This is a genomic window from Novosphingopyxis baekryungensis DSM 16222 (assembly GCF_000420305.1).
Classification (GTDB): Bacteria; Pseudomonadota; Alphaproteobacteria; order Sphingomonadales; family Sphingomonadaceae; genus Novosphingopyxis; species Novosphingopyxis baekryungensis.
Window position 1 is genome coordinate 277,050 of sequence record NZ_ATUR01000004.1, and the last position, 57,456, is coordinate 334,505.

The window sequence follows — 57,456 nt, forward strand, 5'->3', positions numbered from 1 at the left end:
GACATGGATCAGGATCGGCCCCTCTTCGGCATCGCGCACATTCTCGAGCACCGGGATGAGGTGGTCCAGATTATGGCCGTCGATCGGGCCGACATAATAGAAGCCCAGCTCCTCGAACAGCGTGCCGCCGGTCACCATGCCGCGCGTATATTCCTCCGCGCGGGCAAGCCCCTTGTGGACGCGGCGGGACAGCTTGGAACTCATCTTCTTGGCCAGGCTGCGCAGCCCAAGATATTCGCTGCTGGAGATCAGCCGCGCCAGATAGGCGCTGAGCCCGCCGACGGGCGGGGCGATCGACATGTCGTTGTCGTTCAGGATCACGATCAGCCGGTTGCCCGCCTGCGCGGCGTTGTTCATCGCCTCATACGCCATGCCCGCACTCATCGCGCCATCGCCGATGACCGCGATCGCCTTGTCCGGCCGCTCGCTGAGCTTGTTGGCCACGGCAAAGCCCAGCGCGGCGGAGATCGAGGTGGAGCTGTGCGCCGCACCGAACGGATCATATTCGCTCTCGGACCGCTTGGTGAAACCACTGAGGCCGCCGGCCTGGCGCAGCGTGCGGATACGGTCCCGGCGTCCGGTCAGAATCTTGTGCGGATAGCATTGATGGCCGACATCGAAGATCAGCCGGTCGTCCGGCGTGTTGAACACGTAATGGATCGCCGCGGTCAGCTCGACCACGCCGAGACCCGCCCCCAGATGACCGCCGGTGACGGACACCGCATCGATCATTTCCGCGCGCAGTTCGTCACAGAGCTGCCGCAGCTGATCGGGCTTGAGCTTGCGCAGGTCGGCAGGGACATCGACCATATCGAGAAGCGGTGTTTCCGGCCGCACTGCCAGTGTTTTTTCAGTCATCTCTCAACCTTATACGCTTGGATTGTCCAAGTCGATTGGCGCCGCTCAATCGCAGGCGGCGCATGTTCCATGCACTTCAATCACGGGACGATCGGGGGTGAAGCCGTTGGCGGTGGCGGTATCGCGCACACCATTGGCAATGCGATCATTGTCGACATGCGTCACTTCGCCGCATCTATCGCAGATCATGAAGATACAGTCATGCACACAGCCCGGGTGGCTGTTGGCCACATAGGCATTCGCACTTTCCACCCGCTGGGCCAGATTGGTTTCCACGAACAGATCGAGGATGCGATACACGCTGTTGGGCGCAATCCGCTTTTCCCGCCGCGCGGAAACCTTTTCGGCAATGTCATAGGCGGACGCTGGCGTCTTGAACGTGGCGAGCACGTCGAAGATCAGCGCGCGCATGTCGGTCCACTGCTCGCCGGCAGCTTCCAATGTGGTCTGCGCCTCCTGAGTCAGCGAGGCGCCATGATGCTCGTGATGCGCATGGCCTGTCATGCACCAGGATGTAGGCAAGCGCGCGAGGCGGGGCAATGCTGCAAATTAACGCCCGGCGAAAGGCGTGGCCCGGCGGCCTGTGCATCGCCTGCGGCAAACCCTCAGTGGGTGGCGCGAAAATTCAGATCATGGCCGAGCGCCAAAATCGATACGCCCATTATGGTGTAGACCACCTCCATATCGCCATGCGGCAGGCTGAGCGCGCCGGCCATGACGCCAAGGCCCAGAGATCCGATCGCTACCGGGAACAGATAGCCATGGCGCAGTACGCCGCGTCCAAGACCGACGCCGCCCAGCACAATGGCAATGGCCAGTCCAAGCTCATGCACCCATTCCGCGCCGAGAAGGCCACCAAGCGACGCGGCAGCAGCGACAAAGACTGCCGTTGCAATGCAATGCACCACGCACATACCGGACAGCAGCATGGCCGCGCGGTCCCACAATCCGTCTCTCTGTATCATCGTCGCCATGCCGGACTGTATAGCCATAGGTTCGTTAAGATACAACATCACATGCCGGCGGAAGTCCAAAAACTTTTCGGCTTCCCCCGTGCAGACAGTTCCCGACAGGCGCGCAGATGGCTTGCGGGTCACGGCGCGGCAGCACATATCGTCCAGCATGACAGCGACCCGAATGTCCGCGCCTGCAGCGTCCGCAACCAGTGCCCGCCTGCAGCCGATCGCCATCGCCAATTGGCTGCTCGCGGTGGCCGCGCTGGTGTTTTGCATGGTCGTGGTCGGCGGGATCACGCGGCTGACCGAATCGGGCCTGTCGATCACCGAATGGCAACCGATCACCGGCGCTATTCCGCCCCTGTCGCTGAGCGGCTGGGAGGCGGAGTTCGCCAAATATAAGGCGACGCCGGAATATCAGGAGATCACCGGCCCGGCGGGCATGACGCTGTCGCAGTTCCAGTTCATCTTTTTCTGGGAATGGGCGCACCGGCTGCTCGGGCGTCTGATCGGTATCGCTTTCGCACTCCCGCTCGCCTTCTTCTGGATTCGCCGCGCGATCCCGAAGGGTTACAAGCCCAGGCTGCTGGCACTGCTCGCGCTGGGCGGATTGCAGGGCGCCATCGGCTGGTGGATGGTGGTGAGCGGCCTCACCCTGCGGACCGATGTCAGCCATTATCGACTGGCGGTCCATCTGCTGACCGCCCTTTTCATCCTGTCCGGCCTGGTCTGGACCGCGCTGGATCTGCGCCAGCTGGCCAAGGTTCAGGCCCGCCCGGCCAGGCTGACCGGCCGGTCGGCGCTGCTGCTGGCGATCGTGGCGATCCAGCTGCTATATGGCGCGTGGGTCGCCGGCATGGACGCCGGCTATGTCGCCAGCGACTGGCCGCTGATGAACGGTCAATTCTTCCCCGCCGGTGTGGACTGGAGCAGGGGCGCAGCCTTTGCCTTTTCCAACGATCCCTTCCTGGTGCACTTCATCCACCGCTGGTGGGCCTGGGCGGCGCTGGCGGCGGTCATCCTGCTGGCCCGCGGGGCCAAACGGGCGGGCGTGCGCCCGGTCTCGATCGCCCTGTCGGCCGCGGTTGGCGTGCAGATCCTGCTCGGCATCGCGACGGTCATGAGCGGCGTCGCCCTGCCGATGGCGGCGGCGCATCAAGCGGTCGGCGCGCTGCTGGTGGCCAGTGCGATATGGGCGGCGCATGCAGCAGGCAGACGGACGGCCTGAATTCCATACGGTATCATTATACCCGCTCTATAACCCCCGCTCAGCCTTGACTTCAGCCGGGTTAGCCGTCATTAGCGCACCTTCACCGCCGTGGGGGAACCTGCGGCTTTCGCTTTTTTTGATCCAAGGACGGCTAACATGAAGTCGCTTTCCAAGACCACCCAATCGGTGCGTCCCGAGGATGTCGAGAAGAAGTGGCACATCATCGACGCCGAGGGTCTCGTCGTCGGCCGTGTCGCCACCATCATCGCCAACATCCTGCGTGGCAAGCACAAGCCCAGCTTTACCCCCCATGTCGATTGCGGTGACCATGTCATCGTCATCAATGCGGGCAAGGTGCGCTTTACCGGCAACAAGACCAAGCAGAAGGTCTATTACAAGCACACCGGCTATGCCGGCGGCATCAAGGGCGTCACCGCCGAGAAGGTTCTCGAAGGTCGCTTCCCCGAGCGCGTGCTGGAAAAGGCCGTCGAGCGTATGGTCCCGCGTGGCCCGCTCGGCCGTGCGCAGATGCGCGCCCTGCATTTGTACAATGGCACCGAGCATCCGCATGAAGGCCAGCAGCCCGAAACGCTCGACATCGCTGCGCGCAATCGCAAGAACAAGGTAGGTGCCTAATGGCCGATAATCGTCAGTCGCTTTCCGACATCAAGGACATTGCGGGCGACGCCGCCGAGGCGAATGCCGAAGCCGGCACGACCGATGTTCCTGCACAGCCGACCATGCCGCTGCGTGAGCAGATCCTGGACCAGTATGGCCGCGCCTATGCCACCGGCCGCCGCAAGGACGCCATTGCGCGCGTCTGGCTGAAACCCGGCACGGGTCAGATTGTGGTCAATGGCCGCGATCAGAGCACCTATTTCGCACGCCCCTCGCTGCGCCTCGTGATCAACCAGCCGTTCGACGTGACCGAGCGTCGCGGCCAGTATGATGTCATGGTCACCGTCAAGGGTGGCGGTCTTTCCGGCCAGGCCGGCGCCGTCAAGCATGGCATTAGCCAGGCGCTGACACGCTATGAGCCCGTGCTGCGCGCCGTGGTGAAGTCTGCCGGCTTCCTCACCCGTGACAGCCGCGTGGTCGAGCGCAAGAAATATGGCCGTGCCAAGGCGCGCAAGAGCTTCCAGTTCTCCAAGCGTTAAGCGCCATATCTCTCCAAGATTTCAGAAGGCGGCCCCGACGGGCCGCCTTTTTTTGCGGCCGAACCCGTAGCACCCCAGCAGCGACGTCCAGTTTAGGCGCTGTTTACCATTCGCCTCTAGACGGCTGTCTTGAAGGGATGCGGTGTTATGCGATTTTGGACCGATGCAGGCTTTCGGCCCAAGCGATTGGCCTTTTACCTGCGCGAATTAACGCGAATCGATTGTGCGGAGGACAGCGCGAGACAGGCTGCCTTCGAAGCGCAGTTGCGCGCCACTGCCCATAGCATGCGCACGGTATTTCCGATTACCGGCCTGCTATCGCTTTCGATTTATGTCGTTCTGGAGCCCTTCTCCTCTCAATTCTGGCTCGCCATCGGATCGATCGGCCTGTTCATCGCGACCGTGCTCGGCTTCTGGCTAACCGGACCGAATATGACCGATCGGCTCTGTCGACAGCCGCGTCACATGGCACTCGCCCTGGTCGGCAACGCCCTGATGTTAGGGCTCTCCTGGAGCGCGGCGTTCTACGCAGCGCTCCAAACAGACGATCCTGCGATCATCCAGTTTCTCACCGCCGTACTTTCCGCGATGATATTTTTGGGAGCGCTGATCTATCTGAGCCTGCCGATCGCGTTCCTTGCCTTTTCCCTGCCGCTCTATGTTCTTTTTGGGATCAACCTTGCCGTCCGGTACGACTTTGCGTTCATAACCTCGGTAATGCTCATGGTGCTGGGCTGGTATCTTGCCAAAACCGTGGTCGAACAATCGCAAAACATCGTGCAGCTGCATCTCAAGAACGAAGAACTCAACGAAACCCGCTTGGCCGAAGCCTTGCTGCGGGACCGCCAGAATTCTCGAGAGCTGGACGAAGCGCATGAACGTGCCGCGGCGAAGGAAAATATCGCCAAGGAACGGCGCATGCATCTGCTCGCCCTGGCGGACCAGTTCGACAGCTCGGTCGTGGAAACCAGCGACGATTTGGCCGCCGCCATCGCCGAGCTGACGGGGTCCGCCACGTCTCTCACCACGATCGCCGGAACCACGAGCGACGATGCCCGCGCAACACGCAACCGGGCCAGCGCAGCAACGGATGCCGCGCAGCATGTCGCCGTGGCGGCCGAGCAGCTTGACCAGGCCGTGGCCGAAGTGGGCACGCAGATTCAGGCCAATCTGGCGCATATCGCCGAGGTCGGTCAGGCCACGCGGCAAAGCGAAGCGGCGATGACGCTCCTCGTGCAACGGGCGGGCGGTATCGGGAAGATTGTCCATACGATATCGGATGTGGCGCGTCAGACCAATCTGCTGGCGCTCAACGCGACCATCGAGGCTGCCCGGGCTGGTGAAGCCGGGCGCGGGTTTGCGATTGTGGCGCAGGAGGTCAAGGCGCTGGCCGGACAGACGGCGCGCATGACCGAAGACATTGCCGCGCAGCTCAACGAGATCGATCGATTCGTGAACGATGCCGCCATGGCGCTGGACAAGGCCGGCGAGGAGCTGACGCAGCTGGAGGAGTGCGGCACGATGATCGCCTCTGCAACCGAAGAACAGCGCGCGGCGAGCGACGAGATCCGACGCCACTCCACCATGGCAGCAGCGGAAAGCGAACGGGCCCAGTCCAGCGTCAGCCGTGTGACCCATGCCGCGGACGAAACGCGCAAGCACAGCAGCGGGGTCAGCGACATCGCCCAGTCTCTGACCATCCGGTCCACCAGTCTGCGCACCGCCACGGAGGGCTTCCTCCGGGAACTGCGCGCGTCCTGATCAGGACGGCATGAACTGCACGTCCACCAAAATCCTGCCATCCGCCACGCTGATTCGGTTATAGCTTGGCGGATTCTCGCGCGTCCGCTCGGACAAAGTGCCGGCACCGATCAGCCGGATGCTCCCGTCACCGGTGGGGCGATCGATATCGAACGGATCATGGACATGGCCGGTCAGCACGGCATGGGCGCCAGCCTTTTGCAGCGCCTGCAACGCCTCCAGCCCGCCGCGCGTGGAGCCGCTGGTGCGCGTATCGGCGTCCACCAGAGGATGATGCGCGGCGATGAGATTGATCGATCCGGCCGGCGCAGTCTCCAGTGCCGACAGCGTGCTGCGCAGAGCGCCGGACCGGACCGTGCCCTTGGACCAGTTGAACCGCCATTGCGCGCGCGCGGTGGTGTTCAGGGGAATGATGGAAACGCCCGGCAGATCGATCTCCTTCTCCACCTTGTCGGCCACCCGCGTATAGCGGCGATAAGGCGTGAGGAACCGTTCGATCAGGTTGTAATAGGGCATGTCATGATTGCCGACTTCCACGGTGACCGGCACGCCCAGCGATGCCATCCATTCGCCAGCAGCCGCAAATTCGCGATGCTTGGCGCGCATGGTGAGGTCTCCGGTGATAATCACCGCATCCGGCCTGGCCGACGCCACTTCCCCGGCAAACCAGTCGAGCGCTGCGCGGTCTTCCGCGCCAAAATGAATGTCGCTGCAATGAAAAAGATTGGTCATGACACGTCGTTAGCGGGGCTTTCCTGCATGGTATAGACGAAGTCGACCGCGGACAGTCCGTGCCGGAAATGGCATATGGCCGACCCGGCGGACTCCTCCCCGTCCACGAGCAGGCCGACCGGTTTTCCATCGTCGGCGGACAGCGACAGCGCGGCGCGCGCGCCCAGGGTCTCATGCGGACCTTCGCGGAAATCACCCTTCAGCCATGACAGTCCATGGGCAAACAGCTGACCGGCGCCCTCGGCTGTAAATCCAGTCACGCGAAGGGCATGTTCGGCAGGTTCGATAAACAAGGCGGGATAGGCCGCGCCGTCACCATCCAGGCGCACCTGCGCCCCGCCGAACGTCTTGGTCCAGGCATCGGCAATCGAGCCCGGCATGTCCGCCAGATTGAAATGGCGCATATCCTCGCGCACCTCGCCCCAGGCCGTGGTCGGCCCGGCGATCACGCCAACCAGCGCCGTCTCCCCCTCCCCGATCACCACCGGAATCGGCGAAATGCGGGAATGCCCCTGGGCATAGCGGCGCGCAATCGTCTCGCTGTCGGCATCGCCATGCAGCGTGCGGGCCAGCAAATTCATGGTGCCGCCGGGCAGCGCCAGAATGTGTCCGTTCCAGCCCTGCGCGCTGCGCAGTGCGCCATTCACGGTGCCATCGCCGCCAAACACGGCCAGCGCATCCACGCCGGCCGCGGTCAGTTCCGCCGCCGTCGGCAGCGCCTCATGCGGGCATTCGATCATCCGCGCCATGTCATGGCCCTCCGCACTCAGCGCACCGCTGACCGACTGGCACAAGGTTTTGTCATAACTGCCGCTGTGGATATTGGCGGCCATCCAGATTTTGCTCATGGGCGTCCAACGCGCGGAATCTGGTTTCGGTGCCGTAGCGAACCCGCATTGCCCGTTGATCCTTTGCGTCTCGATCCCTAGATGCTGTATGTAATTCCAGCACCGGAGCGACCATGGCCACCTTCACACTGCCCAAGAACAGCAAGATCAAGAAGAAGGGACAGGTGCATAAAGCCGAAGGTGCCGCGCGCACCAAGACGTTCAAAATCTATCGCTACGATCCCGATGCGGGCGAGAATCCGCGTTACGACACGTTCGAGGTGGATCTGGACAGCTGCGGGCCGATGGTGCTCGACGCGCTCATCAAGATGAAGGCCGAGCAGGACAGCACGCTGACCTTCCGCCGCTCCTGCCGCGAGGGGATCTGCGGGTCCTGCGCGATGAACATGGACGGCAAGAACGGACTGGCCTGCACCACCGCGATCGAGGATGTGAAGGGCGATATCCGCATCACGCCGCTGCCACATATGGATGTAATCAAGGACCTGGTGCCGGACTTCAAGCATTTCTACGCGCAATATGCGTCGATCCAGCCCTGGTTGCAGACGGTCACGCCGGAGCCTTCCGGCAAGGAACGGCTGCAGTCGCCCGAAGAGCGCCACAAGCTCGATGGCCTGTATGAGTGCATTTTGTGCGCCTGCTGCTCGACGGCCTGCCCCAGCTACTGGTGGAACCAGGACAAGTTCCTCGGCCCTGCCATTCTTCTGCAGGCCTATCGCTGGCTGGCCGACAGCCGCGACGAGATGACCGGCGAGCGGCTGGACGATCTGGAAGATCCCTATCGCCTGTATCGCTGCCACACGATCATGAACTGCGCCAATGTCTGCCCCAAGGGCCTCTCGCCCGCCAAGGCCATTGCCGAAACCAAGAAGATGATCGCAGAACGCGCTATCTGACCGCACTTGCTGGGCGATCTCGCCAATCAACATAGCCCGGGGCTGGCGCCAACATCGTCACGCCCCGGGTTTTTCGCGTATAACAGCCATACATATCACGGGACGCCGCCATGCCGATGATCGAAGAACAACATCCCTGGTTCGATCATGCGCCGGATCCGGCCAATCCGGGGTGGATGACGTGGAACGCCAAGGACAGCTCCCGCTATAACGGCTTTCTCGGCTCCATCGCGATTCGCGAGGATGCCGCGCCCGGTTGCGGTTGGGTGCGCATGATGCCCGGCCATCAGCACAGCAATTTTGGCGAAAATGTCCATGGCGGCACGATCCTCGGTTTCATCGATGTCTGTCTGTTCGCGGGCAGCCGCGCCATCGGCATCGATCTGGGCGGCCGCGCGGTGACCGTTGAGCTGTCGACCCAGTTCGTCGGCGCGGCCATTGTCGGCCGGGCGCTGGACTGCAAGCTGGAGAGCGTGCGCGAAACGGGCAAGATGCTGTTTCTGCGCGGCCTGTTGATGCAGCGCCCCCGCGACGACGCGGACTATGCCAATGTCGCAAGCTTCAATGGCATTCTGCGCAAGGGCCTGCCCCGCCCGTGACCACCGCGATAACCGAACGCTATGACGCTCTGGTCTCCGCCGGAGAGCTGAAGGCCGATGCGGATCAGGCGCGCGCCGTGGCCGCGCTGCAGAGGATCCAGACCGAGCTTGAGGCACGTCCGGAAAGCCCCGGTTTCTTTCGCAAGCTGCTGGGCAAGGGCCGCGATCCGGTGCGGGGCCTTTACATGTGGGGCGGCGTGGGCCGGGGCAAATCCATGTTGATGGATCTGTTCTACGAATCGGTCGATATCGACCACAAGCGCCGTGCCCATTTTCATGAATTCATGATCGACATTCACAGGCGCATTGCCGCCGAGCGCAAGAAGGAAGAAGGCGATCCGATCGCGCCCGTGGTCGAAGCGCTGGCATCCGACACGCGGCTGCTGTGTTTTGACGAGATGCACGTCACCAACACCGCCGATGCCGCGATCATGGGCCGGCTGTTCGGCGGGCTGATCGAGGCGGGTGTGACGGTGGTCACCACCTCCAACCGCGAACCGAAGGACCTGTTCAAGGACGGGCTGAACCGCACGCTGATCACCGGCTTCATCGCGCTGGTGGAAGAGCGGCTCGCCATCCTGCCGCTGGACGGGCCGACCGACTATCGGCGCGAACGGTTGGGCGATTCGCGGCTCTGGCACCATCCCAATGGCGACGCGGCGACCCAGGCGCTCAGCGATGCCTTTTTCCGCCTGACCGATTATCCGCCCAGCGATGCCGAGCATGTGCCGAGCGAAGATGTGGCGCTGGGCGGCGGGCGAGTGCTTCATGTACCAAAGGCGCTGAAGGGCGTGGCGGTCTTCTCGTTCAAGCGGCTGTGCGGTGAGCCGCGGGGGGCGGCGGACTATCTGGCCATTGCCCGGCGCTATCACACCGTCATCATTGTCGGCATTCCCGTGCTCAGCCCGGACAACCGCAACGAGGCGGCCCGGTTCGTCACGCTGATCGACGCGCTGTACGAATATCGCGTGAAGCTGCTGGCAAGCGCGGATGCGATGCCCGAGGCACTCTATCCGGCCGGAGACGGCGCGTTCGAGTTCGAGCGGACGGTCAGCCGTCTGTCGGAGATGCGTTCGGATGCCTATCTGGCGCTGGGCCACGGCTCCGAGGACTGAAGGGCAGCGCCCGGTCCATCAGCCGCCGCAGCCAGGGTTCTGCCCAGTTGGCGATGGCCAGCGCCAGGACGGTCACCGCCAGCAGCGTGAGGAGCGCGGCGGAAATATAGGGCAGGCCTGACCGCAGAAGCCCGCCGATGAGCACCAGCCCCATCGTCTGGTGGAGCAGATAGAGCGGATAGGTCGCCAGGCCGAGCAGCAGCACCGGCCGGCGCGGCAACAGCGCTTCAAGGGCCGATTGCATGCGCGGGGACAACGCCACGATCGTCACCGACAGCAGGAACAGCGCCGGCCCGGCCCAATCCAGCAGCTGCGTCTGAATGCCATAGCTGGTGTAGCGGCTGATCCGCTCGATCTCGGTCAGCCCGGCGGCCAAAAGCCCGGCCATCGCCGCCGCCGCCCACCAGCCGCGATGCCCGGCATGCCAGCGATGCAGCAAAATGCCGAGCGCGAAAAAACAGCCATGCTGCAGCAGGAGCAATTGCTCGCTGCGCAGATCCAGACGCTCGATGTTGCCGCCGGCGATCCAGAAGGCCGCGCTGGCTGTGCCGATCGCCATGGCGAGCCAGCCCGTCAGATCCCGCCCCTGCGCGGCCAGCAACAGCAGCGCGACCAGGGCATAGAACACAGCCTCCACCGCCAGCGTCCAGTAGCTGCCATCGATATACGGGCCCCAGGGCCAGAGCAGCGCGGCCCGCCAATATTCGCCGAGATGCAGCGCGCGCGGATCGACCGGCCAGAGCAGCGCCAGGGTCAGCGTGGCGCATAGCAGCGCGGCAGGCCACAAGCGCAGCAACCGCCGACGCGCAAACGGCAGCGCCTGCGATCCGTGCGCCGATATCGCGATCACATAGCCGGAGATAACGAAGAATATCTCCACGCCGATCCAGCCATAGCCGGCCAGCGCCTTGCCCGTTTGCGGCAGCAGCGCCGGATCCAGAAACCGCGCCGCCAGCGGGTGCCCCGGGCTCGCATAGCCCGCGAAATAATGGAACAGAACCACGAGCATGGCCGCAGCAAAGCGCAGCAGATCGATGGCATAGAGCGCGCCGCGCGGCCGCAGCTGCGCGGTTGCGCCGGAAGGCAGGGGATCGGTCGAAGAAGGCGCGGCGGAATTCATGGTGCATGCTAGCAAGCATTTGCCGGTGCGTATCCAGATGGTGGCGCACTTCGACAAAATTTAACCCGGCTGCCATATGACAAGGCTGTCCATGGCCAACACAGCCTTTCCTCTCCAGCGGGTCGATCTCGGCCCCGTGATCGCAAGCCGCCGTCTGTGGCGGCAGCCGCGCTTGCTCTGCCAGGTCGAGCCCGATCTGTCGCAATTGATCGACGGTGTTGAGCCCGACATACCCACGCTTGGCACCGAGGGTGCCGGCTATCGCTTTCAATCGGTGTCGCAGGCTATGGCAGACCGCTTGCCGGACGAGCTGCCCGGCCTGTTACCCGGGGCGCGGCAGGATTTCCCGCGTTATTATGTCGATCTGCGGCCCGGCTTCGATGCCTATATGGCGCAATTCTCCGGCAAGACCCGCTCCACCTTGCGGCGCAAGGCCCGCAAACTGGCCGCCCATGATGGCGGCGCGCTCGATATCCGAAGCTTTCATCGCCCTGACGAGATCGACACCTTCTTCCAGGCAGCCCTGCCGCTGAGCGCCCGGACCTATCAGGACCGGTTGCTGGACGCGGGCCTGCCGGATGATCCGCAATTTCGCCGCAAAGCGGAGGCGCTGGCCCGCGCCGATGCCGTACGGGCCTGGGTGATGTACGTGCACGGCGCGGCGGCGGCCTATTTATATTTGCCGGTGACGGGCCGCACCTTGCGCTACGATTATCTTGGCTATGACCCCGCGCTTGCCAATCTGTCGGTCGGTACAGTGCTGCAGATGCATGCGCTGGAGCAAGTGATGGCGGAAAAGAAGTTCGACTGGTTTGATTTCACGAGCGGCGATGGCGCGCACAAGCGCCTGTTCGCTACCGGTCATGTCGATTGCAGCACCATCATCCTGTTGCGTCCCGGCCTCGCGAACCGGGCCGCCTTGCTCAGCGGACAGATCATCGACCGGGCGGCGCAGCATGGCGCCGGCTGGGCAAAAAGATGGGGGCTCGACGCGCGGCTGCGCAAGGCGCTACGACGCTGAAGACCGCTTAATCCTCAGAAGACAGGGGCTTAGACAAGGACGTAGGCAGGGACGAGGGCAAGGACGGCCGGTCTTCGATCAACAGGCGCGATCCCGCCTGTTCGGCCATGCGCATGGTGCGCCGCGTCAGGCTGGCCGGCAATGCCTTGGCGCCGCGGCGCAGATCGCGGCGTTCCAGCTCGCGAAAACCACCGGACGTCATGCCCGGCTCCTGCGCGATCGTGCGGCACAGCGCGCGAAACCGCCGCGCGAGCAACCAATTGCCACGCCGGGCCTTGCGCACGAACAGCTCGAAACTGTGATTCACGATATTGAAGAATTGCGCATCCGTCGCGACGGCATGGTGCAGCGCGGCCCGCATTTCGCGCGCCGACAATGCACATAGCTGAGCATGGCGCAGGCAGCCGGAGCGATCCTCGATCACGGAAATGGGGCATATCTGCGCGCCCCGGTGCGTGCGCACATGGCGCGTATCCGAAGGCAGGTCGATCTGGCAGTCGCCGCCCAGCTGCGCCGGGTTGAAACTGCTGTCCCATGTAAAACCGAGCGCCGCCAGCGCGCGCAGCGTATCGTCATTGGCCCCGTAATTGCCCGCACGAAAGGCGGTCGGCGGCGGTGCGCCCGCATCGGTCAGAAGGTCGCGCCCCACCGCCAGCAGCCTCTTCTGATCGTCCAGCGAAAAGTCGGCCATGTTGCGCCCGCTTCGATCGCCGACCGGGCTGTCCGTCACATGGTCCAGCCATTCGGTATGGATATGCAGCTGCACCTCGTGCCCCTGCGCGCGCAGGGGGCCGACGATATCGGCAATGATTTGCGGACCATAGACCAGCGCCGGCATCGGATCGACGAAGAACACCGTTTTCAGGCCCCAATGACGAAGTTGCTCCAGCTGATAGGGAACGCCCCAGCTCCGCCCACGCCGGCACCGGCCCTCGATCGAGCGGGCATAATTGTCCGCCGCGCTGACGCCCTGCTCATGGAGCGCAGAGGACAACTCGGTATCCGTCGTCAAGAGAACCTGCATCGGCATGGAACGCCTGTAGCCCAATCTTGTTAAGTCTGGGTAAGCGCCACAAAACCTAGCTTTTTTGCAAATGTTTCGCATTATCGCAACGGCGTGCACATTCGCGATTTGGGCGGTTGATCCCGCTTGTCCACAGGCGTAAGCCCCAGCGCAACCTTTCCTCACGCTCCCGCCCTGTGGAGCAACAGCATCCCGAAGGAGACATTGATGGCCCGCAAAAAGATAGCGATGATCGGTTCCGGCATGATTGGCGGAACGCTCGCCCATCTCGCGGCCATGAAGGAACTTGGCGATGTCGTATTGTTCGACATTGCCGATGGCATGCCCTCCGGCAAGGCGCTCGACCTCAGCCAGGCCGCGCCGGTCGAGGGCTATGATTCGAACCTCAAGGGCACGAGCGATTATGCCGATATTGCCGGCGCAGACGTCTGCATCGTCACCGCCGGCATCCCGCGCAAGCCTGGCATGAGCCGCGACGATCTGCTGGCGACCAACCTCAAGGTCATGAAGGCCGTGGGCGAAGGCATCGCGAAGCATGCGCCGGACGCCTTCGTGATCTGCATCACCAACCCGCTCGACGCGATGGTCTGGGCGCTGCGCGAATTTTCCGGGCTCGATCACAAGAAGGTCGTCGGCATGGCCGGCGTTCTCGATTCGGCCCGCTTCCGCCACTTCCTCGCGGAAGAGTTCGACGTGTCGGTCGAAGACGTCACCGCCTTCGTGCTCGGCGGCCATGGCGATACGATGGTGCCGGTGGCGCAGTACAGCACCGTGGCCGGCATTCCTGTGCCCGACCTCATCAAGATGGGCTGGTCGACTCAGGAGAAGATCGACGCGATCATCGCGCGCACCCGTTCGGGCGGTGGCGAGATCGTGAAACTGCTCGGCAATGGCAGCGCCTTCTACGCGCCCGCCACCAGTGCGATCATGATGGCCGAGAGCTATCTGAAGGACAAGAAGCGCGTTCTGCCCGCCGCTGCGCACCTCACCGGCCAATATGGCGTCGACGGCCTGTATGTCGGAGTGCCGATCGTGATCGGTGCCAATGGCGTGGAGCGGATCGTCGAGATTGAGCTGGACGACGAAGCCAAGCAGGGCTTCCAGGTCAGTGTCGATGCGGTCAAGGAACTGACCGACGTGTGCAAGGGCATGGACAGCAGCCTTGCCTAAGCGCGTGGCCCTTCTCTCGGCGCTGGTGGCCCTAGGGGTCGCCGCGCCTGCGGCTGCTCAGCAAAAAGTGGCGGATCTCGGTGATATACTGGCCGCATCGGACCAGTGCATCAGCGCAACCGGCGCGAGCGGTGTCAGCAGCAAGCTTATGGAGCAGGGCGGCTGGAAACTGGGCAGTGTCAGCGCCAAAGGCAAAGCGGTCGATATGCCACTGCGGATTTACGGCAAGGCTGACAATAACGCGTTGATCATGGCGCAAAACGAAGCGAGCAGCAAAGATCGGGTTTGCATCGTTCTGGGCCGTATTTCCTCGCCGCAAGCCTATGCGCCCGCTGCTGCTGCCATGACCAAGAAATATGGCAAGCCCATCAAGCGCAATGGCAATTCAGTCATTTGGCGTTTCAAAAACAAGATCATTCAGCTCGATGCGACAGGTTCGCCCAAAAAAGCGGCCATGCGTATCGCCATCATTGAAGCTTCCGGAGGCAAATAATGTCCATTCTCGTCGACAAGAACACCAAGGTCATCACTCAGGGCATGACCGGCTCGACCGGTACGTTCCATACCGAGCAGGCGCTGGCCTATGGCACGCAGATGGTGGCGGGCGTAACGCCCGGCAAAGGCGGCACCGAACATATCGGCCTGCCGGTCTATGATACCGTGGCCGAAGCGCGCGACGCGACCGGCGCGGATGCCAGCGTGATCTATGTGCCGCCGAAGTTCGCCGCAGCATCGATCATGGAAGCGATCGAGGCGGAAATCCCGCTGATCGTTGCGATTACCGAAGGCATTCCGGTGCTCGACATGGTCAAGGTGAAGGGCAAGCTGGAAGGCTCCAAGTCGCGCCTGATCGGCCCCAACTGCCCCGGCGTCCTGACGCCCGGCGAGTGCAAGATCGGCATCATGCCCGGCTCCATCTTCAAAAAGGGCTCCGTTGGCGTGGTCTCGCGCTCAGGCACGCTCACCTATGAAGCGGTGCACCAGACCACAGCGGTTGGCCTGGGCCAGACCACGGCGGTCGGCATTGGCGGCGATCCCGTGAACGGCACCAATTTCATCGACATGCTCGAGCTGTTCCTGGCCGACGATGAGACGCAGAGCATCATCATGATTGGCGAAATCGGCGGCAGCGCAGAAGAAGAAGCTGCGCAGTTCCTGGCCGACGAAGCCAAGAAGGGCCGCAAGAAGCCCACCGTCGGTTTCATTGCGGGCAAGACCGCCCCTCCGGGACGCCGCATGGGCCATGCCGGTGCCATCGTTTCGGGCGGCCAGGGCGGCGCGGACGACAAGATTGCGGCGATGGAAGCGGCGGGCATCACCGTATCCCCAAGCCCGAGCGAACTGGGCACCACGCTGGCGGATTTGCTGAAAAACGCGTGACACCATTTGCGGGGGCATCTGCAACGACAAGTCCGGGCGCGTTGAGCCCGGCACGAAAGAAAGAGTGACCATGGGCGTAGAAGGCCAGATGTTCAGCACCGGACAGGAACCGCGCGAAGGGCCGAGCTGGCAGCGTTCGAACTGGCCGCTCGACGTGGCGGACGATCTCAACGCCGCGCTCGATCCCACGCGCATGGCCGTCGAGGTCAAGGCGGCGGCAGAAGCCAAGGGAAAGCCCCTTTCTCCCAAGGAGATCGAGAAGGCGGCTGCCGACTCGATCCGCGCCATGATGCTGATCCGCACCTATCGCGTGCGCGGCCATCTGGCCTCCAACCTCGATCCACTCGGTCTGTCCAAACGCGAACTTCCAGCCGATCTGACGCCGGAATATCATGGATTCGCCGAGGCCGACCTGGACCGCGAAGTGTTCCTCGGCGGCAATCTGGGTGTTGATTACGCCACCGTACGCGATCTCGTCACCATGCTGCGGACGGATTATTGCGGGCCCGTCGGCCTGGAATATATGCATATTTCGGACATCGAGGAGCGCCGCTTTCTGCAGGAGCGTCTCGAGGGTAAGGAAAACGCCATCAGCTTCACCGAGGAAGGCAAGAAGGCCATCCTCAACAAGGTGATCCAGGGGGAGCAGTTCGAAAACTTCCTCGGCAAGAAATATGTCGGCACCAAGCGCTTCGGCCTGGACGGCGGCGAGGCGATGCTGCCGGCGCTGGAAGCTGTGATCAAATATGGCGGCCAGTTCGGCGTGCGCGAAATCGTCTATGGCATGGCCCATCGCGGGCGGCTGAACGTCCTCGCAAACGTGATGGCCAAGCCCTATCGCGTCATTTTCCACGAATTTCAGGGCGGCAGTGCCAATCCCAAGGATGTCGGTGGGTCCGGCGATGTGAAATATCATCTCGGCACCAGCACCGATCGCGAATTTGACAGCATCACCGTACATATGTCGCTGGTTCCCAATCCCTCGCATCTCGAAGCGGTGGATCCGGTTGTTCTGGGCAAGGTGCGCGCGCAGCAGGTGATGCGGCAGGACACCAGCAAGCACGAGCAGGTGCTGCCGGTCCTCATCCATGGCGATGCCGCCTTTGCCGGCCAGGGCATCGTCTGGGAAACGCTGAGCTTCAGCGGCATCCGCGGCTATAATACTGGCGGCTGCATCCATTTTGTCATCAACAACCAGATCGGTTTCACCACCAGTCCGCAATTTGCGCGCAGTTCGCCCTATCCCAGCGACGTGGCGAAGGGCGTGCAGGCACCGATCTTCCATGTGAATGGCGATGATCCGGAAGCGGTGACCTATGCCTGCAAGATGGCGATCGAGTTCCGCCAGCATTTCGGCCGCGATATCGTGATCGACATGTGGTGCTATCGCCGCTTCGGCCACAATGAAGGCGACGAGCCGAGTTTCACCCAGCCGCTGATGTACAAGGCGATCAAGTCTCACCCCAAGGTCAGCGCCATTTATGGCGAGCGGCTGAAGCGCGAAGGCGTGGTGGACGATGGCTGGATGGACAGCGCCGTGCGCGACTATACCGATCATCTGCAGGCAGAGTTCGAGGCCGCCGAAAGTTACAAGCCCAACCGGGTCGACTGGTTTGGCGGGCGTTGGTCCGGCCTGCATGTGCCGGCCGACAACGAGACCGCGCGGCGCAACGCGCCGACCGCGATCGAGCGGAAATTGTTCGATTCGCTTGGCCGGACGCTGACCGAGGTGCCGGACGATCTGACGATCCACAAAACCTTGGGCCGTATCCTCGACGCCAAGAAGAAGATGTTCGACAGCGGCGAGAATTTCGATTGGGCGACCGGTGAGGCCCTGGCCTTCGGTTCGCTCCTCTCCGAAGGCTATGGCGTGCGTCTGTCCGGGCAGGACTCCGGCCGTGGCACGTTCAGTCAGCGTCATGCCGTCTGGGTCGATCAGGAGAATGAGCGAAAATATACGCCGCTCAGCCAGGTGCCGCATGGGCGCTTCGACGTGCTCGACAGCCCGCTGTCGGAATATGGCGTGCTCGGCTTCGAATATGGCTATGCGCTGGCCGATCCCAAGGCGCTGATCATGTGGGAAGCGCAGTTCGGCGATTTCGCCAATGGCGCGCAGATCACGATCGATCAGTTCATCGCCAGCGGAGAAGCCAAATGGCTGCGGGCCAATGGCCTCGTGATGCTGTTGCCGCATGGCTATGAAGGCCAGGGCCCGGAGCATAGTTCCGCCAGGCCCGAGCGCTTCCTGCAGCTTTGCGCGGAAGATAATATGCAGGTGTGCAACATCACCACGCCGGCCAATTATTTCCACGTGCTGCGCCGCCAGATGCTGCGCAATTTCCGCAAACCGCTGATTATCATGACGCCGAAATCGCTCTTGCGGCACAAGATGGCGGTATCCGAGACCAGCGAATTTCTGGGCGATTCGCAGTTCATGCGCATCAAGTCTGACACCAACGCCCCGGCGGACGAGCGCGTAAAACGCCTTGTCCTGTGCACCGGCAAGGTGGCGTTCGATCTGATCGAGGCGCGCGATGCAGCAGGCGATGAGGAAACCTCGATCGTGCGGATCGAACAGCTCTATCCGTTCCCGGGCGAGCCTCTGGCCGTGCGCCTGAAGCGTATGACCAATCTGGAAACGGTGGTCTGGGCGCAGGAAGAACCGAAGAACCAGGGCTATTGGCACTTCGTGGAATCTTATCTGGAAACCTGCCTGGGCGAAGCCGGAACTGCGCCGCAGCGCCCGGTCTATGCCGGACGCGATGCATCGGCATCACCGGCCACGGGCTTGGCATCGCGCCACAAGGAACAGCAGCAGAAGCTGATCGCCGAGGCGCTGGGCCATGCTGGCAAGGAAGATATCGAGCTGAACCCCAAGGACAAGCTGCGCAACTAGGCCGCGGCTTTTCCGTAAAGACATCAGGCCGGGCCCAGCGCCCTGGCAGCAGAAGGACGAAGCAAACATCATGTCCCAGGACGTCAAAGTACCCACCCTCGGCGAATCGATCACCGAAGCGACCATCGGCGAATGGCTCAAGCAGCCCGGCGATCGCGTGGAAATGGACGAGCCGATCGCCAGTCTGGAAACCGACAAGGTGGCCGTCGAGGTGCCTTCCCCCGTGGCCGGCACGATCGGCGAGTTGCTGGCAGAGGTTGGCGAGACGGTGCAGGTCGATGCCGTCATCGCGCGGATCGAGGACGGGGACGCCCCAGCGACATCGCCAGCACCGAGCAAGAGCGAAGACCCCAAGCCCAAAAAGGCCGATGACGAGCAGGTCGAGCGTGCTGAGACGCCGGACGCGGAATTCGCGGCCAAGGATGGTGGCTCGGATGGCGACAGTCCGCATCTCAGCCCTTCGGTCCGCCGCTTGGTGCTGGAGCACGGTGTCGATCCCACTAAGATCAAGGGCACCGGCAAGGATGGCCGTCTGACCCGTGAAGACGTGCTGGACGCGGCCAAGTCCGGCAAGGCCAAGAAGGGCGACGACGCGCCTGCCAAGAGCGACAGCGCACCGGCTGCCGCGTCCGATGGCAAGCCTGCACGCACCGAAGAGCGCCAGCGCATGACGCGCCTGCGCCAGACCATCGCCAAGCGTCTGAAATCCGCACAGAACGAAGCCGCGCTGCTCACGACGTTCAACGATGTCGACATGACCGCGGTCATCGACACGCGCAGCAAATACAAGGATTTGTTCGCCAAGAAACATGACGTGCGGCTTGGTTTCATGGGCTTCTTCATCAAGGCCGCCTGCCTTGCCGCGCGCGATGTTCCCTCGGTCAATGCCCGCATCGAGGGCGACGAGATCGTCTATCATGACTATGTCGACGTCTCGGTCGCCGTGTCCGCGCCCAATGGTCTGGTCGTGCCGGTTATCCGCAATGCGGAGAGCCTGAGCTTTGCCGAGATCGAGAAGACGATCGGCGACTTCGGTGCGCGCGCCAAGTCCGGCAAGCTGACCATGGACGAAATGCAGGGCGGCACGTTCACCATCTCCAATGGCGGTGTGTTCGGTTCGCTGATGAGCACGCCCATCGTCAATCCACCGCAGAGCGCCGTGCTCGGCCTGCACCGGATCGAGGACCGCGCGGTCGTGATCGACGGCGAGATCGTGATCCGCCCCATGATGTACATGGCGCTGACCTATGACCATCGCCTCATCGATGGCCGGGAAGCCGTGACCTATCTGGTCCGCATCAAGGAAGCGATCGAGGATCCGGCGCGCATGCTGATCGATCTGTAAGACACAAACTGTTCCCGTGCGGGCTGCGCTTGTTGAAGCCCTGATTATTCCCGGGACCCGGTTGAAAAAAGACCGCCCGTCGACAAGCTCAGGGCGAACGGAGATTGATAATGGCTGAGCAGACTTTCGATTATGACGTGCTGGTGATCGGCTCGGGGCCCGGCGGCTATGTCGCGGCCATTCGGGCCGCCCAACTGGGGCTGAAAACGGCGTGCGCGGAAAGCCGCGATACGCTGGGCGGCACCTGCCTCAATGTCGGCTGCATCCCGTCCAAGGCGCTGCTCCATGCCTCCGAATATTTCGAGGAAGCGGCCTCCGGTTCGCTGGAAAAATTCGGCGTGAAAGTCGGCAAGACCGAGCTCGATCTCGATCAGATGATGGCCGAAAAGACCAAGGCCGTGGGCGAACTGACCGGCGGCATCGAATATCTGTTCAAGAAGAACAAGGTGACCTGGCTGAAGGGCCGCGCCGCTTTCGAGGATGCGCACAGCATCAAGGTGGGCGACGAGACGGTGACCGCGCAATCGGTCATCATCGCCACCGGCTCCTCCGTCATGCCGTTGCCGGGCGTCGAGGTCGACAATGACGGCGGCATTGTGGTCGATTCCACCGGCGCTCTCTCGCTGCCCAAGGTGCCGGAGCATATGGTGCTGATCGGCGGCGGCGTGATCGGGCTGGAGCTTGGCAGCGTCTGGCGCCGTCTCGGCGCCAAGGTGACCTGCGTGGAATTTCTCGACCAGATCCTGCCCGGCATGGATGGCGATATCCGCAAGGAGGGCGCCAAGCTGTTCAAGAAGCAGGGCATCGATTTTCGCACCGGCACCAAGGTGACCGGCGTGACCGTGGAGGGCAAGAAAGCCATCGTGACCGTCGAGCCGGCCAAGGGCGGCGACAGCGAGACGATCGAGGCGGACGCCGTTCTGGTCTGCATCGGGCGCAAGCCCAACACCGACGGTCTGAATCTGGAGGCCGCCGGCCTGAAGACCACCGAACGCGGTTTGATCGAAGTCGACGAACGGTTCGAAACCGCCGTGGACGATGTCTATGCCATCGGCGACGTGGTGCCCGGCCTGATGCTGGCGCACCGTGCCGAGGATGAGGGCATTGCCGTGGCCGACAATATCGCCGGCGGCACCGGTATCGTGAACCATGCGATCATCCCGTCGGTCGTCTACACCCATCCCGAAATGGCCGGTGTCGGCATGACCGAGGAAGAAGCCAAGAAAGCTGGCCATGAACTGGCCATCGGCAAATTCCCTTTCATGGGCAACAGCCGCGCCAAGACCAATCGGGAAACCGACGGCTTCGTGAAGATCATCGCGGACAAGGAAACCGACCGCGTGCTCGGCGTGCACATCATTTCCGTGCTGGCCGGAACATTGATCGCGCAGGCCGCGCAGGCGATGGAGTTTGGCGCGACATCGGAAGACATCGCGCTCACCTGCCATGCCCACCCCACCCATGCCGAAGCCATGAAGGAAGCGGCCATGGCGGTGCGGGGCAAGCCGATCCACATCTGACCCACAAGACCGCCGATAGCGACCGGACATCCCATCCGGTCGCATCGCGCGGCGTCGGGACCGCCTGTCTTACAGCAGCGCGCTGAAAGGCAGCTGGCCTGACCCTGCTTGACACCAACGGTCTGTTCGATCGCATTTGCCGGGTTGTGATCGCATGGCACCAGGCCTAGGCGGCGGCGCATGACCACCGACAATCTGCTCCCCAATTTCGAAATCGGGCCGATCCTGATCGCCCTCGATATGCTCGGCATCGCCGTGTTCGCCGCATCGGGCGCGCTGGCGGCAGCGCGCAAGGGGCAGACGCTGGTCACCTTCAGCTTCTTTGCGCTGGTGACCGGGGTGGGCGGCGGGACCTTGCGCGATCTGCTGATCGGCGCACCGGTGTTCTGGATCGTCGACGGCAACATCCTGATGGCGATCGGCGCGGTGGTGCTGCTGATCTGGCTGACACCGCAGCGCTGGTGGAAAGGATCGATGCTGGACTGGTTCGATGCGGTCGGCCTGGCCGTCTATTCGGTGTTCGGCGCGGCCAAGGCGATCGAATATGGCATCAACCCTCTACCTGCCGCGCTGATGGGCATCATCACCGCCTGTGTGGGCGGCATTGTGCGCGATGTGCTGGCCGGCGAGCCATCGATCATCCTGCGCCCTGAGATTTACGTGACCGCCGCCGCCCTTTCCTCCGGCCTGTTCGTCCTTCTGAAACTGCTGGGCATGGATACGCCGGTGGCGGCCATCCTGGCCGCGCTGGCCGGTTTCGTCCTGCGCGGCGCGGCGATCCACTTCGGCTGGGCGCTGCCATCCTATCGCGGCAATGCGCAGGATGACGGCAGCGCGGCCTGACGCCCAAGAACGCGCTGGCAAGCCCGCGCCCGCGCAGCTAGTGAACAAAGCATGATCGCAAAACTCAGCGGACGGATCGATGCGGCAGCGGCCGACCATCTGGTGATCGATGTCGCCGGGGTGGGCTATCTCGTCCATGCATCGGCCCGCACCATCTCGGCCATCGGCGCGGTGGGGGAGGCCGCATCGGTGCATACCGAATTGCAGGTCAGCGAAAACGACATGCGGCTGATCGGCTTTGCCAGCGCGCCGGAGCGGGATTGGTTTCGCCTGCTCGTGGGCGTGCAAGGCGTCGGCTCCAAGGTGGCGCTTGCCATTCTTTCCGCGCTGGAGCTGGACGAGCTGAAACGCGCCATCGGCGGGGAAGACGCCGCCATGGTCGCACGCGCCAATGGCGTGGGGCCGAAACTTGCCAAGCGCATCGTCAACGAATTGCGCGACAAGGCCGGCGCGATTCCCGGCGGCACCGGCCCATCGGCAGCCATGCCGAGCGGATCGCACGGTGCGGACGCCGTCAGCGCGTTGCAAAATCTGGGCTTCAAGCCCGCCGAAGCCACCCGCGCCGTGGCCGCGGCCACCGATGATCTGGGCGATGATGCAGGCCTCGACGCGCTGGTGCGCCTGGCCTTAAAGAAGGCCGCGAAATGAAGCAGGCGGAGCATCGATCATGAGCTATTCGGTCATTTGGGAATATTTCGTGCCGGAAACCAACCGACCGGCGTTCGAGACCGCTTATGGCGGCGCCGGCCCCTGGGTCGATCTGTTCGCCGAGGCGGAGGGGTTCCTCGGCACCTGGCTATTGCGCGACAAGGAACAGAAGGGCCGCTATCTCAGCCATGACCGCTGGGAGAGCCGCGCCGCCTATGACGCGTTCAAGCGCGGCTTTGCCGAACGCTATGAAGCGCTCGACCATGAGCTGGACGGGCTGTCCACGCGCGAAAACTATATCGGCGCCTATGACGAGGTGACGGGTTGAGCGAAACCGCGCCCATCCTGTCTGCCGAGCGTCAGCCGGAGGATATCGACGCGGCGCTGCGCCCCAAGACGCTGGCCGATTTCGTCGGCCAGCGGCAGGCGCGCGAGAATTTGCGCGTGTTTATCGAGGCGGCCAAGGGCCGCGCCGAGGCCATGGATCATGTGCTGTTCTTCGGGCCGCCCGGCCTTGGCAAGACCACGCTGGCGCAGATCGTCGCGCGCGAACTGGGCGTGGGTTTTCGCGCCACCAGCGGGCCGGTGATCGCCAAATCGGGTGATCTCGCTGCGCTGCTGACCAATCTCGAAGAAGGCGACGTGCTCTTCATCGATGAGATCCACCGGCTCAATCCGGTGGTGGAAGAAGTGCTCTATCCCGCGATGGAGGACCGCTGTCTCGATCTCATCATCGGCGAGGGGCCGAGCGCACGGTCCGTGCGGATCGATCTGCCCGCTTTCACGCTGATCGGCGCGACCACGCGGCAGGGCCTGCTGACCACGCCGCTGCGCGACCGCTTCGGTATTCCCGTACGGCTGATATTCTACACGGTAGAGGAACTGCAGCGCGTCGTCACCCGCGCGGCAGGCCTGCTGAACCTGCCGATCGCTCCGGACGGCGCGCAGGAGATCGCCAAGCGGGCACGCGGAACGCCGCGGGTCGCCGGGCGGCTGCTGCGCCGGGTGCGCGATTTTGCGCATGTGCTGGGAGAGCCGCAGGTCACCGCCAGGGTCGCCGACGAAGCGCTGACCCGGCTGGAGGTCGATGCGCTGGGCCTGGACGCCATGGACCGGCGCTATCTGCACATGATCGCGGACATCTATCGCGGCGGGCCGGTGGGCGTCGAAACGCTGGCGGCGGGCCTGTCCGAACCGCGCGACACGATCGAGGATGTGATCGAACCCTATCTCATCCAGCTTGGCCTGATCGCTCGCACCGCGCGTGGTCGCTGCCTTAACGGGCGCGGCTGGACGCATCTGGGACTCGCCCCGCCGCAAGGCGTGGCGACGCAGGACGGACTGTTCGATTAATGCTCCGCGCATGACCGACGCCCCCTATCACGGCCATTTCGTCGGGCCTGAACATCGCTTTGCGCTGCGGGTCTATTTCGAGGACACCGATTTTTCCGGCGTGGTCTATCATGCCAATTATCTGCGCTATTTCGAGCGTGCCCGCTCCGACATGCTGCGCGTGGCGGGGATCGATCAGGCGGCCGCCCATGCCAATGGCACCGGCGTCTATGCGGTGGCGGCGATGGACCTGAAATTCCGTAGCCCGGCGCATTTCGACGATGCCCTGCTGATCCGCAGCCATGTCACCGATGTACGCGCCGCCAGCTGCCATATCGCGCAGGGCGTGTACCGGGACGATGTGCTGCTGTGCGAAGCGATGGTGACCGCCGCCTTTCTTTCCCCCAGCGGCCGGCCCACCAGGCAACCGAAAGATTGGCTTGCCATCTACAAGGCGCTAATGCCCGGGGCCGACCCCAAGGGAAGACCCGTAACTTGACCGCGTACACCCTCATCTCCGCCGCCGCCGTTCCTGCCGGCTTTTCACCTGTCGAACTGTTTTTGCAGGCCGATATCGTGGTGAAAGCCGTGATTATCGGCCTGATCCTCGCCAGCGTCTGGACCTGGGCGATCATCATTTCCTTTCTGCTGAAAATGAGCAGCATCAAGCGCAAGACCAAAGCGTTCGAGCGCGACTTCTGGCAGGCCAGCGATATCGACGGCTTCTTCAAGGAACGCGGCAAGGCCAAGCTGCCGATCGCTCATGTGCTCGGCAGCGCGGTGACCGAATGGCGGCACTCAACCGGCGGCAAGACGATCGACCGCGAAGGCACGCGCGAGCGGCTGTCCGCGACCATGAACAGCACCATCGCGCATGAGATCGACAAGCTGTCCGAACGGCTGAACTTTCTGGCCACCACCGGTTCGGTTGCGCCCTTTGTCGGCCTGTTCGGCACCGTATGGGGCATCATGCGCAGCTTTACCGCCATTGCGGCGGAGCAGAACAGCACGCTCGCGGTGGTCGCCCCCGGCATTGCCGAGGCGCTGTTTGCCACCGCCATCGGCCTGTTTGCCGCCATTCCCGCCGTGATCGCCTATAATCGCTTCGCCCACCGGCTGAACCAGCATGAAGCGCAGCTCGGCCGATTTGCCGATGGCTTCCACGCCACGCTGAGCCGCGAGCTGGAAAAAGACATCTGATGGCCATGCAGCTGGGCAATGGCCGCGGCGGATCGCGGCGCAGGGGCCGGGGCGGCGCGCGCGCGCCGATGGCCGAGATCAACGTCACCCCGCTGGTCGACGTGATGCTGGTGCTGCTGATCATCTTCATGGTCACCGCGCCGCTGCTGGTGACGGGCGTCCCCGTCGAGCTGCCGGAAAGCCGCGCCAACGCCATCGAACAGCCCGAAGAGCCGATCGAGATAGCGATCGACGCCAGCGGCGTGACCTATATCGACGGAGACGCCGTGGCCGCCACCGATCTGCCGGCCCGCCTGGAAGCGCTGGCCGCGCAGAACGGCACCGCCAACCGCGCGGTCATCCTGCGCGGGGACACGTCGATCGATTATGGCGCGATGATGAGCGTGATGGGCGAGCTGAACCGGGCGGGGCTGAACTCCATCAGCCTGGTCACCACCGGTTCAGGCGCACGTCCATAGCGCTGGACTGCTATGCAGAGGGCGGAACAATTTGGACTGGGCGTGGCGCTGGTGGGGCATGTCGCCCTGTTCACGGCGCTGTCGCTGGGCATGTTTTCCCCCGACGACGTGCCGCCAAAGCCCAGGCCCGATCCCGTTCAGGTGTCGCTGCTGGGTGAGATTGCGCCCGTGGCCACCGCGCCGCAATTGTCCAGCGAAGCGCCAGCCCCCGCCCCGGCAGACGATATCGGCGATCCGATGGATGCGATGAACGCGCCGCTGCCACAGCCCGACAGCCCGGCCCCCGTCACGCAGACCGAACCCGCACCGCCGCGCGCGGAACCGAAGCCGGTGCCCGCCGCCAAGCCTGAACCGGCGCCCAAACCGAAGCCGGCTGCGAAACCCAAGCCTGCGGCCAAGCCGAAGCCCGCCCCAAAGCCCGAGCCCAAAAAGGCGGCGCCAGAGCCCAAGGCAGCGCCCAAACCCGCGCCGAAGGCGGAGGCGAAGCCCGCACCCAAGGCGGCCCCCAAGCCAGCCACGTCGACCGGCAGCAGCCGCGCCACCGCCAAGCGCTCCAGCAGTTTTGCCGAGAATATGCGCGGCTCGATCGGCACGGCTGGCAAGGCCGACACGCCCCCCGCCGCCGCCTATAGCGAGACCACGCGCCGCCAGATCGACGTGAGCATCAAGGGGGAGATCGCGCCCTATTGGAAGCGCAACGTGCCGTCCGGTGTGGACGTGGAACAGTTGCGCACCGTCCTGCGGATCAAGCTCAACAAGGATGGCAGCCTGGCCGGCACCCCCACGCTGGTCAGCCAATCCGGCAAGACGGACAGCAACGCGCCGCAGCAAAAGCTGCATATCGAACGCGCGATAAAATCGGTACAGCAGGCAGCGCCGTTCAAGCTACCGGCAGAATATTATGATAATTGGAAATCATGGGACCTGACCTTCAGAAGCGACGTATGAACCATTTCATCCGCTCCACCGCCATTGCCGCCAGTTTTCTGGCCAGCACCGCCTTTGCCTTTTCCGCAGCATCCGCGCAGCAAAGCGAAGACATTGTCGCCGATGCGCAGCAACTGGACACGATCATCGCGATCCCCGGTTTTGCCACCGATGCGGACCGGCCGACCGATGCCTATTCCACCGCCGACCTCGGCCGCAGGATCGGCGAGGTCATCACCGCCGATCTGCGCAATAACGGCCTGTTCACCCCGCGTGGCCCCGATCAGGTCCGCGCGATCCAATATGGCGAGGTGACCGCGCCGCAATTCCCCGGCTGGAAAACGATCAACGCCGAAGTGCTGGTGCAGGGTTTCGTGCGCGCCGCGAGCCCCAACGAGATTACCGTGGGCTGTTATCTCTACGATGTCGGCCTGGGCTCCGAACTGTCCCGCCAGGGTTATGTCGTGCCCGCGCGCGACTGGCGGCGGGCGGCGCATAAATGTTCGGACATCATCTATTCGCGCCTGACTGGCGAGCAGCCCTTTTTCGACAGTCGCATCGCCTATATTGCGGAAAGCGGACCGAAGAATAATCGCCGCAAGCAGCTGGCGATCATGGATTCGGACGGGGCCAACCACCGGATTCTCACCAGCGGCGGCGCGACCGCCCTCACCCCGCGCTTTTCGCCCAATTATCAGTCGATCCTGTATCTCAGCTATGTCGACGGCAATCCGCGCATCTACATCTACGATATCGGAACCGGCCGCCAGCGGTTGGTGACGCAGAGCAGCAACGCCACCTTTGCCCCGCGCTGGTCGCCCGACGGGCAGACCATCCTTTATTCCATGGCGGTGGGCGGCAACACCGATGTCTACAAGATTTCGGCCAATGGCGGCACGCCGGTGCGGCTGACCAATGCGCCCGGCATCGATGTGGGCGGCAGCTTCTCTCCGGACGGCAAGCAGATCGTGTTCGAGAGCGACCGGTCCGGCAGCCAGCAGATCTATACGATGAACGCGGACGGATCGAACCAGAAGCGCATCAGCTTCGGCGGCGGGCGCTATGCCACGCCGGAATGGAGCCCGCGCGGCGATCTTATCGCCTTCACCAAGATTGCGGGCAATCTGCGGATCGGCGTGATGCGCCCCGGCGGCGGCAGTGAGCGGCTGTTGACCGACAGCTGGCAGGACGAGGCACCGACCTGGGCACCGAACGGGCGCGTGATCCAGTTTTTCCGCACCGCGCAGGGATCGGGCGACGCCTCAATCTGGCAGGTCGACGTGGCGGGTGCCAATGAGCGCCGTCTGCCCACGCCGGGCTATGGATCCGATCCCGCCTGGGGGCCGATCCGCCCGTGATAAATGCCTATTTCTTGCAAGATCCCGATGCCAGTGGCGGCACGCGGATTGCACCAACGCCACAGGAGACCAGAGGGATGACCACCAATCGCACCAAGTTCTTATTGCTAGCCGCAGCTGGAACGCTGGCGCTCGGCGCCTGCGGGAAGAAGGCACCGCCCGAGCTGCCCCCTGCGCCGTTGAACCAGGGCAATGGCTATGACGATGGCAGCCAGAGCTATGATCCCAACGCCAACCAGCCGGGCTATGGCAGCAATGTCCCCGGCGGCCCGGGCAGCCAGGAAGATTTCGTGCGCAGCGTCTCCGGCGACCGCGTGTTCTTCGATACCGATGAATATAATATCGATTCGCAGGATGCTGCGACCTTGCAGAGCCAGGTCCAGTGGCTGCAGCGCTATCCCAACACCACCGTCGTGGTCGAAGGCCATGCCGACGAGCGCGGCACGCGCGACTATAATCTGGCGCTGGGGGAACGCCGCGCCACGGCGGCGGCCAATTATCTGGCCTCGCTAGGTGTGGCGCGCAATCGCATCCGCACCATCAGCTACGGCAAGGAACGGCCCGAAGCGCTGGGGTCCGATCCGCAGGCCTGGGCGCAGAACCGCCGGGCGGTGACCGTCACGGTTCGCTAGACCCGCTTTTTCAGTAGACAAAAAAAGGGCCGCCCCGATGGAGCGGCCCTTTTTCGTAATCTGGTCGGCTTCAGACCTTGCGCGTGCCGGACAGTGGCATGTCGCCGAAAGCGCCGGCGTTGACCGTACCGGTCATCGTGTCGCCATCGACCGTTGCCTTGTTGTTGAGCGTCATCGGCATGGGGCTGGTGATGTCCATCGACCAGGTCAGCGTGTCGCCGTCCACCTGGCCGTTGACATCATTGGTGCCCATGGCGCCGGACATCGTGCCCTTGAACGTGCTGCCCTCGCTGCTGATCGTCAGATCGGACTTCTGGTCGCCCATCGGGGTCTTGACCGCCACTGCCCACGTACCATCGACATTTGCCATATTATTTTCTCCTGAAAAGTTCGTTGCAGAAATAGAATGAATTACTCGCCCGAGGTTTCCATGGGGGCGGCATCTTCTGTGGCGGCCGCGGGATCGAAGCCGCGATATTCCACCGGCAGACCGATATCGGCCAGCTGGTCCTGGATCTTGGCGGCATCGCCCACGATCAGCCAGGTAAGCTTGGAGACGTCCAGCGCCCCGCGCATCGCGCTGTCCAGCTGCTGGGTGTCGAGCGACTTGTAGCGCTGCGCCAGCGTGTCCGCATAATCCAGCGGGCGGCCATAGAGCACATCCTGCTGCATCTGGCTGAGAACCGCGCTCGACTGTTCGAAATTGCCGGCCAGTTCCAGCGTGTTGCCCTGCACCGTGCGCTGCAATTCCTCCGCCGTGACGCCGCTGGCACCCTGGAAGGCGTTCATCTGCTCGATCAGCACCTTGACCGAAGGACCGGTCTGGTTGGTCTGCACCGGCGCATAGACGATCATCGGCACCTGCTCTTCCGGACGCTGCAGGAAGGTATAGGCGCCATAGGCCCAGCCCTTGTCTTCGCGCAGATCCATGTTGATGCGGCTGAGGAAATCTCCGCCCAGCACCTCATTGGCAGCCTGCAGCGGCAGCAGATCGTCGGTTCCCTTGGCGCCCAGCACTTCACCGCCAAGGATCAGCGACTGCGGCGAATTGGGACGGTTGATCACGATGATCTTGCCCTCGCTCGACGCTTGCGGCGCGGCAAAGACCTTGTCCGGAGCCGCAGCACCGGTGCCCTTCCATTGGCCGAACCGCTGTTCGAGCATCGGCTTGATATCGGCCAGGGTGGTATCGCCCACCACGAAGATCTGCGCCTTGTCCGGGCGCATCCAGCGCTGGTGGAACTGCGCGAGATCCTGACTGGTCAGACGCTGGACCACCTCCGCATCGCCGGTGCCGGTGAACGGTACGCCATAGGGATGCGCCTCGCCATACAGCATGGGCGGCAGCACGCGGAAGGCCAGGCTCTGTGGCTGCGTGCTTTCGGCCTGAATGCGGGTGATCTGCTGGACGCGAACACGCTCCAGCTCCTGCGCGTCGAAGGCTGGGTTCTTGATGACGTCCGCCAGCAGATCGAGCGTGGGTGCAAGATTGACCTTCACCGCGCGCACGCCGACCGTCGTGCGATCGAGGCTGGAGCCGACCGAAACATTGGCCCCCAGCGCTTCTTCCGCTTCGGCCAGATCAAGCGCGCTGAGCGTGGTCGTGCCCTCGTCCAGCATCGCCGTCATCAGACCTACGGTGCCGAGCGCGTCCTTGGGATCGGACGCATAGCCGGCGTCGAAGGTCACGGCCACGCGCACCATCGGCACGGCGTCGCGCCGCGCGAAATAGATGGGGATGCCATTGCTCAGCTTGGTCATCTCGACCTTGGGATAGTCGAGATCGGGCACCGCGCCGGGTTCGGGGAACTGGCTGCGGTCCTGGAAGCTGACGGGCATGTCGCTCGCCGGCGCATCGATCCAGTCCCCTTCCGGGGCGCGGTAATAATTTGGCCCCGGCGTCGATCCATCGACCACTGCGCCGCCTGCGCCGGCGGACACTTCATTATAGGCCTCGCGCTCACCGGGCTCCACGCGGATTTCCGCATAGGGACGGGTCAGCCATTTCTGCATGGCCGCCTGCACCTTGCCCGGCGTCATGCTGGCGAGGCGCTGCAGTTCCTTTTTATAATATTCCGGATCGTCGGAATAGAGCTGGCCCTGCGCCAGGGCCACGGCTTTGCCGCCGAAGCCGCCGACCTGTTCCAGACCTGCGATACGGCTGGCCGCTTCGCTGGTGGCGACGCGCTTCACTTCCTCGGCCGTCGGTCCCTTGGCGATATAATCGGCCATGATCTGATCGAGCCGCGCTGCGACCGCATCCGGATCTTCGCCCGGCTTCACGTCCACCTGCATGGTCATCATCGAACCAAGCGTGAAGGGCATGACCGAGGCCGATACCGCGACGGCGCTCTGCTCATCGCGCACCAGGATGTTGTCCAGCCGCGAGCTGGCCAGGCCGCCCAGTACGGCTGCGCCCACGTCCAGCGCGGTAAAGTCGGGATCGTTCAGGCCCGGCAGCGTCCAGCTGCGATAGATGCGCGTGGTCGGGACCTTGTCCTTCATCACCACCTTCTTGACCGCGTCCAGCGTCGGCACCTCGGCAGAAAGGGGCGCCACGGCCTTGCCGCGCGGGATCGGGCCGAACCATTTGTTCACCAGCGGCTTGGCCTCGGCCGCGCTGATATCGCCGGACAGCACCAGGATCGCGTTGTTGGGCGCATAATGATCGGTGAACCAGCCCTTGATATCGTCCAGCGACGCAGCTTCCAGGTCTTCCAGCGAACCGATGGTCGAATGGCCATAGGGATGGTTTTCGGGCAGCAGCAGTTCGATCTGCTTATAGGGCACCAGGCCATAAGGCTGATTGTCGCCCTGCCGCTTCTCGTTGGAAACGACGCCGATCTGATTGTCGAGCTTCTCCTGCGTCACCGCATCGAGCAGATAGCCCATCCGGTCGCTCTCCAGGAACAGCGCGGATTCCAGCGCGGAGCGGGGCACGGTCTGGAAATAATTGGTCCGGTCCAGCCAGGTCGTGCCGTTGAGATCGGTCGCGCCGATGCGCTTGGTATAGGTGAAATAATCGCCGGGTGCGTTTTCCGAACCGTTGAACATGATATGCTCGAACAGATGGGCATAACCGGTCTTGCCCTTCGGCTCGTTGGCAGAGCCGACATCATACCACACGGACACGGCCACGATCGGCGCCTTGCGGTCTTCGTTCACGATCACGGTCAGGCCATTGTCGAGGGTGAATTTCTGATAGGGAATATCAACCTGCGAAACGAGCTCGCTCACCGGCGCAGCCTTAGCCACATAATCCGCAACCTGCGCCCGCGCGCCCCCAGCAACCAGCGCGGCGGTGCAGCTGGCGAGGGCCAGTTTGGTGATCAAACGCATGGAGTAGATTCCTTTTCCTAATGGCGCGGGCCCCGCCTTGTTCTGCCCCGCATCATGCCCACTCAGGACGGTGACGTGGGGCCGGCCCGTAATTCACTACGACAATGTGCTATCGCCGATCGGCACGACCTTCCAGAGCCTCCCGCACAAAACTGGCAGCCTTTGTCGTTTTTTCGACAAACAACGCTGGCTGATCGGCATAATGCCGCGATCCGTGCCGAAACGCGCGTGCGGCAAGGCGTTACGCGATGAAACTTGTCTAACTAGCTCACCACGCGAAATAGGCTCGCGCTCTACACTCCGCCACTTGTGTGGCATAAATGCAACATTATATCTGATGACAGACAATTTACATTCCGTGGCGCACCGCCCCTTCGGCACGCCACAGCATCGACAGGAACGCCATGAACCTCGAAAAATTCACCGATCGTGCCAAAGGTTTTCTGCAATCTGCTCAAACCGTGGCCATTCGGAATAATCATCAGCGCATTTCGTCAGAGCATCTGCTGAAGGCGCTTTTGGAAGACAGCGAGGGCATGGCCGCTGGCCTGATTGCGCGCGCCGGCGGAGACGCAAAGCTTGCGGTGCGCGATATCGATGCGGCGCTCGCCAAGGTCCCGGCGGTATCCGGCGGCGGGGCGCAGCAGACGCCGGGGCTGGACAATGATGCGATCCGCACGCTGGATCAGGCCGAACAGGTGGCTCAGCAAGCCGGTGACAGCTTTGTCACCGTCGAACGGCTGCTGCTGGCGCTCGTTCTGGCCAAGGACACTGTTGCCGGAAAGGCGCTGTCTGCTGCGGGCGTGACGGCACAGTCGCTCAATGGCGCGATCGAGGATCTGCGCGGCGGACGAACAGCCGATACCGCGGGCGCCGAGGACCGCTATGACGCGCTGAAAAAGTTCGCGCGCGACCTCACCGAAGCCGCGCGCGAGGGAAAGCTCGACCCCGTCATCGGGCGGGATGAAGAGATCCGCCGCACCATTCAGATCCTTTCGCGCCGCACCAAGAACAATCCCGCGCTGATCGGTGAGCCCGGTGTGGGCAAGACCGCCATTGCCGAGGGCATGGCCCTGCGCATCGCCAATGGCGATGTGCCGGACACGTTGAAGGACCGCCGCCTGTTGTCTCTCGACATGGGCAGCCTGATTGCCGGTGCCAAATATCGCGGCGAGTTCGAGGAGCGGCTGAAAGGCGTCCTTGACGAAGTGAAGCGGGCGGATGGCGAGATCATCCTGTTCATCGACGAGATGCACACGCTCATAGGCGCGGGCAAATCGGAAGGCGCCATGGATGCCGGCAATTTGCTGAAACCGGCATTGGCGCGCGGCGAGTTGCATTGCATCGGTGCCACCACGCTGGATGAATATCGCAAATATATCGAGAAGGACCCGGCACTCCAGCGCCGCTTCCAGTCGGTCTATATCGGTGAGCCGACGGTGGAGGACACCATCTCCATCCTGCGCGGGATCAAGGACCGCTATGAGCTGCACCATGGCGTCCGGATCACGGACAGCGCGCTGGTCTCCGCCGCAACGCTGTCCAATCGCTACATCACGGATCGTTTCCTGCCGGACAAGGCGATCGACCTGATGGACGAGGCCGCGAGCCGTATCCGCATGGAAGTGGAATCCAAGCCGGAAGAAATCGAGGCATTGGATCGGCGGATCATCCAACTCAAGATCGAGCGGGAAGCGCTGTCGAGGGAAACGGATCAGGCGTCGCGCGATCGGCTGGAAACGCTGGAAAAGGAGCTGTCCGAGCTGGAGGAGCAATCTGGCGCGCTGACCCAGCGCTGGCAGGCTGAAAAGGACAAGATCGGTGCGGAGTCGAAGCTGAAGGAACAGCTCGACGCGGCCCGGATCGAACTCGATCAGGCGCAGCGCGGCGGCGACTTGGCTCGCGCCGGAGAGCTTAGCTATGGCACGATCCCAGATCTGGAACGCAAGCTGGCTCAGGCCGGCGAAGCCACCGAAGGCGCCATGCTGCGAGAGGAGGTAACCACCGAGGATATCGCCGCCGTCGTAGAGAAATGGACCGGCATTCCCGTCGATCGCATGCTAGAGGGCGAGCGTGCGAAATTGCTCGATATGGAAAATATGCTCGCAAAAAAGGTCGTCGGGCAGGACCGCGCGATCGAGGCCGTCTCCAAGGCCGTCCGCCGGTCACGCGCAGGCCTGCAGGACCCCAATCGGCCACTCGGCAGCTTCCTATTTCTCGGCCCCACCGGCGTGGGCAAAACGGAGCTTACCAAAACGCTCGCCGAATTTCTGTTCGACGACGGCGGTGCCATGGTGCGCATCGACATGTCAGAATATATGGAAAAGCACGCGGTCGCCCGTCTCATCGGCGCGCCTCCCGGCTATGTCGGTTATGAGGAAGGCGGCGTGCTGACAGAAGCCGTGCGCCGCCGCCCCTATCAGGTGATCCTGTTCGACGAGGTGGAAAAGGCCCATAACGACGTGTTCAATGTGCTGTTGCAGGTGCTCGACGATGGTCGTCTGACCGACGGACAGGGCCGAACGGTCGATTTCTCGAACACGCTCATCATTCTCACGTCCAATCTAGGCAGCCAATATCTGTCGAACATGACGGACGAACAGACCGTTGACGATGTGGAACCTCAGGTGATGGATATCGTGCGCGACCATTTTCGGCCGGAATTCCTGAACCGGCTGGACGAGATCATTCTGTTCCAACGTCTGAGCCAAGTTCACATGGCGCCCATCGTCGAAATCCAGGTCGCCCGCGTCCAGCGTCTGCTGGCCGATCGCAAGGTGACGATCGAATTGACCGAAGAAGCCAAGGCCTGGCTCGGCCGGGTCGGCTATGATCCCGTCTACGGCGCCCGCCCCCTACGCCGCGCCGTCCAGAAATATGTTCAGGACCCGCTCGCCGACATGATCCTGCGCGGCGAAGTGCCGGACGGATCGACGGTGCAGGTCGAGGAGGGGGAGGGAGAGCTGCGGTTCAGCATAGGCTGATGTCTCCCTTCCCGCTTTTTGAGCCTGCATGATCGTGCACTGCACCCAGCCAGAGTGTTAGCCACGCCCTGCCATCTATCGAATTTTGCGCTTCCCTACTGCCAAAGTTCGTACGACTTTATTGACACGTAAGCGACATGATGTGATCCTTTTTGTAAGAGGTATCAAAAGTGGGGCTCATGAAAATGAAATACAAAGTGGTCTGGTCGCTAGCTGTAATGCTAATGGCTTCAAACGCAGTCGCTCAGGAAAAGCAGGATCACGTAAAGTCCTCTGATACAAAGTTAAAAGTTGTCGAGGATAAGATGGCGGGCAAAGAGGAAATGGGCGACCAGTCCCGTATCATTTGCCGAAAAATTCAAGAAACCGGAAGTCGTTTGCGGGCAAAAAGGATCTGTGCAACGGCCGCCGAATGGGCTGCCCAGAAGCAACAAAATCGTGAATCAACCGAGCGAACACAAGCGGCCCGCTATAAAAGCCAATGATCTAGCTTGGGCGCAGGCATTTACAGTCCAGGCGCTCATTTTTCGTACCCTAGCGCTTCGATCCAAGGCTTAACTATAGGCTCCACGTCGCGCATTTGCTCGCGATATCGATGCCAACGATTGACCGCGCGTTTGTAAACGGGTTCCGTCACCTGCGAATAGCTTGCCGTCTTGATATGGCCTCTCTTCGAAGCTACTTCGCGATGATCAAGTAATTCGTTAGACCAGTTCAATCCAAGCCATTCTATAATTGGGCGAAGTTCTTGGGCTGGATTGGCGACCAAGCGCTCATATCGCATGTGCTTGACGTCTATGCAGAGAGACTGCTCTGCGGCAGTACAGCTCTTCCATACTTCGGCATAGGTCTTTGCTGCCTCCCTCAGCGACGTGAAACTTCTCATGGCGTAATTCAGCTTGAAATTTGCCATGAAGCAACTGAGCACAACATCCATCGGATGGCGCTCTGCTAGAATAATCTGCGCTTTCGGAAACAAGCGATGAATTAATGGTAACTTCGCCATATGGAGGGGATGCTTATCCACCAAACGCTGACCACGATTTATGGAGGTCAGAGATTCAGCCGCATTGAAGTAACGAGTTCGAAGCGCCAATATTTCGTCTGCATCTAACTGTGCGACCATTTCATTCGACAGAGAATGGGTTGCTTGCGCAAGGGCGGGTTGTTCTTCCATAACATGTAGTTCAGATGCCCCCATCAGCATCGTGTCGAGCAATGTGGTGCCGGATCTGGGAAAGCCGACGATAAACACCGGGTCCCGGCGACCGTCATGCATCGGTTCTGATGGCAGTTCTCTTAGTCGCTCTGTTGTCCAAAAAGTATTGGCCGCTGTAACTTGTTCACGAAAAGTATCGCCTTGTGCCGGCAGTCCGCTTTCACGCAGCGCAGCCTCATTCATCCTTTCAAACTCACCAAACGCCAGTTCGGTATAGCCCAAGCGATCAGCAATGCTGGCACGCAATTGCGCAACCCGCAAAGGACTGATGCTGTCTGGAATTTTTTGAACCCAGGCCCACGCCGCTTCAAAGTCATTTTGACGCCGCGCCCACCATGCCTGCAAAAACGCAATTTCGGTATCCGCCATCCCCTCTGCCGAGCATCGTGAGACCAACGACTCAAGCTCAGCAGTGCGGTTCAGGTTCTCTAGAAGAATGGCGAGTTCAACATGGGCTGCGTGAAGAGACGAGCCTGAGCGTTTCGAAAGGCAGTCAACTGCCAGTTTCAGCAGCGTAGCCGCTTCATCGTGCTGTTCATCGGCGAGCAAAGCAAGTCCGTGTTCGGTCAATACGTCCGGATCTTCTGGTGCCTGCTCCAGCGCCGCTGACGTGACTACCAACCGCGCCTTGACCCGCCCTGCTTTTGACAGCAGTTCGGATAAGTTGAGATAAATAGCAATTTGGCTCGGCGCGACAGTAATCGCTTGCTCGAAGGCAAAAATTGCTTCGTCCACCTCTCCATTGGCCGACAACAAATTTCCCAAATTGTTCCAACTTTGCATATCACCAGGTTGTGACCGAACGGCGCGGCGATAGGCGGCGATAGCATCGACATTATTGCCACGCTGATGTTGCAAATACCCTTCGAGACGCGCCATTCCATGGTGCTTTTCGCCGCTTACAATTGACAGTGCCTCTTCCCGCGCGCCTGTTTCTGCCAGGGCCGTAGCCAAATTGCTCAATACCGCGACATCTGTGGGCGCCAGTGAATGATGACGACGCAAGAGCGGAACTGCCCGCGCTGGATCAGGCAACTGTAAAGCGGCAAGCGATCCTAAAGCGAGCAAAGGTTGATGGTCCGGACGGTCAGAAAGCGCAATCTCTGCCGCTTCCAATGCACCCTCCATGTCACCTCGCCTGAATGCGGTGAGTGCCGGCAACATGTAAGATGGAGGATTATTCATGAATACTCGCAACTGGAGAAGGTCAAAATTCTACGGGACGGGCAACATCGAAAGCCACCGTCAGGCGTTCGCCCTTCGCAAAGGGTCGGGTACCATGCCACATGGTGGAGGGGAACAGCACAAGCCTCCAAGGCTTTGGCTCAACGAGACGGACTGGTTCGAGGATCGGTAGCAACTCGCTGCTTGCACCGAGGTTTAGCCAGCCTGCGTACGGATTCCACGCTGCCGGATTAGCCATCGTTTCAGGGATTGAAACGTAAAACGCAGAACTAATCCATCCAAGCGAATGGACATGGTCTACATGATGACCTTTTCCCGTCAGGCGCACAGACCAAGACCCTGCAAAACGAACTGGCCCTCGCCTTGCACTGAGCAAAGGGTGTGAAGGGTCCGGCTCTGGCAACTGGGATAAATAAATGTCCACCGTCTTCAAAAGTAGGCTGCGAAGCGCCAATATTTCCGGCTCTATACGGGATAGAAGCGGTCCGTCGGTCTGCGTACCCAATCGGACCGATTGATCCAACGGCTCGCGATCAGCAAAATGCAACTTTCGAAGCAGTTCCGCCAAGCCCCCGATACTGCGCGCTTCCTTCTCAAGGTCATAGGTTTGAACGAAACGATCATCTCCTGCGAGCCAATCCCAACGAGGATCTCCCGAAGCTCGCCAAATTAGTGCCCAATATGGCCAAAGCGCACCATCAAAATGATTCAATGGGAAGGAGGCAAGAAATTGGCTGGCTTTATGTAAGCTTCCTGACCGAATTAGATGTCTTACACGATATATAACATCGTCTTGCTCATGCGTAGGAACGGTTAAATTAAACAATTTTTCGGCGAGCGCCAGATCTCCCGTTTCGCTTGCGCAATGGGCACGCAAACGCTTGATCCACGCATTTTCGCCTAGCATGGTTGCCGCGATAGAAAGCCTATGTTGAGCAGCCTCGTAGTCCTTTTGTTCAAGTGCTAACGACACAAATCCATGGTGAAGCTGCTCACTTCGACCATGCTGCGTGATTGCTGCCCTCCAGGTATGAGCCGGATCGCCCAGCTTCTCCAATTGACCTACAATCTTCGAATATACTCGATGACCATCAAGCCACATGGGGTTGTTTTGCAACATGGCTGCAAGGTCGCGTGCTGCAATGTGGGCAGCGCCTTCGGCGACTTGGGCCGCGGCCCGGCCTAAAAGTAATGGGCCATTTGGCGGAGCCAATGAGGCGGCGCGATCAAACAAGTCCAGCGCTGGCAAGCCTGCTTCTAGAACCGATTGTGCATAACTTTGCGCAATCAGCGGATCCTTGGGCGCCAGCTTATTAGCATTGCAAAAAGCTTTCACAGCCGTGCGGCTGTCCTGGGCGTTTCGGGCCGCAAGGCCCAGTAGCTGCCACAAGCCAGGATTATTGGGAGCTTTCCTAAGCGCGCGCCTCGCAAGCTTGTCTACCGGTGCGCCCGCACCGAGCCGTACTGCAGCCAGGCCTGCAGTTAGCACAGCGCCCACGTTGTTCACGTCCACGGAGTCGAGGTACGGATCAAGTGCGATGGCAGCCATTCACATGGTCTAACGTCTTTGCACCAATTGAGCACAAAAAAATGGCGGACCCGCAAGCCCGCCATTTTATTTTCCTTTGAGGTAACGCTTAGAAGTCGAGCGTTACACCAGCGTAGATGTAACGACCCAGCGCGTCATATACCTGCGCAAAAGTATTGCCGTTACAAACGGCACCCGGGCAGGCCTGCGAACCAGTAAGTGGTGGTTCTTTGTCCAGCAAATTGTTTGCGCCAAGACGGAAGTTGTAGTTGTCACCGATACGTGCGGTCAGCGCCAGATCGAAATAGCTCACATCATCGAGTTCAGCGAGGCCGGGTCGTGCAATACCACCTGGAGCAGGACCGGAAGCCGAGCCATTGAACAAGTTGGGATTGCTCTCGACGGCGTCGAGTGTGACCGACGAGAAATACCGCCAGCGAAGCGATGCGCCGATGCCGCTTGGGAGATCGAAACCAAGACGGGCCTGATGGCGCCATTCTGCGTTCGGAGTTCCGCAAACGTTTCCGTAGAGCCCCTTACAGTCATAATCGCCTGCGACGTCTAGGCCAGTATCTGTCTTGAGAGAATCAAGATAGGTGCCGACGAAGCTCAGGCTTGCGCGACCCAAAGTACCAATTTCGCGGCTGTAATTACCAACTACGTCGATACCGCGGGTGCTCACGCCTCCAATATTTTGCGAAAGGTTCGTGACAAACCCGTTGTTTGAACGCCAAAGCGATCCAGAGCCATCGCGGTTGACCAAGCTGCAGAGAAATGGATCCGCAGTCGAGGTGCAAACGCCGACAATCGTATCTGCACCCAATCCCTGAATACCACCTGTCAGGCTGATATCGAAATAATCAACACTGAGCGAGAAGCCAGGAATAAAGGTAGGCGTTAAAACGACGCCTGCCGTGTAGGTATCGGCGACTTCCGGAACGAGATTAGGGTTACCGCCGATCAAACCATTGTACTGGCTGGCCGGATTTGGCGTGACCGTCTGACCAACGCTAAGACCCTGAGCAAGACAACCCGTATCTGCAGCTGAGATAACAAAGCCGGAGCACGGGTCGGTAGCTCCATCAAGAACAACGCGTTGTGGAGCGAACAAATCCTGGACAGTCGGTGCACGTACGGCCCGGTTGTAGCCGCCGCGGAAGCGAATATCTGGGGTCGGAGCCAGCTCACCTTCAATCTTGTAGGTGTCGGTATTTGCGCCGGTGCTATAATCAGAATAGCGATAGCCTCCAGTTATGCGCGCATCGTAAAGCCAGCTGTTGGTAACCAACGGTATACTGACCTCGGTAAAAATTTCGGTCACATCGAAGGAGCCACTGACTGGAAGCGTTGCTGCACCCTGTCCTGCGAGATCACCAGTCTGAAACGCCACATCGGAAAGGAACTCAAGGCGTTCCTTACGATATTCTGCGCCCAAAACGAGACCGATACCTTCGGTGGACCATGGCGACATTAGGCCATATTCGCCCAATGAACCGCTTACGTAGGCAGATGCCACCTGTTCACTCACGATCCCTCGCTGGAAACCAGGGGTCGACAGATAATTGACCGCATCTTGGGTGACACCACCCTGTGCAAAAATATCGTATGGAACACAGTTTGGATCGGTACCGTCAATCGTCGAGCGACACACTGGGTTGCCATTGGCGCCAGTCACCACATCCAATGCACGGGTAAGACGAGTTACAGAAAAGTCGTTGGAATACGTCTCAGCGAAATTCGTGCGGCCATAGAGATAGTAAGCATCGTAAGACCAAGCGGGGCTAAGATCACCACGGAAACCCAGAACGGCGCGATAGCTCGTGTGCTGGAGATCATCCTGGCGGGGACCGCCTTCAACATTCCGACGCAGGATCTGCGCGAAGCCACGATTAAATGTGGCACCAGTGTTGGGGTCGATGAAATCGAATGGCGCTGCGAATGCGCCGGTCGGATTACCGTTTGCATCCAAAATAGGGGAATTACCCACTACGTCGAAAGCACGCGCAGGGTCATTGCTAACCAGAAGATTCTCATTCGAGCAAAGCAGGCCTGCCTGTTGTGCGCTCAGCAACGGGTTGTCGCAGTTGATCGACAATGTATTGCCGAAATTACCTGATGGGGCAATTTGGGCCAGCGTACGATCGTCCATGAACATGAACTCTGCATAAGCCGTCAACGAATCAGAAACTTCATAATCGGCAAACGCACCAGCGGTGTAGCGCTCGTCGGGACGCTGAAAGTAATTCAGCGGCGCAAAGTTAAATGCGTTGAAACCTGGCAAGAACGAACGACCGGGTCCACCCTGATAAATCGTAGAAGTGAAGCTGTCGGCGATACCATTTGGCTGGTCGCCATTGGGCCCACCACCCGTCATATCCGTCGGATCGCCAAAGCTGCTATAACCGATGAAAGAACCGGCCGGTGTCGTGGCAGAACCGCCACAGGAGAAAGGCTGCCCATTGGCATCCACCTGGGCCTGCGTACGACCGCTAAGGGCACAAGCAGAGTAATCGCGACGCCCCTGGGTCACGGCATTGATCTTACGGTAACCAACATAGGCCGTTACGTGGCCGCGGCCATCATCGAAGCCTGCACCGAATGCAGCGGTCGCATCGATAGTGCCACCATCGTTGGCGCTCCCCTTCGGATAAGGGAAGCCACGACCATTTAGCGCATCAACATACGATGAATTGTTGCGCTGATTATGGTTATAAAGAGAATATTGTGCATCGAGGCGCAGACCCTCGAACTCGGTGTCCATGACGAAGTTGACCACGCCCGAGACGGCGTCGGCACCATATACCGAAGAAGCACCACCTGTTAGAACGTCGACCCGCTTAATGAGCGCAGCAGGAATAACGTTGATGTCCGCAGCCGAAGTTGTCGGGTCACCTGGAACAAGGCGGCGGCCATTGACGAGGACGAGCGTACGCTCGGCCCCGAGCCCACGAAGATCAAGCGTAGCGGTACCCGTGGCACCGTTGGATACGTTCGAACCCTGACCCGCAAATACCTGCGGCAGGGAATTGATAAGATCCTCAACTCGCGTGGTACCGGTTTGCTTGAACTCTTCCGAGCTCACGACCGTCACTGGGCTGGCCGACTCGAGGTTGGGAGAGCGAATACGCGAACCCGTAACAACGATAAAATCCTGATCATCAGTACCGGTTGCACTAACTGCGGGCTCCGAGGAAGAGACCTCATCGTCTGTCGGCTGAGGCCCAACCTGCGCGTTTGCCGGCAATGATAGCATGGCGATGCCAAGCGCGAACGGCGCGGCGCCGAACTTCAAATGGTGAAGCGAGTTCATTTTCACAGTGGATCCCTCTTATTGTGAATTATAGACCTGCCCCTTGCCCCACATTAAAGCTTGCGGGTAAAAAAGGATATTCAGGAACACCCTGCCGTGTGTGCGATCTAGATGAGGATTTCAAAAAGATTGTTAGCGGAGGCGAACGTTTCGCGCATGCTGTCGCTTTTTAGCAACATAAGATGGCTGCGTGGCTTTCCTTCGCAAATTTTATGAGCCAGAGACTGGATTGTCCCGCACAATGTTATCGGAAACATAGCATGATCCAAAAATTTACCGCTTCTGCCACACTTTATGCCGCGCTTATTTTGGCTCCGTCACAGCTGCGGGCGCAGGACATTCCCGCACAAAGGGTGCCCGAACAGCTATCTTCCACCTTTGCCTGCCAGACCATCCAATCAGATGAAGAGCGCCTTGCCTGTTATGACGAACGGGTCGCACTCTTGGAAGCGGCAGCATTAAACAAGGACGTCGTTGTAGCTGATAAAGAAACGCTGCGCGAAACAAAACGCGGTCTTTTTGGCTTCTCGCTACCTAAGATTGATCTTTTTTCAAATGATGGCAGCGACCAGGATTTCGCGGAGATTGAAAGCACTATTCAGAGTGCTCGAAAGATTGGCTATGGCTACTGGTTAATGGAGTTGGAGACGGGAGCCCGTTGGGAACAAGTTGATGGCAAGCTTGTCCTATCTCCTAAGACTGGTCAAAAAGTGAAAATAAGGCGGGGTTCTCTTGGCACTTATTTTGCAAGGGTTAACGGCCAGCCTGGAGTTCGCGTGCGCCGAGTAGAGTAGCCTCAACTCACCGCCCCCGCCACCAACAGCGGGTCGATGCGTGCGTCGTTCCACTTCAGGCCCCAATGCAAATGGGGGCCGGTGGCGCGGCCGGATTGGCCTACTTGGCCGATGGGCTGGCCCTGGCGCACGCGATCGCCTTCGTTCACCAGGATGGCGGAGGCGTGGAGGAAGGCGCTGTTGAGGCCGTGGCCGTGATCCATGATGATCAGCTTCCCTTCCAGCGTAAATTCGTCACGGGCCGCCAGGGTCACCACGCCGTCAGCAGGAGCCACGAAGACAGTGCCGGTGGGGACGGCGATGTCCGCGCCGCCATGATAGCTGCCGGGCTTTCCTTGATAGACCCGCTGCGATCCGAAGAAGCCGGACTGCCGCCCGGTGACGGGCCAGATGAAATCCTGCCGCCAGCCGTCGCTTTGTACATTCTTGCCGCGGCTGGCGACGATTTGCGCCAGTTCCGCGCCGCGGCGTTCCTGGAAAGCCGCGCTGCTGACGCCAGCGCGGTAGGGCGCGTTGATATGCTCCAGCTTCCAGTCTCCCGGCGCTACGGACAGTCGGCGTTCGATCGCGCCGCCGTCCTTCAGCTTCGCCACAAGGGTAACCTCAGCGGGCGAATCACGATCGAGCCCCACGATGAAGAAGCCGTCATCTCCCAGTTCGATGTGCTCGCCCTCGAACTGGAGCGACACCGTATCGCTGGGGACACGGCCTGTCAGGAGGGCGCCTTGGACGGGTACGCCTTCGAACCAGAAGTCGACGCGTTTCGATTCGCTGGATGCCGGTTCCGTAGTGCCAGTCGTGCCGGTGGCGCGCGCGGACGGAGCCGTATCGGCCTGGGGCCGGATAGCCGTTTCCTGCGTATCGACGGATACGGGTGGCCCGCCTTCGGCGACGCAGGACATGAGCGCCACGCCAGTCAGCAGGACAAAGCCCATTGCCCGGATCATTTGGGTGCCATTGCGCCTGTGGAAATCTCGGCCGTGGCATAGGGTTCCTGCCGCTCGACGCTCCAGTAGCGCAGCTCCTCCAGCGAGATCGGCACGCCGGTCACGGCGCACAGCACATGATCGCCCGGTGACAGGAGACGGAAATTATTGGCCATATAATGCAGGCGGGCGGGGCGGCTGGTGGGCGACAACATGAGGCAGCTTTCTATCGCGTGATGACTAGGGCGCTGTTTAACAGCATTGCGTTCAAGATCAGAAGAGCGTTTCCTGTTTCAAGGCTGGATCGGGGGCTTCCTTCCGCGCCCGTGGCTTTTTTGGCGGGCTGTCGGTGGCGATCGCGCCCAAAGCGCCGTCCGCGAATTTCACAGAAAACGTGCCCGCCTTGCGCGCGGCGGCGGCGCTGGTGATGACCAGGCCATCCACGCCTGTCAGTCTGGCGAACCCGCGATCAAGCGGCCGATCGGGATCGAGCTGCTCCAGCAGGCGGGACAGCCCGTTGAACCGTTCGGCGCCGCGTTGATGAAGGCGATCCAGCAGGGCGACATTGGGGGCGGCGCGCGCCAGTCGCTCGGTGGCGGCCGTCAGGCGCTGCTCGAGCAGCGAAGGCCGCAGGACACCGGACTTCTCGGCCAGCGCCTTGGCAGCGCGGTCCGCCCGCGCACCGAGCGCCACGCCGAGCCGCTCGCCCAAATCATCCACGCGCTGTCCGCGCTGATCCACCATCGCACGCGGATCGGCGAGCAGACGGCGCTGCGCCTCTAGGCGTTCTGCGGCCTGCTCCACCCGTCGGGACAGCGCGGTCTGCATGCGCACACCCTGCTGCGCCACATGCGCCAGCAACTCGCCGCGCACCGGCACGGCGATTTCCGCAGCTGCCGTGGGCGTCGGCGCCCGTCGATCGGCGGCATAATCCGACAGGGTCGTGTCGGTTTCATGGCCCACCGCGCTGATCACCGGGATGGAGGACCCGGCGATGGCGCGCACCACAACTTCTTCATTGAAGGCCCACAGATCCTCGATCGATCCACCGCCCCGCGCCACGATCAGCAGATCGGGCCGCTCGCCGTCTTCCATCGCGTTAAAGCCGGCAATGGCATTGGCCACCAGCCCGGCGGCCTTGTCACCCTGCACCTGCACGGGCCAGACCAGCACCTCGCTGGGGAACCGATCGGACAGGCGGTGCAGAATATCGCGGATCACCGCGCCGGTGGGCGATGTCACCACCCCGATGCGCCGGGGGATGAAGGGCAGAGCTCGTTTGCGCTCAGCTGCAAACAGCCCCTCGCCCGCCAGCTTGGCCTTCAGCTTTTCCAGCAGCTGCATCAGCGCGCCCTCGCCCGCCAGCTCCAGCGAATCGGCCACCAGCTGATATTTGGAACGACCGGGATAGGTGGTGAGCTTACCGGTGGCGATCACCTCCACGCCGTCCTGCGCGTCGAACGCCAGCTTGGCCGCGCTTCCTTTCCAGAGGACGGTGTCCAGGGTCGCCTTGTCATCCTTCAAGGTCAGATAGCAGTGGCCCGACGCCGCGCGCTTCCACCCGGAAATCTCACCGCGCACCCGGACATGGCCGAAGCGATCCTCGACCGTGCGCTTGAGCGAGGACGATAATTCGCTGACCGAAAAAGGCGGGGCGTTGTCGCCCTTGGGCACATCGGCTAGCAAGCGTCCGGTTTCATCCATCTGGGGGCGTATCGCCATGAATATCCTGCTGCTGGGCGGAGGGGGGCGCGAACATGCGCTGGCCTGGAAATTGGCACAAAGCCCGAGCCTTCGCAAATTGTTCGCGGCGCCGGGCAATCCCGGCATTGCCGAATGCGCGGCCTGCGTGACGCTGGATGCTAGTGATCATGACGCGGTGATCGCCTTTTGCCGGAGCGAAGATATCGCCTTGGTGGTGATCGGCCCCGAAGCGCCCTTGGTCGATGGGCTGGCCGACAGCCTGCGGCGAGAGGATATTGCGGTGTTCGGCCCTTCGCGGGCCGCCGCACAGCTCGAGGGATCGAAAGCCTTTACCAAGGCGCTGTGCGACCGTGCCGCTATCCCTACCGCCGCCTATCTGCGCTGCGATCGGGAGGCCGATGCACTGGCCGCCCTTGATGATTTCGATCTGCCGGTGGTCATAAAAGCCGATGGGCTGGCCGCGGGCAAGGGCGTCATCATCGCCCAAACGGCAGATGAGGCACAGCAGGCCATCGCCAATATGTTTGCCGGCGGCTTTGGCGCGGCAGGGCAAGAAATCGTGATCGAGGCCTTCATGCAAGGAGAGGAAGCGAGCTTTTTCGCGATCACGGATGGCGAAACGGTCGTGCCGTTCGGCAGCGCGCAGGATCATAAACGCGTCGGCGATGGCGATACCGGCCCCAATACTGGCGGCATGGGTGCCTATAGCCCCGCGCCGGTGCTGACGTCCGAACTGACCAGGCAGGTCATGGAACGCATCATCGAACCGACGGTGGCCACGATGAAGGCGGAAGGCATGCCCTATTCCGGCGTGCTCTATGCCGGGCTGATGCTGACCGATCAGGGGCCCCAGCTGATCGAATATAATTGCCGGTTCGGCGATCCGGAATGCCAGGTATTGATGCTGCGCTATCAGGGCGATCTGGCTGCATTGATGCTCGCCACGGCCAAAAGGGAGCTGGCGGATGCCGCTGCGCCCCGGTTCGACGATATCACGGCGTTGACCGTCATCATGGCGGCCAATGGCTATCCCAACACGCCGGACAAGGGGGGCGTCATTTCCGGGCTGGATCGCGCGGCCGATCGGGGGGCAACCGTATTTCACGCCGGAACCGCGCGCGATGGCAATCATTTGGTTGCCAGCGGCGGCCGGGTGCTGGCGGTGACCGCCACCGGCGGATCGGTGGGAGAGGCGCAGCGGCTGGCCTATGACGGAGTCGACGCGATCCATTTCCCGACGGGCTTCTGCCGCCGGGATATCGGCTGGCGCGAGGTGGCCCGCGAAGCTGGATTAACCGCCTGACCTTTCCGAGTACCGCGCCGCTTGTCCCGGGACAGCGGAACGGCGCAATGGCAAGAGTCTGGCGATCAGCCCGCGGGCGCGCTATTGCCGCGAACAACAATGATTTTCAGGGGCCTGCTTCATGCTGCACTTCTTCGTAGAATATGCCATTTTCTTCGTCATCATCGTGGCAATTGCCGCGATCATTCTGCTGTTCTTCTCCACGCGCCGCAAATCATCCGGCGCGCATCTGGATGTTGCCCATGACCATGCCGCGCATGAGGGCGGTGACGTGCTGTCGCATGAGACGGCAGACATGTCCGGCACGACCGAGGTCGTTGCTGACGACGAAACGCCTGCGCCGGACGTCGCGGATGTGCCAGTGGAGCCAAAGGCACAGGATGTACCCGTAACCGCAACGCCGGCAGCGGTCCCGGCGCCAGCAGCCGCGCCAGCACCGGTGGCAGAAACAACGCCCCCTGCCGCGCCCACGCCGGCTCCAGCGCCCGCCCCGGCCCCAGCCGCACCGGTCACGACATCCTCAGAAGGCAGCGACGATCTTTTGCAGCTGAAAGGTGTCGGCCCCAAGCTCAATGACCGCCTCAAGGAATTGGGCATCACCAGCTATGCACAGATTGCTGGCTGGAGCGACGCCGATGTCGCGCGCATCGACGACCAGCTGGGCACGTTCAAGGGCCGGATCCAGCGGGACAACTGGATCGACCAGGCCCAGCTGCTGAACGCTGGCGACAAGGCCGGGTTCGAAGCTAAATATGGGTCGCTCGGCAAATAAGCCGCGCCAAACGATCAATCGGACAAGAGCATGAAAAAGGGCGGCGTCGGTGACGCCGCCCTTTCTTATTCCATCAGGCTGACCAGCAGCTTGTCGATCTTGCGGCCATCCATGTCGATAACCTCGAACCGCCAGCCCTGATCCTCGAAAATCTCGCCCTCTTCGGGCAGATGGCGCAGAATGTAGAGCGCATGACCGGCGGCCGTGGCATAATCCCGGTCTTCCGGCAGATCGATATCCAGCCGTTCGGCAAGGCTGTCAGCAGGCAGGGCGCCGGACACCAGCAAGCTGCCGTCCTTGCGCTCGATGATCGACGGGGTGTCACCATCCTCCTTGTCGGACTCGAACTCTCCGGCAATGCTGCTGAGCAGATCGTTGGGCGTCACGATCCCTTCGAAATGCCCATATTCGTCATGCACCAGCACCATCGGCACCTCGGCCTTGCGCAGGATTTCCAGTGCATCCATGGCATCCAGCTGATCGGGCACGATTTCGGCGCGGCGCATCAGCTGTCGCAGATCGATCGGCTGCCCCCGGAACTGCGCAGATACGATATCGCGCGCCTGAACGACGCCCAGGATATTATCGATGGATTCCTCCGCCACCGGCAGGCGGGTATGCGACGATTCCAGCAATTTCGACCGCACATCGGCTGCGGTGGCGTTGGCCGGCAGCCAATCGATATCCGTGCGCGGGGTCATCACCTCGCGCACCGGGCGATCGGCCAGGCGCACCACGCCGCTGATGACGGCGCGCTCATGTTCCTCGATCACGCCGGACTGATGGGCTTCGGCAAAGATCATCTGCAGCTCTTCCGCCGACAGCGCCTTGCGCGAATCGCGCCGCAAACCGATCATGCGGAAGATCAACGCACTGCTGTTGTCGAGCAGCCACACGATGGGCGCGGTCAGCCGGGCCAGCCATTCCATCGGCAGCGCGATGATCGCTGCGAACTTCTCCGGCGCCACCAGGGCGATCTGCTTGGGCACCAGCTCGCCGATCACCAGGGAAAGATAGGTCGTGATCCCGATCACCGCGCCGAAGCCCAGTGTCTGGGCCAATTCCGGATCGACCCCCAAAAGGATTATCCTTTCGGCCACCGGCCCGCCCAGGCTGGCGCCGGAATAGGCACCGTTGATAATACCGATCAGGGTTATGCCGATCTGAACCGTCGACAGGAACTTGCCGGGATCGTTGCTGAGACGGACGGCCGCCTTCGCCCCCTTGCTGCCGCGATCGGCCAGACTGGAAAGGCGGTTCCGGCTGGCCGAGACAATCGCCAGCTCGCTCATCGCGAAGACGCCGTTCAGCAACACTAGCGCAAGAATGATCGCCAGGTCAGACCAGGGAAAGGGGGTCATGGAAGTCATTGCGTATCTGGAACCATTTTTCGGAGCTTCCGTTTCCTGCCTGCAACATTTGCTCAACCAGCCGTGATCACGGACATATTTCTGTTCGTCTCGACCGACACAATGGCCCCGGCAGATCGTTTGTCGAAGCAATTCAGGAGATCGAAGATGAAACTCAACCGTTCCCACGCCTTCATTGCCACCGCATCGGCGGCTGCGCTAACGCTTTCCGCCTGCGTAACCAACCCCAATACCGGCGAAAAGGAATTTGCTTATCGTTCCGCCATCGGTGCTGGCGTCGGCGCGCTGGGCGGCTATCTGCTCGGCGATCTGGTTGGTGGCCGCAACGACCGCACGGCCAAGATCATCGGTGCCGGCCTTGGTGCCGTGGCTGGTGGCGGCGTCGGCCTCTACATGGACAAGCAGGAACAAAAGCTGCGCGAGCAGACCGCCGGCACCGGCGTGGACGTGATTCGCGACGGTGACAATCTGGTTTTGGATCTGCCCAGCTCGATCACCTTCGCGGTCGACAGCTCCAATATCGACGCGCAGTTCCGCAACACGCTGAGCCAGGTGGCGACCACGCTGAACGAATATCCCAATACCTATATCGATGTTCTGGGCCACACCGATTCCACCGGCAGCGACAGCTACAATCAGGCGTTGTCCGAGCGCCGGGCAGACGCGGTGGCGAGCTATCTCAGCACGCAGGGCGTGACCCGCGCGCGCATGGCCACCCTGGGTTATGGCGAAAGCCAGCCGAAGGCGAGCAACGCGACCGAGGAAGGCCGGGCTGCCAATCGCCGCGTGGAAATCCGCATCACGCCAGTGACGCAGCAGGATGTAAACGCCGTTCGCTGATCCCCTCAGCAAGCACAGGCATGTACGCCGCCCGGCTTCGATCGGGCGGCGTTTTTTGTTTCAGACCGGGATACCTTGCAGAAGCTTGGGCATGGCACCGCTCGTGCCGCGGGCTTCATCCATGAAAAAGCCCTGCAACGGCTTGGCACGCGCCACCAGCCCCATGCCGAACCGGCGCACGGCGGACGCTGGCTTGCCCGGGATACCGAACAGGCGGTTGAGTCCGTCCGTCGCCATCGCCACCATCAACGTATCGAGGCCGCGCCAGCGCTCATACCGCGCCAGCAGCTGCGCATCGCCCGGGTCCATCCCCAGGCGCATGCCATCGACCAGCACTTCGGTGAGCGCCGCAACATCGCGAAAGCCAAGATTGAGACCTTGCCCGGCAATCGGATGTATCCCGTGGCCGGCATCGCCGATCAACACGATACGCTGGTCGGTCACTCGGGCGCTGTGATGAAAACCGAGTGGATAGCTGCTGCGCGGTGCGGCCATGCTGATAGTGCCCAGCGCGCCGCCGCTGGCCTTATCCAGCTCGGCCGCGAAACCGCGATCCGACAGCTTCATGTAACCCGGTGCCTGGTCACGAGGAACGGACCAGACAATGGCCGAGCGATGACGGCCATCGTCCGAATCCAGCATCGGCAGCAGGGCAAAAGGCCCCGTGCTGTAAAAGATTTCATAGGCCACGTTATCGTGCGGCTTCTCATGATAGACCGCGCTGACCATGGCGCTGTGATCATATTGCCAGCGCGCCGGGGTGATCCCCAGCTGTTCACGCGTTTCGCTGCCGCGCCCCTCCGCCGCGATCAGAAGCGGTGCGGCCAGCACCGATCCATCGGCCAGCTCAACCTGCGCGGTGCCGCCATCGAACCGACGCGCAACGACATCCTGCCCCAGATGCAGCGTAATCCGATCGCTGGCCTTTGCCGAATCGAAGAGGGTGCGGCGCAACAGATGATTCTCGTACATGGTGCCCAGCGCATCGCCGGGCCGTTCAGACTGGAAATCGAGGCCGCCGGGCCGCAGATGGTCGAGCACCTTGATCGTCTCAATGGCGCAGCCCGTGCCCGTCAGATGCGGGCCAAGGCCGATCGCCTCCAGCATCGCCATGCTCGAACTTGATATGGCCGAGGTGCGGCCGTCGAAGCCACGTGTCGCCATGGCTTCCGGATCGAAGCGCTCGACGACATGGGTGGCCACGCCCTGCGCCGCCAGAGCCAGCGCCTGCGTCAGGCCGATCAGCCCGCCACCCAATATGATTGCCGCTTCCGCCATGCTCGTCTCCCGCCTGGAACCTAGCCCATCATGTAATCCCTTCACCATCGAGTGCAATTGCCGCGGTGCTTGACGCGGACTCTTCCGCTGGCGCAAAAGAGCGGCTTCAAAAGGGGAACAGACACATGGCGAGCCGGGCGGGAAAGCCGAAAGAGGCCGAATGGCAGGTGCTGATGCGCGCCAGCATTGCGCGCTCGGCGGGGCTGATCGGTGCCGCTCTGCTGGCCCTGTTCACCACCATCTATACCATTTCGCTGCTGAGCTATTCGGCGGCCGACAATGCTTTCAATACGGATGCCGCAGGCGCGCCGCATAACTGGTTCGGCCAGACCGGGGCCTTTTTGGCCGATGGGGTGCTGACCGTTTTTGGCATCGCCGCGATCTTTCTGGCGCCCTTGGGGGCCGTTATCACCCGGCGTTTGTGGCGGGATGTGCCCCAGCCCAACTGGCTGCGCCAGATCCTGCTCTGTCTGCTCGGTATCCTGCTGACGGCTTTTGCCATCGGCTATGCAGGCCGCGCAGCCGAAGTCGGCTTGCCGGCAGGCTGGGGCGGTGTGCCTTCGCTGCTGCTCAACAACGGGGCGGAGCTGTTGATCGGCATGACTGGCGAGGGCTGGCATGGCTTTTTGCGGTTCCTGCTGATCGCTGCCACCTTACTGACCGGACTGACCTGCGTGGTGCTATCGCTTGAGCTGGACCGTCCGTTACTGCGCATCCCCTCGGTCAAATTTCCGACGCTGCGCCGCGCCATGCGCGATGACGGCGATGAGGACGAGGCCACAGCGGACGCGCTGGTGCGCGAGCGCGCGCCGGACGAGGCGACACCGCCGATCTCCCCTGCCGCGCCGCGCCCGCAGGTAAAACCGGACGACCGGCCACCGCCGGAAATTGCCGATCGCAAATTGTCCCCCGCCAAGGCCACCCTCACCAATGCGCGGCAGGGTGATTTCTTCGGGCCTTATTCGCTGCCATCGGTCGATCTGCTCGATCCGCCACCGCCCAATGAAGCGCCCAAGCTCGACAAGGCGGCGTTGGAACGCAATGCGCGCCTGCTGGAATCCGTGCTGGAGGATTTCCGGGTGCATGGCGAGATCAAGGCGGTGCGTCCCGGTCCTGTCGTGACGATGTACGAGCTGGACCCCGCGCCGGGTACTAAGGCGGCGCGCGTCGTGTCGCTGGCCGAGGATATTGCCCGCAACATGTCCGCGCTGTCGGCGCGCGTTTCCACCGTGCCGGGGCGGGCCATTCTGGGCATCGAACTGCCGAACAAGACGCGCGAGGCGGTGGTTCTGCAGGAAATGATCCAGTCCAGCGCCTTTGCCGAGCAATCCGGCAATCTGCCGATCATATTGGGCAAGAATATTTCCGGCGATCCCGTGGTGGCCGATCTGTCCCCCATGCCGCATCTGCTGGTGGCCGGCACCACCGGGTCCGGCAAGTCGGTGGGCCTGAACTGCATGATCCTGTCGCTGCTGTACCGGCTGACCCCGGACCAGTGCCGCATGATCATGATCGATCCAAAGATGCTGGAACTCAGCACCTATGACGATATCCCGCATCTCCTCTCCCCCGTGGTGACCGAGCCGGCCAAGGCTGTCCGGGCGCTGAAATGGGCGGTGGAGCAGATGGAGGACCGCTATCGCATGATGGCAAGCCTGTCCGTCCGAAATCTCGCCAATTTCAACGAAAAGGTGCGCGCCGCCAAGGCCAAGGGCGCGCCGCTCGGCCGCAAGGTCCAGATCGGATATGATCCGGCGACCGGACAGCCGGAATATGAGGAAGAGCAGCTGGAATATGAGGAGATGCCGCAGATTGTCGTAATCGTCGACGAGCTGGCGGATCTGATGATGACCGCGGGCAAGGAAGTCGAGTTCCTGATCCAGCGGCTGGCGCAGAAGGCGCGCGCGGCGGGCATTCACCTGATCATGGCCACGCAGCGCCCGTCGGTCGATGTCATCACCGGCGTGATCAAGGCCAATCTGCCGACCCGCATCAGCTTCCATGTCACCTCGAAGATCGATTCGCGCACCATCCTGGGCGAACAGGGTGCCGAACAGCTGCTGGGCAAGGGCGACATGCTGTATATGGCCGGTGGCAAGCAGGTGACGCGTATCCACGGCCCGTTCGTGTCCGATGACGAAGTGCGCCGCGTGGCCGATCACTGGCGTGCTCAGGGCCAGCCGGACTATATCCAGTCGGTGACCGAAGAGCCGGAAGATGGTGGCTTCGCGCTCGATGGCATCGGACCGGAAGACAGCGCTGAGGATGCGCAATATCGCAAGGCCTGCCAGCTGGTGTTCGAAAGCCAGAAAGCCTCGACCAGCTGGCTGCAGCGGCAGTTGCGTGTGGGCTATAACAGCGCTGCGCGGTTGATCGAACGTATGGAAGATGAAGGCCTGGTGTCCGCGCCCAATCATGTCGGTCGCCGTGAAGTCCTGCGGGATGCCTTCGGGGAACAGGGCTGACGCCAAGACGCACGCATGCCGATGAACGGGAACCGGCGGCAGGGTTCAGTCGATATTCAATGCCTCTGGCCCATTACCAATCTCCAATAATAGCAGGAGTTCTCCCATGGTTCGCAAAATGATTGCCTTTGCCGCCGCCGCCGCGATGGCACCGATGGCGGTGAGCCTGGCCCCCGCAGCCGTCGCTGCACCCGCGTCCAGCCCCGATCTGCAGAAGGTCGGCGCGCATCTGAAGGCGGCCAACACCATGACCGCCGATTTTACGCAGAGCGACCGCGCCGGTCAGACCCTCACCGGCAAACTGACGCTCAAGCGACCGGGACGCATCCGTTTCCAGTATCAGAAGGGTGTGCCGCTGCTCATCGTGGCGGACGGCAAAGCGCTCACCATGATCGATTATGAGGTCAATCAGGTGCAACGCTGGCCGATCGCTAACAGTCCGCTGTCCGCGTTGCTTGATCCCGACAACAATCTCGCCAAGTTCGGCAAGGTGATCGACACCGGCAATGGGAATGTCGTGCGCGTCGATGTGAAGGATCCGAAGCATCCGGAATATGGGCTGCTGAGCATGATCTTCGTGCGTAACGCTGCTGCACCCGGCGGTCTGAAGCTCGACAGCTGGGTAGCGCTGGATTCGCAGAACAACCGCACCACGGTCCGGCTGCGCAACCAGAAGTTCAACGCGCCGGTATCGGACAACAGTTTCCGCTGGAACGACCCGCGCAAGAAATCCCGCCGATAGAGCGTGCGCCATATGCCACAGGTGGTGGAAGAAGTGCATCGATGACCGGATCGTTCATTCTGCGCTCATCTGATTGGCGGTAGAAAGTGCTTACAGAGGCAGTCGGTCGAGCGGGTTCCCCCCTGTTGCCCGTTTCCTTATCGGCTGTTTCTGACAAAGCGTGACGAACGCAAGCTTGGCCCCCATCCCTTTTTGCCCCCGGGATGGGGGTTTTGCTTTGTGCGCCGCCCGCCTTGCCTGGCGCCCATGCTTTTCCGCTCTTGGGTTTTGGCGGACGCTCACCTAAGTCGGCATCATGCCAGACAGCATCAGCATCGCCTCGTGGAACATCAACAGCGTGCGCGCCCGCATGGACAGCGTGGAACGCTTCCTGCGGGATGAGGCGCCGGACATCCTTTGCCTGCAAGAGACCAAGGTGGTCGACGATCAGTTCCCCGCAGCGCCGTTCAGGGCATTGGGCTATGATCACATCATGCTCCACGGCCAGCCGATGCATCACGGCGTCTGCATCATCAGCAAAATCCCCCTCACCCAGGACGATCGGCTCGACTGGCAGAACAATGGCGAAGCGCGCCATCTGGGCGTGCGTCTGCCCAATGGCTGGCGGCTGGAGAATGTCTATGTGCCCGCTGGCGGCGATATACCGGACCGCGAGGAAAACCCGAAATTCGGCCAGAAGCTCGATTTTCTGGAGCGAATGATCGCCTGGTCCGGTTCGCTGGAGCACCCGACGATCCTCACCGGCGATTTCAATGTTGCGCCGCTGGAAAGCGACGTCTGGAGCCACAAACAGCTGTTGAAGGTGGTCAGCCACACTCCGATCGAGGTGGAGACACTGGACCGCCTGAAGGCTGCAGGCAACTGGGTCGACCTCGGTCGGCACTTCCATGCCGCGCCCGAGCGTCTGTATACCTGGTGGAGCTACCGCGCGCGGGACTATGCGAAATCGGATCGGGGGCGGCGACTGGACCATATGTGGGTGACGCAAGACCTGAAGGACCATGCCGCGACGCATCAGGTGCATGAATCGTGCCGTGGCTGGGAGCGGCCGTCCGATCATATCCCCATCGTCACGGAATTTCGCCTTTGAGCGAGGCTGGACAGGGCCGCCGTGCGGCCAGCGCCATCGATGCGCTGCGCCGGGGCTGGTCGGTGCGCGTGACCGGCGGCGACGGCGGTGGCTATGTGGTGCGTGCCGTGGAGACCCTGTTCGAGGGCGCGATCAGCGCCGATGCCTGCCTGCTGATATCGGCCGAACGCGCCGAAACCCTGAAGATCACCAATCAGCGTGCGGCGGCGCAGGCCAGCCTGCCGGTGCTGATCCGGACGCCGGAAACGCTCACCCCGGTCAGCGCCCTGGCCGTGGCCGATCCCGCGCTGGATCTTGCAAACCCCTTCAAGGGCCCCTTTACCGCCCTGCCGCTGGACCATCCCGCCGCCGCGGCTGGCGCCATCGATTTGACCCGGTTCGCCGGGCTTCTGCCGGCCGTCCTGATTGAGCCGGATGGGACGGCTGACGTCGACACGACCAAAGCAGATATCGCCGCCTATCGTGATCCTGGCAGCCTGCGCATTGCCGCACGCGCGGCGCTGCCGGTGGCCGATGCGCCAGACAGCCAGATCGTCGTCTTCCGCGCCGAATCTGATGCACGGGAGCATGTTGCGCTCATCGTCGGAGCGCGGGGCAACGAACCCCCGCTGGTTCGGCTGCACAGCGAATGCCTGACCGGCGATGTGTTCGGCTCGCTCAAATGCGATTGCGGCCCGCAGCTTCATGAGGCTGTGCACCGGATGGAGGGCGCCGGTTGGGGCATCCTGCTATATCTGCGGCAGGAGGGCCGCGGCATCGGCCTGGTCAACAAGCTGCGTGCCTATAATCTGCAGGATCAGGGATTCGACACGGTGGATGCCAATCGCCGCCTCGGCTTTGCCGACGACATGCGCGATTTTGCCGTCGCCGCACGCATGTTGACCTTGCTCGACGTCGATCGGGTGCGGCTGCTTACCAACAATCCGAAAAAGGTCATGGGTCTGGAGCAGGCGGGCATAGCTGTGGAGGAGCGCTTGCCGATCAAGATTTCGGCCAATGCGTTCAACCTGCGATATCTCGACACCAAGCGGGACCGGTCGGGCCACCAGCTGTAAGACCGCAAGGGCGTGGGCAGCGGCGCTCAGGCGACCTGCAGCGCTTCGTCCAGTTCGCCCTTCGCCGCCTCGAGCAACCGCCCTTCCAATGTCTTCAGGCGCTGCGGCCCCGTGATCTTGTCGCCAAGCAAGTCGGTGACATAGAATGTATCCACCGCGCGCTCGCCATAGGTCATGATATGGGCGCTCCGGATTACGGCCTTGGAGCGAAAAAGAGCCTGGGCAAGGCTGTTGAGCAGCGCCGGGCGGTCCCGGGCATTGACCTCAATCACCGTGAAACGGTTGGACGCGTCATTGTCGCTGACAACGAACGGCGCGACCACGAAAGCGTCGGCGCGCGCAAATGGCATCGGCCGTTGTTCCAGCTGCGCCGCCATCCGCGCCCGGCTGGTCAGCGCTTCGACGATTGCCTCTCGCAGGCGCTGGATCTGGCCTTCATCGCGGAACGGACGGCCATGAGGGTCCTGCACCAGAAAATTATCCATCGCCATGCCATCGGTCGTGGTGTGTACCCGCGCGTCGATCACCGAGGCGCCGGCCAGATGA

52 protein-coding genes (2 of these 52 running past the window's edge) are annotated in these 57,456 nt (G+C 62.0%); 34 read left to right on the forward strand and 18 right to left on the reverse strand.

The features are described from left to right. From dxs to G410_RS0108305, 3 genes are all read right to left on the reverse strand, one after another. Positions 1-858, reverse strand: the start of a protein-coding gene (gene dxs, locus G410_RS0108295) for a 1-deoxy-D-xylulose-5-phosphate synthase (protein ID WP_022673188.1). Its footprint begins 1,089 nt before the window's first position; only the first 858 of its 1,947 coding nucleotides appear in the window; the start codon lies at positions 856-858; its stop codon lies beyond the left edge, outside the window. Positions 859-903: 45 nt separating this feature from the next. After that, positions 904-1,362, reverse strand: a complete 459-nt coding sequence (locus G410_RS0108300; protein WP_022673189.1) for a Fur family transcriptional regulator — start codon at positions 1,360-1,362, stop codon at positions 904-906. A 101-nt stretch (positions 1,363-1,463) separates the two neighbouring features. Then, complete coding sequence (locus tag G410_RS0108305) at positions 1,464-1,832, reverse strand: MerC domain-containing protein (RefSeq protein ID WP_028971237.1); 369 nt, start codon at positions 1,830-1,832, stop codon at positions 1,464-1,466. Positions 1,833-1,980: 148 nt separating this feature from the next. Between G410_RS0108305 and G410_RS0108310 the strand changes: the two genes are divergently transcribed. The 4 genes from G410_RS0108310 (at position 1,981) to G410_RS17390 (ending at position 5,942) form a co-directional block, all read left to right on the forward strand. Next, complete coding sequence (locus G410_RS0108310) at positions 1,981-3,042, forward strand: COX15/CtaA family protein (RefSeq protein ID WP_033317473.1); 1,062 nt, start codon at positions 1,981-1,983, stop codon at positions 3,040-3,042. Between the two features lie 138 nt (positions 3,043-3,180). Then, a complete protein-coding gene (gene rplM, locus G410_RS0108315) occupies positions 3,181-3,660 on the forward strand; it encodes a 50S ribosomal protein L13 (RefSeq protein ID WP_022673192.1) in 480 nt (159 codons plus the stop codon). Continuing rightward, positions 3,660-4,181 (forward strand): 30S ribosomal protein S9, encoded by a 522-nt coding sequence (gene rpsI, locus G410_RS0108320; RefSeq protein WP_022673193.1) that lies wholly within the window; start codon positions 3,660-3,662, stop codon positions 4,179-4,181. The genes rplM and rpsI overlap by 1 nt, the downstream gene beginning before the upstream one ends. A 285-nt stretch (positions 4,182-4,466) precedes the next feature. Further along, positions 4,467-5,942 (forward strand): methyl-accepting chemotaxis protein, encoded by a 1,476-nt coding sequence (locus G410_RS17390; protein ID WP_162604083.1) that lies wholly within the window; start codon positions 4,467-4,469, stop codon positions 5,940-5,942. Here G410_RS17390 and G410_RS0108330 read toward each other — a convergent pair whose 3' ends face one another. Together G410_RS0108330 and G410_RS17395 are read right to left on the reverse strand one after the other, a co-directional pair. After that, entirely contained in the window at positions 5,943-6,674 is a 732-nt protein-coding gene (locus G410_RS0108330) for a metallophosphoesterase family protein (protein WP_022673195.1), read from the reverse strand. Beyond that, positions 6,671-7,522, reverse strand: a complete 852-nt coding sequence (locus tag G410_RS17395) for a diacylglycerol/lipid kinase family protein (protein ID WP_022673196.1) — start codon at positions 7,520-7,522, stop codon at positions 6,671-6,673. Before G410_RS17395 ends, G410_RS0108330 begins: the two co-directional genes overlap by 4 nt. A 113-nt stretch (positions 7,523-7,635) precedes the next feature. Here G410_RS17395 and G410_RS0108340 point away from each other — a divergent pair, with 113 nt between their 5' ends. From G410_RS0108340 to zapE, 3 genes are all read left to right on the forward strand, one after another. Beyond that, positions 7,636-8,418 carry a succinate dehydrogenase iron-sulfur subunit gene (locus tag G410_RS0108340; protein ID WP_022673197.1) on the forward strand — a complete coding sequence of 261 codons (783 nt, stop codon included), beginning with the start codon at positions 7,636-7,638 and terminating at the stop codon, positions 8,416-8,418. A 110-nt stretch (positions 8,419-8,528) separates the two neighbouring features. Next, positions 8,529-9,017, forward strand: coding sequence for a PaaI family thioesterase (locus G410_RS0108345; RefSeq protein WP_022673198.1), 489 nt, complete (start codon positions 8,529-8,531; stop codon positions 9,015-9,017). Continuing rightward, a complete protein-coding gene (zapE, locus tag G410_RS0108350; protein WP_022673199.1) occupies positions 9,014-10,132 on the forward strand; it encodes a cell division protein ZapE in 1,119 nt (372 codons plus the stop codon). Before G410_RS0108345 ends, zapE begins: the two co-directional genes overlap by 4 nt. Here the strand turns inward: zapE and G410_RS16135 are convergent. Further along, on the reverse strand, positions 10,068-11,252 hold the full coding sequence (locus tag G410_RS16135) for an acyltransferase family protein (protein ID WP_022673200.1): 1,185 nt from the start codon (positions 11,250-11,252) through the stop codon (positions 10,068-10,070). The two genes, zapE and G410_RS16135, sit on opposite strands and share 65 nt — an antisense overlap. A gap of 91 nt (positions 11,253-11,343) precedes the next feature. Here G410_RS16135 and G410_RS16140 point away from each other — a divergent pair, with 91 nt between their 5' ends. After that, entirely contained in the window at positions 11,344-12,273 is a 930-nt protein-coding gene (locus G410_RS16140) for a GNAT family N-acetyltransferase (RefSeq protein WP_051137243.1), read from the forward strand. A gap of 7 nt (positions 12,274-12,280) precedes the next feature. On the opposite strand, the gene G410_RS16145 is transcribed toward G410_RS16140, so the two are convergent. Then, entirely contained in the window at positions 12,281-13,303 is a 1,023-nt protein-coding gene (locus tag G410_RS16145) for a polysaccharide deacetylase family protein (protein WP_022673202.1), read from the reverse strand. Between the two features lie 201 nt (positions 13,304-13,504). On the opposite strand from G410_RS16145, the gene mdh reads away from it, so the two are divergent. The 16 genes from mdh to pal all read left to right on the forward strand — a co-directional run bounded on the left by mdh (position 13,505) and on the right by pal (position 29,006). Then, a complete protein-coding gene (gene mdh, locus G410_RS0108370; protein WP_022673203.1) occupies positions 13,505-14,467 on the forward strand; it encodes a malate dehydrogenase in 963 nt (320 codons plus the stop codon). Then, positions 14,460-14,960, forward strand: coding sequence for a hypothetical protein (locus G410_RS0108375; RefSeq protein ID WP_156851902.1), 501 nt, complete (start codon positions 14,460-14,462; stop codon positions 14,958-14,960). The genes mdh and G410_RS0108375 overlap by 8 nt, the downstream gene beginning before the upstream one ends. Beyond that, on the forward strand, positions 14,960-15,847 hold the full coding sequence (sucD, locus tag G410_RS0108380; protein ID WP_022673205.1) for a succinate--CoA ligase subunit alpha: 888 nt from the start codon (positions 14,960-14,962) through the stop codon (positions 15,845-15,847). Before G410_RS0108375 ends, sucD begins: the two co-directional genes overlap by 1 nt. A 70-nt stretch (positions 15,848-15,917) precedes the next feature. Further along, positions 15,918-18,743: a 2-oxoglutarate dehydrogenase E1 component gene (locus G410_RS0108385; RefSeq protein WP_022673206.1), complete on the forward strand. Its 2,826-nt coding sequence runs from the start codon at positions 15,918-15,920 to the stop codon at positions 18,741-18,743. Positions 18,744-18,813: 70 nt separating this feature from the next. Beyond that, positions 18,814-20,088, forward strand: a complete 1,275-nt coding sequence (gene odhB / locus G410_RS0108390) for a 2-oxoglutarate dehydrogenase complex dihydrolipoyllysine-residue succinyltransferase (protein ID WP_022673207.1) — start codon at positions 18,814-18,816, stop codon at positions 20,086-20,088. 110 nt (positions 20,089-20,198) lie between these two features. After that, entirely contained in the window at positions 20,199-21,608 is a 1,410-nt protein-coding gene (lpdA, locus tag G410_RS0108395; protein ID WP_022673208.1) for a dihydrolipoyl dehydrogenase, read from the forward strand. Positions 21,609-21,788: 180 nt separating this feature from the next. After that, entirely contained in the window at positions 21,789-22,451 is a 663-nt protein-coding gene (locus G410_RS0108400; protein ID WP_022673209.1) for a trimeric intracellular cation channel family protein, read from the forward strand. 51 nt (positions 22,452-22,502) lie between these two features. Beyond that, positions 22,503-23,099 carry a Holliday junction branch migration protein RuvA gene (gene ruvA, locus G410_RS0108405; protein WP_022673210.1) on the forward strand — a complete coding sequence of 199 codons (597 nt, stop codon included), beginning with the start codon at positions 22,503-22,505 and terminating at the stop codon, positions 23,097-23,099. Positions 23,100-23,118: 19 nt separating this feature from the next. Next, complete coding sequence (locus tag G410_RS0108410) at positions 23,119-23,427, forward strand: antibiotic biosynthesis monooxygenase family protein (RefSeq protein WP_022673211.1); 309 nt, start codon at positions 23,119-23,121, stop codon at positions 23,425-23,427. Next, positions 23,424-24,452 (forward strand): Holliday junction branch migration DNA helicase RuvB, encoded by a 1,029-nt coding sequence (gene ruvB / locus G410_RS0108415; protein WP_022673212.1) that lies wholly within the window; start codon positions 23,424-23,426, stop codon positions 24,450-24,452. The genes G410_RS0108410 and ruvB overlap by 4 nt, the downstream gene beginning before the upstream one ends. A 10-nt stretch (positions 24,453-24,462) precedes the next feature. Continuing rightward, positions 24,463-24,930 (forward strand): YbgC/FadM family acyl-CoA thioesterase, encoded by a 468-nt coding sequence (locus tag G410_RS0108420; protein ID WP_022673213.1) that lies wholly within the window; start codon positions 24,463-24,465, stop codon positions 24,928-24,930. Continuing rightward, a complete protein-coding gene (gene tolQ, locus G410_RS0108425; protein WP_022673214.1) occupies positions 24,927-25,631 on the forward strand; it encodes a protein TolQ in 705 nt (234 codons plus the stop codon). The genes G410_RS0108420 and tolQ overlap by 4 nt, the downstream gene beginning before the upstream one ends. Next, positions 25,631-26,089 carry an ExbD/TolR family protein gene (locus tag G410_RS0108430; protein WP_022673215.1) on the forward strand — a complete coding sequence of 153 codons (459 nt, stop codon included), beginning with the start codon at positions 25,631-25,633 and terminating at the stop codon, positions 26,087-26,089. The genes tolQ and G410_RS0108430 overlap by 1 nt, the downstream gene beginning before the upstream one ends. A 12-nt stretch (positions 26,090-26,101) precedes the next feature. Continuing rightward, positions 26,102-27,037 (forward strand): hypothetical protein, encoded by a 936-nt coding sequence (locus G410_RS0108435; RefSeq protein WP_022673216.1) that lies wholly within the window; start codon positions 26,102-26,104, stop codon positions 27,035-27,037. Beyond that, on the forward strand, positions 27,034-28,374 hold the full coding sequence (tolB, locus tag G410_RS0108440; protein ID WP_022673217.1) for a Tol-Pal system beta propeller repeat protein TolB: 1,341 nt from the start codon (positions 27,034-27,036) through the stop codon (positions 28,372-28,374). The genes G410_RS0108435 and tolB overlap by 4 nt, the downstream gene beginning before the upstream one ends. Positions 28,375-28,451: 77 nt before the next feature. After that, entirely contained in the window at positions 28,452-29,006 is a 555-nt protein-coding gene (pal, locus tag G410_RS0108445; RefSeq protein ID WP_022673218.1) for a peptidoglycan-associated lipoprotein Pal, read from the forward strand. Positions 29,007-29,076: 70 nt separating this feature from the next. Here pal and G410_RS0108450 read toward each other — a convergent pair whose 3' ends face one another. Together G410_RS0108450 and G410_RS0108455 are read right to left on the reverse strand one after the other, a co-directional pair. Next, positions 29,077-29,376 carry a hypothetical protein gene (locus tag G410_RS0108450; RefSeq protein WP_022673219.1) on the reverse strand — a complete coding sequence of 100 codons (300 nt, stop codon included), beginning with the start codon at positions 29,374-29,376 and terminating at the stop codon, positions 29,077-29,079. Between the two features lie 41 nt (positions 29,377-29,417). Further along, positions 29,418-32,345 (reverse strand): M16 family metallopeptidase, encoded by a 2,928-nt coding sequence (locus G410_RS0108455; protein WP_022673220.1) that lies wholly within the window; start codon positions 32,343-32,345, stop codon positions 29,418-29,420. Between the two features lie 404 nt (positions 32,346-32,749). On the opposite strand from G410_RS0108455, the gene clpB reads away from it, so the two are divergent. Together clpB and G410_RS16150 are read left to right on the forward strand one after the other, a co-directional pair. Then, positions 32,750-35,329, forward strand: coding sequence for an ATP-dependent chaperone ClpB (clpB, locus tag G410_RS0108460; protein WP_022673221.1), 2,580 nt, complete (start codon positions 32,750-32,752; stop codon positions 35,327-35,329). A 179-nt stretch (positions 35,330-35,508) separates the two neighbouring features. After that, on the forward strand, positions 35,509-35,814 hold the full coding sequence (locus G410_RS16150) for a hypothetical protein (protein WP_156851903.1): 306 nt from the start codon (positions 35,509-35,511) through the stop codon (positions 35,812-35,814). Between the two features lie 35 nt (positions 35,815-35,849). On the opposite strand, the gene G410_RS0108470 is transcribed toward G410_RS16150, so the two are convergent. From G410_RS0108470 to G410_RS0108475, 3 genes are all read right to left on the reverse strand, one after another. Then, on the reverse strand, positions 35,850-37,745 hold the full coding sequence (locus tag G410_RS0108470) for a tetratricopeptide repeat-containing sulfotransferase family protein (protein WP_156851904.1): 1,896 nt from the start codon (positions 37,743-37,745) through the stop codon (positions 35,850-35,852). 10 nt (positions 37,746-37,755) lie between these two features. Next, positions 37,756-39,282, reverse strand: coding sequence for a putative 2OG-Fe(II) oxygenase (locus G410_RS17695; protein WP_084489073.1), 1,527 nt, complete (start codon positions 39,280-39,282; stop codon positions 37,756-37,758). Positions 39,283-39,370: 88 nt separating this feature from the next. Beyond that, a complete protein-coding gene (locus G410_RS0108475; RefSeq protein ID WP_022673224.1) occupies positions 39,371-42,571 on the reverse strand; it encodes a TonB-dependent receptor domain-containing protein in 3,201 nt (1,066 codons plus the stop codon). 260 nt (positions 42,572-42,831) lie between these two features. On the opposite strand from G410_RS0108475, the gene G410_RS0108480 reads away from it, so the two are divergent. Then, positions 42,832-43,365, forward strand: a complete 534-nt coding sequence (locus tag G410_RS0108480; RefSeq protein WP_022673225.1) for a hypothetical protein — start codon at positions 42,832-42,834, stop codon at positions 43,363-43,365. 2 nt (positions 43,366-43,367) lie between these two features. Here the strand turns inward: G410_RS0108480 and G410_RS16155 are convergent, their stop codons facing one another. Genes G410_RS16155 through xseA form a run of 3 tightly spaced genes read right to left on the reverse strand, consistent with a single transcriptional unit; the run spans position 43,368 to position 46,013 of the window. After that, a complete protein-coding gene (locus G410_RS16155) occupies positions 43,368-44,312 on the reverse strand; it encodes a M23 family metallopeptidase (RefSeq protein WP_051137244.1) in 945 nt (314 codons plus the stop codon). Beyond that, positions 44,309-44,506 (reverse strand): DUF2093 domain-containing protein, encoded by a 198-nt coding sequence (locus tag G410_RS0108490; RefSeq protein WP_022673227.1) that lies wholly within the window; start codon positions 44,504-44,506, stop codon positions 44,309-44,311. Before G410_RS0108490 ends, G410_RS16155 begins: the two co-directional genes overlap by 4 nt. Positions 44,507-44,564: 58 nt before the next feature. Further along, entirely contained in the window at positions 44,565-46,013 is a 1,449-nt protein-coding gene (xseA, locus tag G410_RS0108495) for an exodeoxyribonuclease VII large subunit (RefSeq protein WP_028971246.1), read from the reverse strand. On the opposite strand from xseA, the gene purD reads away from it, so the two are divergent. After that, the gene (gene purD, locus G410_RS0108500; protein ID WP_022673229.1) at positions 46,012-47,298 is read left to right on the forward strand and encodes a phosphoribosylamine--glycine ligase; all 1,287 of its coding nucleotides are present in this window, start codon (positions 46,012-46,014) and stop codon (positions 47,296-47,298) included. The genes xseA and purD overlap by 2 nt on opposite strands. Positions 47,299-47,419: 121 nt before the next feature. After that, entirely contained in the window at positions 47,420-48,070 is a 651-nt protein-coding gene (locus G410_RS0108505) for a hypothetical protein (protein WP_022673230.1), read from the forward strand. 65 nt (positions 48,071-48,135) lie between these two features. On the opposite strand, the gene G410_RS0108510 is transcribed toward G410_RS0108505, so the two are convergent. Then, entirely contained in the window at positions 48,136-49,440 is a 1,305-nt protein-coding gene (locus G410_RS0108510) for a hemolysin family protein (RefSeq protein WP_028971247.1), read from the reverse strand. A 147-nt stretch (positions 49,441-49,587) separates the two neighbouring features. On the opposite strand from G410_RS0108510, the gene G410_RS0108515 reads away from it, so the two are divergent. Next, entirely contained in the window at positions 49,588-50,280 is a 693-nt protein-coding gene (locus G410_RS0108515; RefSeq protein WP_022673232.1) for a YiaD family glycine zipper/OmpA-like lipoprotein, read from the forward strand. A 60-nt stretch (positions 50,281-50,340) separates the two neighbouring features. On the opposite strand, the gene G410_RS0108520 is transcribed toward G410_RS0108515, so the two are convergent. Then, positions 50,341-51,558, reverse strand: coding sequence for an FAD-dependent monooxygenase (locus G410_RS0108520; RefSeq protein ID WP_022673233.1), 1,218 nt, complete (start codon positions 51,556-51,558; stop codon positions 50,341-50,343). 125 nt (positions 51,559-51,683) lie between these two features. Between G410_RS0108520 and G410_RS0108525 the strand changes: the two genes are divergently transcribed. The 4 genes from G410_RS0108525 to ribA all read left to right on the forward strand — a co-directional run bounded on the left by G410_RS0108525 (position 51,684) and on the right by ribA (position 56,910). Beyond that, entirely contained in the window at positions 51,684-54,023 is a 2,340-nt protein-coding gene (locus G410_RS0108525) for a DNA translocase FtsK (RefSeq protein ID WP_022673234.1), read from the forward strand. A gap of 106 nt (positions 54,024-54,129) precedes the next feature. Continuing rightward, complete coding sequence (locus tag G410_RS0108530) at positions 54,130-54,765, forward strand: LolA family protein (RefSeq protein WP_022673235.1); 636 nt, start codon at positions 54,130-54,132, stop codon at positions 54,763-54,765. Positions 54,766-55,060: 295 nt separating this feature from the next. Continuing rightward, entirely contained in the window at positions 55,061-55,855 is a 795-nt protein-coding gene (gene xth / locus G410_RS0108535) for an exodeoxyribonuclease III (RefSeq protein ID WP_022673236.1), read from the forward strand. Then, positions 55,852-56,910 carry a GTP cyclohydrolase II gene (gene ribA, locus G410_RS0108540; protein WP_022673237.1) on the forward strand — a complete coding sequence of 353 codons (1,059 nt, stop codon included), beginning with the start codon at positions 55,852-55,854 and terminating at the stop codon, positions 56,908-56,910. Before xth ends, ribA begins: the two co-directional genes overlap by 4 nt. A 26-nt stretch (positions 56,911-56,936) precedes the next feature. Here the strand turns inward: ribA and G410_RS0108545 are convergent, their stop codons facing one another. After that, positions 56,937-57,456, reverse strand: partial view of a [protein-PII] uridylyltransferase gene (locus G410_RS0108545; RefSeq protein ID WP_022673238.1) — the end only. It continues 2,237 nt past the right edge of the window; the window shows 520 of its 2,757 coding nt (coding positions 2,238-2,757); its start codon lies off the right edge, out of view; its stop codon occupies positions 56,937-56,939.

Coding starts and splice junctions, on each gene's coding strand:
- G410_RS0108300 (WP_022673189.1), bottom strand. CDS start 1,362: ATGACAGGCCATGCGCATCACGAGCATCATGGCGCCTCGCTGACTCAG.
- G410_RS0108305 (WP_028971237.1), bottom strand. CDS start 1,832: ATGGCGACGATGATACAGAGAGACGGATTGTGGGACCGCGCGGCCATG.
- G410_RS0108310 (WP_033317473.1), top strand. CDS start 1,981: ATGACAGCGACCCGAATGTCCGCGCCTGCAGCGTCCGCAACCAGTGCC.
- rplM (WP_022673192.1), top strand. CDS start 3,181: ATGAAGTCGCTTTCCAAGACCACCCAATCGGTGCGTCCCGAGGATGTC.
- rpsI (WP_022673193.1), top strand. CDS start 3,660: ATGGCCGATAATCGTCAGTCGCTTTCCGACATCAAGGACATTGCGGGC.
- G410_RS17390 (WP_162604083.1), top strand. CDS start 4,467: ATGCGCACGGTATTTCCGATTACCGGCCTGCTATCGCTTTCGATTTAT.
- G410_RS0108330 (WP_022673195.1), bottom strand. CDS start 6,674: ATGACCAATCTTTTTCATTGCAGCGACATTCATTTTGGCGCGGAAGAC.
- G410_RS17395 (WP_022673196.1), bottom strand. CDS start 7,522: ATGAGCAAAATCTGGATGGCCGCCAATATCCACAGCGGCAGTTATGAC.
- G410_RS0108340 (WP_022673197.1), top strand. CDS start 7,636: ATGGCCACCTTCACACTGCCCAAGAACAGCAAGATCAAGAAGAAGGGA.
- G410_RS0108345 (WP_022673198.1), top strand. CDS start 8,529: ATGCCGATGATCGAAGAACAACATCCCTGGTTCGATCATGCGCCGGAT.
- G410_RS16135 (WP_022673200.1), bottom strand. CDS start 11,252: ATGAATTCCGCCGCGCCTTCTTCGACCGATCCCCTGCCTTCCGGCGCA.
- G410_RS16140 (WP_051137243.1), top strand. CDS start 11,344: ATGGCCAACACAGCCTTTCCTCTCCAGCGGGTCGATCTCGGCCCCGTG.
- G410_RS16145 (WP_022673202.1), bottom strand. CDS start 13,303: ATGCCGATGCAGGTTCTCTTGACGACGGATACCGAGTTGTCCTCTGCG.
- mdh (WP_022673203.1), top strand. CDS start 13,505: ATGGCCCGCAAAAAGATAGCGATGATCGGTTCCGGCATGATTGGCGGA.
- sucD (WP_022673205.1), top strand. CDS start 14,960: ATGTCCATTCTCGTCGACAAGAACACCAAGGTCATCACTCAGGGCATG.
- G410_RS0108385 (WP_022673206.1), top strand. CDS start 15,918: ATGGGCGTAGAAGGCCAGATGTTCAGCACCGGACAGGAACCGCGCGAA.
- odhB (WP_022673207.1), top strand. CDS start 18,814: ATGTCCCAGGACGTCAAAGTACCCACCCTCGGCGAATCGATCACCGAA.
- lpdA (WP_022673208.1), top strand. CDS start 20,199: ATGGCTGAGCAGACTTTCGATTATGACGTGCTGGTGATCGGCTCGGGG.
- G410_RS0108400 (WP_022673209.1), top strand. CDS start 21,789: ATGACCACCGACAATCTGCTCCCCAATTTCGAAATCGGGCCGATCCTG.
- ruvA (WP_022673210.1), top strand. CDS start 22,503: ATGATCGCAAAACTCAGCGGACGGATCGATGCGGCAGCGGCCGACCAT.
- G410_RS0108410 (WP_022673211.1), top strand. CDS start 23,119: ATGAGCTATTCGGTCATTTGGGAATATTTCGTGCCGGAAACCAACCGA.
- G410_RS0108420 (WP_022673213.1), top strand. CDS start 24,463: ATGACCGACGCCCCCTATCACGGCCATTTCGTCGGGCCTGAACATCGC.
- G410_RS0108430 (WP_022673215.1), top strand. CDS start 25,631: ATGGCCATGCAGCTGGGCAATGGCCGCGGCGGATCGCGGCGCAGGGGC.
- G410_RS0108435 (WP_022673216.1), top strand. CDS start 26,102: ATGCAGAGGGCGGAACAATTTGGACTGGGCGTGGCGCTGGTGGGGCAT.
- tolB (WP_022673217.1), top strand. CDS start 27,034: ATGAACCATTTCATCCGCTCCACCGCCATTGCCGCCAGTTTTCTGGCC.
- pal (WP_022673218.1), top strand. CDS start 28,452: ATGACCACCAATCGCACCAAGTTCTTATTGCTAGCCGCAGCTGGAACG.
- G410_RS0108450 (WP_022673219.1), bottom strand. CDS start 29,376: ATGGCAAATGTCGATGGTACGTGGGCAGTGGCGGTCAAGACCCCGATG.
- G410_RS0108455 (WP_022673220.1), bottom strand. CDS start 32,345: ATGCGTTTGATCACCAAACTGGCCCTCGCCAGCTGCACCGCCGCGCTG.
- clpB (WP_022673221.1), top strand. CDS start 32,750: ATGAACCTCGAAAAATTCACCGATCGTGCCAAAGGTTTTCTGCAATCT.
- G410_RS16150 (WP_156851903.1), top strand. CDS start 35,509: ATGAAAATGAAATACAAAGTGGTCTGGTCGCTAGCTGTAATGCTAATG.
- G410_RS17695 (WP_084489073.1), bottom strand. CDS start 39,282: ATGGCTGCCATCGCACTTGATCCGTACCTCGACTCCGTGGACGTGAAC.
- G410_RS0108475 (WP_022673224.1), bottom strand. CDS start 42,571: ATGAACTCGCTTCACCATTTGAAGTTCGGCGCCGCGCCGTTCGCGCTT.
- G410_RS0108480 (WP_022673225.1), top strand. CDS start 42,832: ATGATCCAAAAATTTACCGCTTCTGCCACACTTTATGCCGCGCTTATT.
- G410_RS16155 (WP_051137244.1), bottom strand. CDS start 44,312: ATGATCCGGGCAATGGGCTTTGTCCTGCTGACTGGCGTGGCGCTCATG.
- G410_RS0108490 (WP_022673227.1), bottom strand. CDS start 44,506: ATGTTGTCGCCCACCAGCCGCCCCGCCCGCCTGCATTATATGGCCAAT.
- purD (WP_022673229.1), top strand. CDS start 46,012: ATGAATATCCTGCTGCTGGGCGGAGGGGGGCGCGAACATGCGCTGGCC.
- xseA (WP_028971246.1), bottom strand. CDS start 46,013: ATGGCGATACGCCCCCAGATGGATGAAACCGGACGCTTGCTAGCCGAT.
- G410_RS0108505 (WP_022673230.1), top strand. CDS start 47,420: ATGCTGCACTTCTTCGTAGAATATGCCATTTTCTTCGTCATCATCGTG.
- G410_RS0108510 (WP_028971247.1), bottom strand. CDS start 49,440: ATGACTTCCATGACCCCCTTTCCCTGGTCTGACCTGGCGATCATTCTT.
- G410_RS0108515 (WP_022673232.1), top strand. CDS start 49,588: ATGAAACTCAACCGTTCCCACGCCTTCATTGCCACCGCATCGGCGGCT.
- G410_RS0108520 (WP_022673233.1), bottom strand. CDS start 51,558: ATGGCGGAAGCGGCAATCATATTGGGTGGCGGGCTGATCGGCCTGACG.
- G410_RS0108525 (WP_022673234.1), top strand. CDS start 51,684: ATGGCGAGCCGGGCGGGAAAGCCGAAAGAGGCCGAATGGCAGGTGCTG.
- G410_RS0108530 (WP_022673235.1), top strand. CDS start 54,130: ATGGTTCGCAAAATGATTGCCTTTGCCGCCGCCGCCGCGATGGCACCG.
- xth (WP_022673236.1), top strand. CDS start 55,061: ATGCCAGACAGCATCAGCATCGCCTCGTGGAACATCAACAGCGTGCGC.